General features: G+C 69.0%; 38 protein-coding genes and 2 pseudogenes (2 of these 40 running past the window's edge). 30 read left to right on the top strand and 10 right to left on the bottom strand.

What is annotated here, in order from left to right; translation table 11 throughout:
• Positions 1–360, top strand: the final stretch of a protein-coding gene (locus ACIGXP_RS29665) for a helix-turn-helix domain-containing protein (RefSeq protein WP_399773457.1). 384 nt of this gene lie to the left of the window's left edge; only the last 360 of its 744 coding nucleotides appear in the window; its start codon lies off the left edge, out of view; the stop codon is at positions 358–360.
• Here ACIGXP_RS29665 and ACIGXP_RS29660 read toward each other — a convergent pair.
• Positions 350–1,279, bottom strand: a complete 930-nt coding sequence (locus tag ACIGXP_RS29660; protein WP_399773454.1) for an NAD(P)H-binding protein — start codon at positions 1,277–1,279, stop codon at positions 350–352. The genes ACIGXP_RS29665 and ACIGXP_RS29660 overlap by 11 nt on opposite strands.
• 217 nt (positions 1,280–1,496) lie before the next feature.
• On the opposite strand from ACIGXP_RS29660, the gene ACIGXP_RS29655 reads away from it, so the two are divergent.
• The 11 genes and pseudogenes from ACIGXP_RS29655 to pglW all read left to right on the top strand — a co-directional run bounded on the left by ACIGXP_RS29655 (position 1,497) and on the right by pglW (position 19,672).
• Entirely contained in the window at positions 1,497–2,450 is a 954-nt protein-coding gene (locus ACIGXP_RS29655) for an alpha/beta hydrolase (RefSeq protein ID WP_399773451.1), read from the top strand.
• A 902-nt stretch (positions 2,451–3,352) separates the two neighbouring features.
• Positions 3,353–4,078: a hypothetical protein gene (locus ACIGXP_RS29650; RefSeq protein WP_399773449.1), complete on the top strand. Its 726-nt coding sequence runs from the start codon at positions 3,353–3,355 to the stop codon at positions 4,076–4,078.
• 1,476 nt (positions 4,079–5,554) lie between these two features.
• Positions 5,555–6,901: a replication initiator gene (locus ACIGXP_RS29645; RefSeq protein WP_399773446.1), complete on the top strand. Its 1,347-nt coding sequence runs from the start codon at positions 5,555–5,557 to the stop codon at positions 6,899–6,901.
• Positions 6,894–7,079: a helix-turn-helix domain-containing protein gene (locus tag ACIGXP_RS29640; RefSeq protein WP_399773443.1), complete on the top strand. Its 186-nt coding sequence runs from the start codon at positions 6,894–6,896 to the stop codon at positions 7,077–7,079. The genes ACIGXP_RS29645 and ACIGXP_RS29640 overlap by 8 nt, the downstream gene beginning before the upstream one ends.
• Positions 7,079–8,130: pseudogene (locus tag ACIGXP_RS29635) on the top strand (tyrosine-type recombinase/integrase). Before ACIGXP_RS29640 ends, ACIGXP_RS29635 begins: the two are co-directional and overlap by 1 nt.
• Before the next feature lie 815 nt (positions 8,131–8,945).
• Positions 8,946–10,997, top strand: coding sequence for a hypothetical protein (locus ACIGXP_RS29630; protein WP_399773441.1), 2,052 nt, complete (start codon positions 8,946–8,948; stop codon positions 10,995–10,997).
• A 294-nt stretch (positions 10,998–11,291) separates the two neighbouring features.
• Positions 11,292–11,726, top strand: coding sequence for a WhiB family transcriptional regulator (locus ACIGXP_RS29625; RefSeq protein WP_399773438.1), 435 nt, complete (start codon positions 11,292–11,294; stop codon positions 11,724–11,726).
• A complete protein-coding gene (locus ACIGXP_RS29620; protein WP_399773435.1) occupies positions 11,648–12,262 on the top strand; it encodes a 7-cyano-7-deazaguanine synthase in 615 nt (204 codons plus the stop codon). Before ACIGXP_RS29625 ends, ACIGXP_RS29620 begins: the two co-directional genes overlap by 79 nt.
• Before the next feature lie 151 nt (positions 12,263–12,413).
• Positions 12,414–12,827, top strand: a complete 414-nt coding sequence (locus ACIGXP_RS29615; protein ID WP_399773433.1) for a hypothetical protein — start codon at positions 12,414–12,416, stop codon at positions 12,825–12,827.
• Complete coding sequence (locus ACIGXP_RS29610) at positions 12,827–15,028, top strand: caspase family protein (protein ID WP_399773429.1); 2,202 nt, start codon at positions 12,827–12,829, stop codon at positions 15,026–15,028. The genes ACIGXP_RS29615 and ACIGXP_RS29610 overlap by 1 nt, the downstream gene beginning before the upstream one ends.
• A gap of 204 nt (positions 15,029–15,232) precedes the next feature.
• Positions 15,233–19,672 carry a BREX system serine/threonine kinase PglW gene (gene pglW, locus ACIGXP_RS29605; protein ID WP_399773426.1) on the top strand — a complete coding sequence of 1,480 codons (4,440 nt, stop codon included), beginning with the start codon at positions 15,233–15,235 and terminating at the stop codon, positions 19,670–19,672.
• A gap of 3 nt (positions 19,673–19,675) precedes the next feature.
• On the opposite strand, the gene ACIGXP_RS29600 is transcribed toward pglW, so the two are convergent.
• The 3 genes from ACIGXP_RS29600 to ACIGXP_RS29590 are packed head-to-tail and all read right to left on the bottom strand — an operon-like array spanning position 19,676 to position 23,030.
• A complete protein-coding gene (locus ACIGXP_RS29600; protein ID WP_399773423.1) occupies positions 19,676–21,121 on the bottom strand; it encodes a hypothetical protein in 1,446 nt (481 codons plus the stop codon).
• Positions 21,118–22,524 (bottom strand): KGGVGR-motif variant AAA ATPase, encoded by a 1,407-nt coding sequence (locus ACIGXP_RS29595; RefSeq protein WP_399773420.1) that lies wholly within the window; start codon positions 22,522–22,524, stop codon positions 21,118–21,120. Before ACIGXP_RS29595 ends, ACIGXP_RS29600 begins: the two co-directional genes overlap by 4 nt.
• A complete protein-coding gene (locus ACIGXP_RS29590; protein WP_399773417.1) occupies positions 22,521–23,030 on the bottom strand; it encodes a hypothetical protein in 510 nt (169 codons plus the stop codon). Before ACIGXP_RS29590 ends, ACIGXP_RS29595 begins: the two co-directional genes overlap by 4 nt.
• A gap of 163 nt (positions 23,031–23,193) precedes the next feature.
• Between ACIGXP_RS29590 and pglX the strand changes: the two genes are divergently transcribed.
• The 5 genes from pglX (at position 23,194) to ACIGXP_RS29565 (ending at position 37,650) form a co-directional block, all read left to right on the top strand.
• Complete coding sequence (gene pglX, locus ACIGXP_RS29585; protein ID WP_399773415.1) at positions 23,194–26,937, top strand: BREX-2 system adenine-specific DNA-methyltransferase PglX; 3,744 nt, start codon at positions 23,194–23,196, stop codon at positions 26,935–26,937.
• A gap of 438 nt (positions 26,938–27,375) precedes the next feature.
• Positions 27,376–31,368: a PglY protein gene (locus tag ACIGXP_RS29580; protein ID WP_399773412.1), complete on the top strand. Its 3,993-nt coding sequence runs from the start codon at positions 27,376–27,378 to the stop codon at positions 31,366–31,368.
• Positions 31,368–34,202, top strand: coding sequence for a BREX-2 system phosphatase PglZ (gene pglZ / locus ACIGXP_RS29575; protein ID WP_399773409.1), 2,835 nt, complete (start codon positions 31,368–31,370; stop codon positions 34,200–34,202). Before ACIGXP_RS29580 ends, pglZ begins: the two co-directional genes overlap by 1 nt.
• Positions 34,199–35,530: a BREX system ATP-binding protein BrxD gene (gene brxD / locus ACIGXP_RS29570; RefSeq protein ID WP_276096850.1), complete on the top strand. Its 1,332-nt coding sequence runs from the start codon at positions 34,199–34,201 to the stop codon at positions 35,528–35,530. The genes pglZ and brxD overlap by 4 nt, the downstream gene beginning before the upstream one ends.
• On the top strand, positions 35,527–37,650 hold the full coding sequence (locus ACIGXP_RS29565) for a DEAD/DEAH box helicase (RefSeq protein ID WP_399773404.1): 2,124 nt from the start codon (positions 35,527–35,529) through the stop codon (positions 37,648–37,650). The genes brxD and ACIGXP_RS29565 overlap by 4 nt, the downstream gene beginning before the upstream one ends.
• Before the next feature lie 47 nt (positions 37,651–37,697).
• Here the strand turns inward: ACIGXP_RS29565 and ACIGXP_RS29560 are convergent.
• The 5 genes and pseudogenes from ACIGXP_RS29560 to ACIGXP_RS29540 all read right to left on the bottom strand — a co-directional run.
• Positions 37,698–38,750: pseudogene (locus ACIGXP_RS29560) on the bottom strand (serine hydrolase domain-containing protein); the annotation flags it as partial.
• Between the two features lie 340 nt (positions 38,751–39,090).
• Entirely contained in the window at positions 39,091–39,819 is a 729-nt protein-coding gene (locus tag ACIGXP_RS29555; RefSeq protein ID WP_399773402.1) for a hypothetical protein, read from the bottom strand.
• Positions 39,820–40,013: 194 nt separating this feature from the next.
• Positions 40,014–42,125 carry a hypothetical protein gene (locus ACIGXP_RS29550; protein WP_399773399.1) on the bottom strand — a complete coding sequence of 704 codons (2,112 nt, stop codon included), beginning with the start codon at positions 42,123–42,125 and terminating at the stop codon, positions 40,014–40,016.
• 62 nt (positions 42,126–42,187) lie between these two features.
• Positions 42,188–42,679 (bottom strand): NUDIX domain-containing protein, encoded by a 492-nt coding sequence (locus ACIGXP_RS29545; protein ID WP_399773397.1) that lies wholly within the window; start codon positions 42,677–42,679, stop codon positions 42,188–42,190.
• Positions 42,680–42,689: 10 nt separating this feature from the next.
• Positions 42,690–43,919: a transcriptional regulator gene (locus tag ACIGXP_RS29540; protein WP_199832732.1), complete on the bottom strand. Its 1,230-nt coding sequence runs from the start codon at positions 43,917–43,919 to the stop codon at positions 42,690–42,692.
• 319 nt (positions 43,920–44,238) lie between these two features.
• Here ACIGXP_RS29540 and ACIGXP_RS29535 point away from each other — a divergent pair, with 319 nt between their 5' ends.
• The 13 genes from ACIGXP_RS29535 (at position 44,239) to ACIGXP_RS29475 (ending at position 57,406) form a co-directional block, all read left to right on the top strand.
• Positions 44,239–44,547 (top strand): hypothetical protein, encoded by a 309-nt coding sequence (locus ACIGXP_RS29535; RefSeq protein WP_399773395.1) that lies wholly within the window; start codon positions 44,239–44,241, stop codon positions 44,545–44,547.
• Entirely contained in the window at positions 44,544–45,164 is a 621-nt protein-coding gene (locus ACIGXP_RS29530; protein WP_399773393.1) for an HAD hydrolase-like protein, read from the top strand. Before ACIGXP_RS29535 ends, ACIGXP_RS29530 begins: the two co-directional genes overlap by 4 nt.
• The gene (locus ACIGXP_RS29525; RefSeq protein WP_399773391.1) at positions 45,149–46,006 is read left to right on the top strand and encodes a hypothetical protein; all 858 of its coding nucleotides are present in this window, start codon (positions 45,149–45,151) and stop codon (positions 46,004–46,006) included. Before ACIGXP_RS29530 ends, ACIGXP_RS29525 begins: the two co-directional genes overlap by 16 nt.
• Positions 46,003–48,045, top strand: a complete 2,043-nt coding sequence (locus ACIGXP_RS29520) for an aminotransferase class I/II-fold pyridoxal phosphate-dependent enzyme (RefSeq protein ID WP_399773388.1) — start codon at positions 46,003–46,005, stop codon at positions 48,043–48,045. Before ACIGXP_RS29525 ends, ACIGXP_RS29520 begins: the two co-directional genes overlap by 4 nt.
• On the top strand, positions 48,042–49,103 hold the full coding sequence (trpS, locus tag ACIGXP_RS29515; RefSeq protein WP_399773385.1) for a tryptophan--tRNA ligase: 1,062 nt from the start codon (positions 48,042–48,044) through the stop codon (positions 49,101–49,103). The genes ACIGXP_RS29520 and trpS overlap by 4 nt, the downstream gene beginning before the upstream one ends.
• A gap of 17 nt (positions 49,104–49,120) precedes the next feature.
• On the top strand, positions 49,121–50,209 hold the full coding sequence (locus ACIGXP_RS29510; RefSeq protein ID WP_399773383.1) for a phosphotransferase: 1,089 nt from the start codon (positions 49,121–49,123) through the stop codon (positions 50,207–50,209).
• Positions 50,206–51,174 (top strand): LLM class flavin-dependent oxidoreductase, encoded by a 969-nt coding sequence (locus ACIGXP_RS29505; RefSeq protein WP_399773380.1) that lies wholly within the window; start codon positions 50,206–50,208, stop codon positions 51,172–51,174. Before ACIGXP_RS29510 ends, ACIGXP_RS29505 begins: the two co-directional genes overlap by 4 nt.
• Entirely contained in the window at positions 51,171–51,920 is a 750-nt protein-coding gene (locus ACIGXP_RS29500) for a TylF/MycF/NovP-related O-methyltransferase (RefSeq protein WP_399773378.1), read from the top strand. Before ACIGXP_RS29505 ends, ACIGXP_RS29500 begins: the two co-directional genes overlap by 4 nt.
• A gap of 538 nt (positions 51,921–52,458) precedes the next feature.
• Positions 52,459–53,325, top strand: a complete 867-nt coding sequence (locus ACIGXP_RS29495) for a hypothetical protein (RefSeq protein WP_399773375.1) — start codon at positions 52,459–52,461, stop codon at positions 53,323–53,325.
• 44 nt (positions 53,326–53,369) lie between these two features.
• Complete coding sequence (locus tag ACIGXP_RS29490) at positions 53,370–54,896, top strand: amino acid permease (protein WP_399773372.1); 1,527 nt, start codon at positions 53,370–53,372, stop codon at positions 54,894–54,896.
• 321 nt (positions 54,897–55,217) lie between these two features.
• On the top strand, positions 55,218–55,913 hold the full coding sequence (locus tag ACIGXP_RS29485) for a restriction endonuclease (protein WP_399773369.1): 696 nt from the start codon (positions 55,218–55,220) through the stop codon (positions 55,911–55,913).
• Positions 55,914–56,128: 215 nt separating this feature from the next.
• Positions 56,129–56,344 (top strand): hypothetical protein, encoded by a 216-nt coding sequence (locus tag ACIGXP_RS29480; protein WP_399773366.1) that lies wholly within the window; start codon positions 56,129–56,131, stop codon positions 56,342–56,344.
• Positions 56,345–56,452: 108 nt separating this feature from the next.
• Positions 56,453–57,406, top strand: coding sequence for an FAD-dependent oxidoreductase (locus tag ACIGXP_RS29475; RefSeq protein WP_399773363.1), 954 nt, complete (start codon positions 56,453–56,455; stop codon positions 57,404–57,406).
• A 48-nt stretch (positions 57,407–57,454) separates the two neighbouring features.
• Here the strand turns inward: ACIGXP_RS29475 and ACIGXP_RS29470 are convergent, their stop codons facing one another.
• On the bottom strand, positions 57,455–57,671 hold the 3' portion of the coding sequence (locus tag ACIGXP_RS29470) for a nucleotidyltransferase domain-containing protein (RefSeq protein ID WP_399773361.1). Its footprint extends 488 nt past the window's final position; only the last 217 of its 705 coding nucleotides appear in the window; its start codon lies beyond the right edge, outside the window; the stop codon is at positions 57,455–57,457.

The raw sequence follows: 57,671 nt of genomic DNA, 5'->3' as shown, positions 1-57,671 counted from the left end.
AACGACTGGCTGGAGCGCGGCCTGAAAGGTCGCGACGAGAAGGGCACCCTCGGCAAGAACCGCTCGATTCCGCTGGAGCGCATCGCGCAGCTTGTCGGGCACACCAGTCAAGCGACGACGGAGGCCGTCTACCGGAAGCAGCTCCGGCCGGTCATCATCGAGGGCGCGGAGGCCATGGACGTGGGGTTGTGGCGGTTGCTGTACTTCGCTGCCGTACAGCAGATGTACGGACAGCGGAAGCGTGAAGCACGCGCTGCATGTGAAAAGGCTTCAAACTGGTGGGGAAGTGCCCCTAAGGTCTGTCTCTTCGGTCAGCGTCGGGTCTGGTTTCTCACGGCGGCTGTCGGCGTCAGCGAGTGAACAGCTCGGGGTTCTTGCGGACGAAGTCGGCTACTCCTTCGGCGGACCGCCCGGTGACCTCTGCCATGCCTTCTGCCTGGCGGTCATAGCGGCCGTCCAGGTGCAGGCGAGCCATGGTGGAGATGTGCTGACGTACATGGGCCGGCAGTTCCAGCGCCGCGAGATCGTTGTCCAGCCATTCCTGCAACGGGACGGCGGTGTAGCCGACCGTGCGGTGCAAAGCATCGGAAATCTCCGCGGCCAGAGCGGCGACGTCCTGTGATCGGGGGCCGGTCAGCTCATAGCTCCGGCCGATGTGCCCGGCCGGATCGGCCAAGATCTCCTCGACAACCGCGGCAACGTTATCGGCCGCGATCGGGGAGGTTCTCGCCTCGCCAAAGGGCCACCTGATCACGCCGTCCTTGGCGATCGAGGAAAACACGGTCTGGAAGAGCGGGTTCTCCATGAAGACGGTGGGCCTGACCTGAACCACGGGCAGGCCTGACCAGTCGAGAACCTGTTCGACCAGCCACTGCTGTCGATGCTGGTGCGACTCGGAGCCGCTGGTGGCGTCCATCTCGGAGACGGTCAGCTGCGACATGTTCACGAACGCCTCCAGCCTTCCGTAGGCGCGCGCGACCGCCGCCGTGGTCACGGCAGCCAGCAGATACTGTGCCGACACGGCCATGCCGAAATACATCCGACCGCAGCCGTCGAGGGCGTCGGCGACATCACGAGCACACGTCAGATCTCCGACCACGACCTCGGCGCCCGTCGCGCGCAGCGCCTGGGCACGGTCGTCATCCCGGCGCACCAGAGCACGGACCTGGAGACCCCGGCGCCGTAGACCCTGGACCACGGTCCTGCCGACAGCCCCGACGCTGCCCGCAGCACCGGTCACCAGAATGGGCCGCATGCCTGCTTCCGCGCTGTAGTCCATGTCGGCAGACTGCGGCCCGCATGGCCAGGACGCAATCGGGGGGCGTCCGGTCGACTCGCACTGGGGCCCAGCTTCGACGACCTAACGTGTTGTGGCCTTCACGCCCTGTTCCGCGGTTGCACCGGTGCGTTGCCGAGAGACGATGGGAAAAGGTGGGGCCGGCCGCACATACCGCTACGTCTGAGGCAGGAGGCGCGTTGTGCCCGATTCTCGATCTGTGACAACCCCCGTCCTGGAACCCTCTGCCCGAGAGCTGACGGAGGCCACATCACCGCATCCACGCATCTACGAAGTCCCGCCGGAGAACGGCCGCGAGATCCTCGACGGCCTCCAGGAGGGAACGGGGGTGGCCAAGCCCGCGGTCGATGAGGACTGGGTAACCATCGACGCCGGACAGTACGGCCACGTCCGCACACGCATTATCCGCCCCCAAGGATCGATGAAAACCCTCCCGGTGATCCTGTACATACACGGCGCCGGATGGGTGTTCGGCGATGAGAAGACGCACGACCGGCTGGTCCGCGAACTGGCGGTGGGAGTGGACGCCGCGGTGGTCTTCCCCGTCTACGACAGGGCCCCCGAGGCGAAGTACCCGACTCAGATCGAGCAGAACTACGCGGTCGGGAAGTGGATCCTTCAAAACGGCGGGGAACAGAACCTCGACGCCTCACGGATGGCGGTCTGCGGCGACTCGGTGGGCGGCAACATGTCGGCGGTCTTCGCACTGATGGCCAAGGAGCGCGGAGATGTCCAACTGGCTGCCCAGGTGCTGCTGTACCCCGTCACCGACGCCAACTTCGACACTCCGTCCTACCAGCAGTTCGCCGACGGCTACTACCTCACTCGCGACGGGATGAAGTGGTTCTGGGACGCCTACACCTCGGACCCTCAGCAGCGCACCGAGATCTATGCCTCGCCGCTGCGAGCCGACATCGAGCAGCTCCGTGGTCTTCCCACCACGTTGGTCATCACCGACGAGGCCGACGTGCTGCGCGACGAAGGCGAGGCCTACGCGGCCAAGCTCCGCGAAGCGGGAGTAGACGTCACCGCGGTCCGAGTGCTGGGAATGGTCCACGACTTCCTGATGCTCGACAGCCTCCGTGACTCCAAGGCCACAACGGTCGCCCGCACACTCGCCATCGAGGCACTGCAACAAGCACTGCGCCCCTGAAGCGTCCCAGGGCCTCCGATCGGCAATGTCGAGTTTGCTGAGGTGGCACGAGTGTTCCTGGATGAAGCTGCGGCCAACACCAAGACGGTCGTCTCAGCCAGTGCGAAGCGTGGCGTCCAGAGGTGGAGAAACCTGTAACCGCTCACCGGGATGAAACGTCGCCGCCGAGCTCAAGAAGTGAGCGCTGGTGATCACACTCGCTGGGATGTGGGAAGGGGTGGAAGCACGTCGGGCGATGGGTTCCGCTCGCCAGTAGGGCGCTGGCTGGAGACGAATTCCAAGATCGTCTCCAGGATTTCTCCAGAGAGCCCCGCAGAAGCAGGTCAGGCCCGGTGTTGCACTGTCGGGGTGGCGGGATTTGAACCCACGACCTCTTCGTCCCGAAGCAACTTGAATGGGGACTCCACCTTGGGCTGGCGTGCTTCTCACCTGCTCAGATGGTCCGCAGATGTCTGCGCCCGTCCGCCGCTGTTCGTCGGCGTTGTCACGCAGTTAGACACTCACCCCTGCTGCGCCTCTACGCGTGAATCGCCCAGTGCGGGGACGCTGAACGCTGTCCTGCGGTGGCAAATGGCGTCCGGGTGACATCCGTCAACGGGCCAACAACGAGGAGCCCTCAGGCGAGTAGGCGGTTGCCGGCCAGCGGGCCCCGGTCCGTCCGCCCGAACCTGACCTGCAAAGCCAATAAGTGCGCCATTTGCCTTGTCATGCTCTTGTCGGTCGATTCGGTGTGTAGACCTCACAAAGATCCCTATATGAAAAACCATCAAGTTTTGCGGACAAGTCTTGGAGGCTTCTCTCGAGCCAAACCGCCTGGGACACGAGACCCTGAAACAGGTCACATCTCGTGACGCCATCACTTCAGTGGGTCACCAGGCCACACCTCCCCGAACGGAGTCTCCATGGCTCGTACACATATCGAGCGCCGGCCGGCGCGCCACTTCTTGTACCTCTTCATGGCAGCCGCGCTGCTGGCGCTCGGGCTGACCGCTGTGCCAACAGCGTTCCCGGTCCGTGAGGGGGGCGGCACCGCACACGCTGCTCCTGCGGGCTCCACCATCCGTGACTTCCTCCTGGCCCACCGCAAGGAGATCAAAGCTGCCGTCGACACGGCCGGTGATGGTGCAGGGGGGACGGTCGTGGACCAATTCCTGGGAGCCTCCGGGTGGCATTGCCCGTCCCTCGGCAACCAGCTCCTTGACTTCATTCTCGGGATCACGCCTAGGATTGGCGACGTGGCCACGGCCTTGTGCTGGCAGGACACAGCAGCTGATCCCAGCTTCCATCAACGTCGGCTCGATACCGTGGACGCGAGCCGAGCGGTTACGGGCACAGTCAATTCGGGAGACCCGACAGTTCCGCTTAACGTGCGTACGACGCCCAGCACGAGCAAACCGGTCGTTCGCACCCTGTCTCCGGGCGCCCAAGTGACGATCTTTTGCCAGACGCGCGCTGAAACAGTGCTGTACGGACCTTGGGCGCCGACGAACGTGTGGGACTACATCGGTGACGATGCAACAGGTATGACCCAGTTCGTCACTGACGGTTCAATGGATACAGGATCAAATGATCTGGTTACGCCACAGTGCCCTGACGCCGTGGCCGGGTATGGCGCTGGCGTGAAGTAGACACACCCTGTCCCACGAGACCTGGTCGACCACGGGTAGTCGACGACTGGGTCTCTTTTTCTTGTGCCGGTGCATTTGTTCAAAACCCACATCCGCTGGCAGCAGGCTGATCACGTGCACCGGTGTGCGGCGGACCGAGGTCTGAACCCCGGCCGACGACAGTCAGCCACGATGGCGGGCGCGTCAACCGATCAGGCGCGCGTGTGCAGCGCTGGCCCCCACCGACCTCAGCCACGCTGCTTGATCGACGTCCGTCCCGTCTGCGCCCGCGGATCACGCGCCCGGTGTTCCCCATTGCTTACCGCTCCATCGGGCACGGCTGGGGCACGCCCACTGGGCCCCCGCGTCCGGCGCTTGTACCGTTCCGAAGTGGCCTGGATATCACTACTTGCAACACTTGTTGGTGGCGTGATTGCTCTGGGATCGGCGCTTCTCGTGGAGCACCGAAGGGCGCGGCGAGAGGCGGTGTCCGAGTGGCATAGGACACGGCGGGAGCTCTACTCACGGTTTCTCGCGGCTCATGCCCAAGCCGGCAGCGATCTGCGGAACATTGCTGCCACGCCCGGTCTTGATGCGGGCGAGCGGTACCGGCTGACACGGTCGGCCTACACCCTCTGCTACGCATCACGCCATGAGTTGGAGCTTGTCGCGCCGCCCTCCGTCGTTCGCCCGGCTGAGGAATGTAGTCGGGCGGTGCGAATGATGCGCGATGCCGTGAGCGCGGGGGTGGGTCTCGACAGCGATGAGCTCGAGGAACTGACACGCAGGTACCTGGAACTGCGTCTGGAGACAAGAGGTGCCATGCGCTCGGACATCTCGGCCGATACCCATTGACCTGCTTCGGGCTTTCGACTGCGCTGCGACGTTCGGCTCTGCCTGGGTCGGCGGCGGACGGGATGGGAGCTCTCCGCGCCCGCCCCTACGGATCCGCAGTCGGCGGCGGCGCCCCCTCCATTCCGGTGCCGGCCGATCCCCCGCCGGAGGCATTGCCTTGACCGCGGGCCGCACTATGCGGTGATCGACTCATGGCCACCGGCCCCATCCACCTGTGGGCGCGCGTCGGCGCAGCGCGGGCGGAGCGGGCCGGAGGCAGGAGCGGCGCCCGCAGCGGAGCCGGGGCTTGATGAGGTAGAGAAACCTGTAACGGGCTGCGGAGCTCAGCTACTCAGTCGGTATTCGAGGACGTAAGAGCCAGCATCCAAGAGCATCTGGTTGACCTCGACCGGTCGGTCCTCGGCCGTGTACGCGATGCGGCAGATCTCGACCACAGGCTTCATGCCTGGACCTGCTGGACCGTCCGACCAGGTGCCCCGGCTGCCGTGCTCACGCGCCCGGCTGGGTTCGCGTGTCGGTGGACGGACTGTGCGTGCTCACCCACGACGGTGACCGGATCTGCCCGGCTGACCCCTCCTTCGGCACGTCGGCGGTGAGGGTGCTCCCCGTTGCTTCGCCCGTGGCCACGGTGGAGGTGGCTGCGTGACGGTCTTTCCCGTCGCCCCTGAGGCCGTGGCTGGTGCTGCGGCCTCCCTGGGCACCGACCCGACCACGCTCGCCGACCTGTTCCGGGTGGCCAACAGCCCTGGTTTCGACCGCTGGCAGGAACAGATCCGCCGTACCGGCGGCTGCGCCCACCCGATCCGCCTCATGGGCCAGACCGTCACCCGCGACGCCAAGACCGGCGACATCCTGTACGCGTATTCGACCGAGCAGGAGCCGGGCGGCATGCTCCGGGTCGCCTGCGGCAACCGGCGGGCCTCCCGCTGCCCCGCTTGTGCCTGGACCTACGCCGGGGACACCTACCACCTGATCCGGGCCGGGATCACCGGCGACGAACAGAGGGACGTGCCCGCCACCGTCCGGGATCATCCGCGCGTCTTCGCAACCCTCACGGCTCCGTCCTTCGGCCCCGTGCACAACCGGCCCGACACCGGCCGCTGCCGCTGCGGCACCCGGCATGCCGACGGCGACCCGGCCTTGGGCACGGCGCTCGATCCGGAGCGCTACGACTACGCGGGCGCGGCGCTGTGGAACAACCATGCCGGGGACCTGTGGCGGCGCTTCACCATCTACCTGCGCCGGGAGCTCGCCGCCCGCGCGGGCCTGACGCAGACCGAACTGAAGGAGGTGTGCCGGGTCTCCTTCGGGAAGGTCGCTGAGTTCCAGAAGCGTGGGGCCGTCCACTTCCACGCCGTGATGCGTCTCGATGGTCCCGACGGCCCCGGTACCGCTCCGCCGGCATGGGCGACAGTCGCGCTCCTGGACGACGCCACCAAGGCAGCCGAAAGCACCGGAGCCATCGACACCCCGGTCTACTGCAAGGCGTGCCGGGGGACCGGCCATCACCTGCACTATCACCAGCCCTCTTCAGCGCTGAGCCGCTGCACCACCTGTCGCGGCACGCGCGTGCGCGAAGACTTTGCGCAGCTGGACATCCCGGAGCACACCCGTCGCCTCATGGCCGCGTGCGCCGAACTCCAACCCTTCTACCCCGACCGCCAGCTGACCCGCTGGGCCCACATGCTCGGCTTCCGCGGCCACTTCTCCACCAAGTCCCGCCGCTACTCCACCACCCTCGGCGCTCTCCGCCAGATCCGCGCCGACTACCGCGCCCACCAGGAACGCCGCGAACGCGGGCTCTCCGAAGACCTCGACGACACGGAGGGCTCCACGCTCGTGCTCGCCCACTGGACCTACGCCGGACAGGGCCACACCCCCGGTGAATCCTGGCTCGCTGCCTCGATCGCCCGAGACATCCGACTGAACCGAGAGACAGCACGTGATGCCCTGACGGACCTTCAAGACATGGGGGAGTGGGATGACTGACGAGCTCCTGACGGTCCGTGAGGTCACGGCCGCACTGAAGATCGGTCGAACCAAGGTCTATGACCTCATCCGGACCAAGGAACTGCCGTCGTTGACCATCGGTCGTAGCCGGCGGATTCCGGCTGAGGCGGTGCGTACATACCTCGCTTCGCGTATGGACCTGAGGGAGGCGGCCTGATGGCGAAGCGACGGAGCCGGGGCGACGGCGGTCTCCACTGGGATGAGAAGCGGCAGCGTTGGATCGCCACGGCGAGTCTCGGCTACGACGCCAGCGGCAAGCGGATCGTGAAGCGGGCCAGCGGCAAGACCAAGACGGAGGCCAAGACCAAGCTCAAGGAGGTGTTGCGCGACTACGAAGACGGCCTTGCCATCGCGCCGACCGGCTATACCGTCAAGGACGCGGTGTCGGACTGGCTGACGTACGGTCTGGCGGGCCTCGACTCCAGCACTGTCGAGACGGTGACCCTGCTGAGTCAGAAGCACGTCATCCCGTCCCTCGGCGCCCGCAAGCTTCGTGACCTGAGCGCGGAGGACGTAGACCGCTGGCTGTCCACCAAGGCAAAGACGCTCAGCACGCGCACGCTCCAGGGGATCCATTCGCTCAGGCTGAGGCAGTGCTGAAGGGGGCCGAGGGGACGTCGATGTACGCCTACATCGTCGTCGCGCTGCTGGCCGGGGCCCGGACCGAGGAACTGCGGGCGCTCACCTGGGACCACGTCTTCCTGAAGGGTCGGCCGGACCTCGATCCGCCACAGCCCCCACACATCGCTGTCTGGCGCTCGGTCCGGCAAAGCGGGGACACGAAGACCCGGAAGTCCCGGCGCACGCTCGCTCTGCCGGCGCGCTGCGTCGAAGCCCTCTGGCAGCAGTTCGAAGATCAGGGCTGGGATCGGCTCGCCGCCGAGGACAAGTGGGAGGAGCATGGGCTCGTCTTCTCCTCGGCCGTGGGAAAGCCGCTCGACGCTGCAAACGTCCGGCGTGCCTTCCGTCAGGCGCTCAAGGGCATCGATGGGATCAACGCCGACGAGTGGACACCCAGGGAGCTGCGGCACAGCTTCGTGTCCCTGTTGTCCGACCGGGGCGTCCCGCTGGAAGAGATCTCCCGGCTTGTCGGGCACTCCGGGACGGCCGTGACCGAGGAGGTGTACCGGAAGCAGATCCGGCCTGTGATCCAGACCGGCGCGGTGGTCATGGACGGGATCTTCGGAGCGCAGGAGCGGCGCCCGTAGACACGCGAAAAGCGGTAGTCACGCAGTTAGACACGCAGAGAAAACAGGTGAGGCACCTACTAGTCGCTAGTAGGTGCCTCACCTGCTGTTTCGGCTGTCGGGGTGGCGGGATTTGAACCCACGACCTCTTCGTCCCGAATGAGGTTCGGGTGGGATCGGCACCAGTCGGTTTGCTGTTCTGCCTGGTCAGGGCGTTGGGGTGCGGTGGTCTCGGGTGGTCTGGAAGGGGCTTGGGGAGTGGGTTGGCTCCCCGATGGCTCCCAGCGGGACATCAGCCAAGGGCGAGTCCATCTGTTCCGCCGCATCGGCGCACACGGAATCCTTGGCGGCGCGGCGCTTGACCAGCGAGCTCAGATCACCGTTGAGGGCGCGTGCCGCCCTGACCGGCTCACGTAGCTGTCTGGGTCGCTTGGCCGCGCCAATCGGCCACAGTGCATCCGGGCGGACGAGGCCCCACACTACTCGGCTGGACGCCACCGTCGGCATGAGCCGCGGCAAGAAAGCCTGTTCTAAGGGGCGCCTCCTAGCATAATTACGCGGCCAACAGGTGTGGAAACGGCAGATACTGAGCATGTGTCACCCCTGCTGCTAGCGTTTTTCGGGCAGTCACATCAGCGAACTCGAGCTCCTCACCTTCGCCATTGGGCGGTGGGCGGCAACGCCGGCAGTCGAAGCCGGTACGTCTCGGAAGTGCGGTCGAGCGTGCTGATGCCGTCTTGGACACATCGGGTCTTGCCCGGGCGAGCCGAGGGGGAGAACGGGAAACAGCGTGACCGATCTCCTTGGACGACCACGGCGTCCAGGTGCGTGCCTGGATGGACACCGGGACGAAGATCGGAGAACACCTGATGGAGCCGTCATCCGGCGCGGGCGAGACCGTGCTGCCCCGCCCCGTCGAAGCGCTGCCCCTGCCTGCATTGGCGGCCGCAACACGGAAGCTCGCCGACAAACTCATCGAACACTTCACCATGGGCGAGCCCGCCGCATTGGCCCTCGCGCAGGCTGTCGTCGACCCATCTGCCGCCCGCCGGGCGGTAGAGTCCCCGGAGCGGCTGCGGGTGCCCGGCGGCGTGATCCTGGCCATCCGGGCTGACGTATGGGCGCGCTATATCATCCCGGACCCGCGAAACCCGCGGATCGGTCCGTCGCGCCGACACCCGGCCTCGAACCTGATCGGCACTGGCGAGAGCACGCGCTTCCGTCCGTTGGCCGAGCCGATCGCGGCGTCAGGGAGTCGCCCGGAACTCGTGCAGAGGCTCGCGAACCAGGAACACCTCGCGTGGGCGGCGCAACTGTCCAAGGAGTACGTGCTCGACCACAACGACTGGCGCGAGTCCCTCCGCCACCAGGGAGTGATGACAGAGGTGTGGCTGGCCGCGACGGCCTTCCAGCACGAGGACAGCACACCCGGGGTAACGGTTCCGGTCACCGTCGAGGGGTCGAGCCGCGTGACGTGCGCCCACGACCTGCTCACCCTCAGGTCTGCCGACGTTCCCTACATCCGGGACACAGCGAAGCTGCGGTCCCACATTCGCAAGCTCAATGAGGCGATCACGACCGCGGGCGACCCGGCGCAGGTCGACCCCGAAGTGGCGGTCACCGTGCGCTGCGAACGGCTTCCGGCGCTGCTGCTCGTCGGTTTCGAGCCGCACGACGGCACCACCGCTGACTTCGGCGTCGCCGTGAAGTCGTTGGTTGCGCTCCGGCACGTCGATTCCCCCAAGCCGTGGGGTGAAGCCGCGGAGAACGAGGCCCTCGCCGACGCCGTGGTGGACGAGATCGAGCGGCGGACACTGATCACTCCCACTAAGGCTGACTGGCTGCGTGGTGCCCTCACTCCCGATCAGGCAAAGGCCGCCGGCTTCAACGACGACCCGTCCGTCCGGGCGGCTGCGATCGTCCGGCTCTTCACCGAACGCGATCAGTCGATCCACGCCGCTGTGCGGGTCGCCATCACCGGACAGAGCACCCGCAAGAACATCACTACCAAGCTGCTGCTCGACGTAGCTTCCTCTCTGGTCATGCGTTCGGTTTCGGAAGAGGACTCCCGCAGGCGCGAGCGGATGCGGAAGTACCTGAAGTCGGCATTCCCGGGCGAACTGGCCAAGGACTGGGAGGCCACGTTCCGCGGAACGGAGGAGCTTGCCCAAGCCGCACTTGCGGAGGTGACAAAGGGGGAGCCAGGCGTGGCGACCCGGGAACTTGCGGCCCGCAGCGCCTATCCCCTGGTGATCAACGGCCAGCTCACGGGTGACCGTGGCACGAAAAACAACGATCAACCCGACCGCCGGCACCCAGGCGAGGTAATCGACCGCATGCGCAGTACCCCGCACGGCGTGCACCAGCTGAAGCAGACACTCCTCGACTCTGCGGCGGGCCGCAGGACCCGCAAGGTTGACGAGACGGGCCAGGTCACTCAGAACGAAGACGGCCGCGACATTCTCGTCACCGACGCAGACCTCCGTCGCACCTTCCCACCCGCTGGCGAAGGCCCATCACCGACACCGGCTCCCCGAAACGCGGCTGAGATTCTCGGGAACGCCCTGCACGACTTGGCCACTTCGATCCAGGCGGTCGAGGGGGCGGTCAAGGTCGTGGAGGCGGTCAGGGCCGACGACGGGACCCGTGCTATCGATTCGCTGGGCGCCGACCGAGCCGACTGCGAGGCGTGGCGGAACATCCTGCAGGACGTGCTTTTCAAATTGCCCGTCTGGCAACAGCGGAGCGTCCAGCGACACGGGATCATCGCCGAGGACCCGGACGACCTCGACGCGGACCGTGACGATGAGGAAGGCGAGGAACCGGACGACGAGTTCGACGATCAGCCGACTGACGAAGACACCCCACCTCAGGACGAGGTCGCCTGAATCGCTCGTGCCGCCCGGGTTCTCCGGACAGGCATAACAACCCGGCCGCGGGCCGGGAACGCGACGCGGATAAACGGTGAGGCCCACCCACCCGACCAGGGCGAGGGCGGCAACGTCGGCCTTCCGGGCTTGAGCCCGGGAAGCCGGTACACCTCGGGGCCGAACCGCGATCTGCTGCCGCTTGCCGTCACACCGGGCGTGACCCGGAAGACATCAAGTGGGTGCGCCGGGCAGTTCCCAGCTCACCCTGGCTATTCACTGTGGACCGGACATGGCCACGAGCTGGAGTACTCGATGGACAGCCTGCGCTTTCTCGTTGGCCGCGAACAGGAGCTTCGCGATCTGATCCAATCGCCTCAGCGCTGGGACTCAGTCCGTGCGGCATGCAGGGGCATGGACGTGAGTCTCTACCATCCGGAGGATGGGGAGCGGCCCGCCGAGGGTTCCTTGGCCGTATGCGTTGGCTGCAGGGGCCGCTTGGAGTGCCTAGCCCTGGCGTTACGGGCGGAGGACCCGGAAGCCCGTCACGGTTGGTACGGCGGCCTCGGCCCGGTAGACCGCGACCGTATCGCAGCAATGTTTCGGCTTGCCAAGGGGACAACGCCCCTGCCGGACCGGGCTCTCACGGCCATCCGTCTGGGCCGAGACGGATGGCGGGTCAACGACATCGCGCAAGTGCTTGGTTGCTCCAGACGGACCGTGCAGCGCTACCTCGGTGCCGTGCGCTGACACAAAGCCGTATGTGCATGAGGTGGTCACCGCGCTGCCGAGACCGACTCGCAGAAGACACAGCGGGTGACACGGAGAGCACGGTGCAGGTGGTTAACCCCTTGGCAGGACTGACGAAAGGCGAGGTATGCAAGGTCGGGCGTGATGCGGGCCTCACTATGTCCGACCTGGAGTCCACCTTGAGTTGCGGCAAGCCGCTAACCCGCCGAAGTGGCGGCCCTCCAACCGCCAACTGCGGCGTCTGCTTCCCGTGCCTCGTGCGCCGCTCCGGGCTGCTCCACGCTAACAGCGCCGACCACACCCGGCACGAGGCATTGCCATGGGCGGATGACCTACCTCTTCACCGTGGTGCCGACTGGCGCGCACTGCAGATGTGGCTGCTTGGTCGGTACGCCCTCACGGACGTCCTCACCGATACCCCGTGGCCGCCGGACATGGATCCGGTGGTTGCCTTCGACTCGATCAGGCGCGGGCGGGAGGAGCTGGAGCGCCTGCTTCCGATCGCGGCTGTCGCTGAGGCCGCTGACGTAGCGTAGTCGGCAGCGTGAGGTGCGCATCAACGGCGCCCGCGTGAGGACCAGTTGGGACGTATTCTTCTCTCTGGGCTGAGAGTTGCGGCAGGAGTGACAGCTCCGTATCCATTCTTGCCGTGAGCGCCGGGCAGCAGAGGCAGCAGGGGGAGACGTCGTGGAGATTCAGATCACGGTCGATGCGCAGGGCGACGACGCGGCGACACATGATCTGTACTACTGGCTGCGGCAGGATCGCGAACTCCGGCGTCACATGGAGTTCGAACTGGCACCGGCCTCCGAAACCTCTGACCGCATGAGCGCTGGCGAGATCATCAACATGTTCGTCAGCAATGGAATTGCCGCGGCAAGCTTGCTGGTGAACGTCGTGGTCGCCTGGCGATCAGCTCGCCCTTCGCAGCGCGGGGCCGTGACCTTCGAACGCGGCGGTATGACAGTGACCGTGCACGATACGTCGGGCGACACGTTGCGCCGTGTCGCAGAGCTGTTGGCTTCCGAACCTCACGGCGGAGACCCGGAGACCACTGGTGCGGGGCAGCAGTCGGCTCCGTCGGGCTCCGGGAATCGGTAATGGGGCTGCCCGATCCCGACAGAACCCGTGTGGTGCTGATCGGCGCGGACGAGTACCAGAACTTCCCGGGCCTGCCGGCAGTGCGCAACAACCTCGTCAAGCTGGCAGAGCTGTTCACGTCTCCGCAGGCCGGGGGACTGCCTAGTGGTCATTGCGTGACGGTGCGGAACCCCGCTGACCGTAAGGACGTGCTCGATGCCGTCTACCAGGCGGCGAGCGAGGCGACAGACACGCTGGTGGTGTACTTCGCCGGTCACGGTATGCCATCACCCGATGGCTCTCTCTACCTTGCACTGGGACATTGCGAGCAAGGGCGGAAGTTGTACGAGTCAGTGGCGTACAGAGACCTCCGCGCTGAAGTGCTGGAAAGCGCGGCGCCCAGAAAGGTCGTGATCCTCGACTGTTGCTACAGCGGTGCCGCGCTGGAGGGACACATGGGTGGCTCGGATGAGTTCGCGGACCAGACTGCCATCGAGGGCACCTGCGTCATGACCGCCACAGCCGCGACGCAGGCGGCCATGGCTCCCGTGGGTGCGCCCTTCACCGCGTTCACCGGTGAACTTGTGCGAGCCGTTTCCGAGGGCATTCCAGAGGTGTCGGACCCACTCGACATGGACTCTCTCTACCGGCACGTCCGCCATCAACTGGCCGCAAAAGGCATGCCGGAACCTCGGCAACGGGCCGGTGACCAGGGGCACGCCATCGCGCTGTTCCGGAACAAGTGGAAGCGGCCTCGGGAGAAGCCCACGCTCGCGGCTCTGCGAGAGGAATGGTTCCGCGCCATCCAAGAAGGGCTGCTCTGGCATGTGCGGGATGTTCCGGCACTTGGCAAGGGGCGACTGCGCACCGACTTCGGTGATGAGGGGCTCATCGGCTCCCTGCTGATCGCGCGGATCGCCGTCCGGCTCGCCCGGGGTGAGTGCAGGGCGAGGATCCGTGACTGGCTCGCCGCCAGTCCGTTCTTCACAGCACCCGGCCCTGATGGCAATGAGCTCAACGATCTCATCGCCAAGGTCCAGTTCGGGTTCGAGCACGACGGACTGGCCACCACCGTTGTGGTTCTCGACGGCCTGGGATTGCTCCCTTGGAGCCCGGAGAGCACGGACATGCTCCTCATCGAGTACTGGGCTGCCCAACGAGGTCGTGTGGTGCCTCGTACGCGTGTGGAACGCGAACTCAGGGAGTTGTGGGACAGCACGGACTCTCGCGTCCACGCGGCCCTCTCGGCGCTGCCGTCCTCTCCACTGGAGGCATACCCCGACGTGTGGGAGAGACTGAAGGGCGAGCCGGACTTCCGTGTCGGCAACGCCGGAGCCATGGCGCTCGGACGGCTTGGCGGCGACCGTGCCTGGGAGCGATGGACGTCCACCCGCCCCTGGAGCATCCTCAAGGCTCGCCACCTGGTGAGCCTCGGCGGAGATCTCGCCCGCTGCCACGCTGCGCAGCGTGCTCTGGGTCGTATCCTCGATCAGGCCCCTCCCAGCGACGAGTTCCGCGGTGTACTTGAGCGTGCTGCAGAGATCATCCAAGAGCAGTTGGAGCAGATCGCCCTGGCTGTAGATGGCATGAGCGCTGTTGAATACGAGTTGCTACGCGAGCGCAGCCGGGACGAACATTTCCAGGACAGTTGCCTCGTCACCTTCCAGCAGTATCTGCTGGAGCGGCGGTACCAGTCATTCACCCCTTTCCCTGAGCACGCGGCGACCCACGGCACCTGGGGCCCGCTTCCATGGTGGTCGATCGCCCTTCACGACGAACGCGAACAACGGGGAGCGCAGGAACTTCTCGCCCGCGGCGGTATGCAGCTGGGCGTCACAGCCAAGAGCCGAGACGCCGACGAGCTCGTCATCACCTGCCAGGAGCCCGGGCCCTCGCGCATCACAGCCCGCCTCCGCTTTGATCTCCACGACGCAGTACACGCCTGCGAGCTGCTTCTTCTCGCCCGTCGGCAGTCGGTGGCGGTGGACTTCCTCACGGACCACATCGATGAGTGGGACGATCGCGAGGTCAACCTCATCGGCACGTTGCCCATCGACCTGGGCGGCGATCTTGGAGCCACTCTTGCCGACATCGCGACCCATGCGCTGCGCCGACTTATGCCGGGCGCATCGGGAGCAGCCTTTCACGATGAAGGGGTTGCGTCGCTCGACAGGCTCCTGAAGTCATCACGGCTCCCGCAGATGTGCCGTCATCCGAGGTAGGGGCTGTTGCACGCGTCGTGGCCGGCTGCGGGTGCCGCGCCGGGTGTGAGACGTCGCCGGTGCGCGGCGAAGACGGCAGGCACCCGAGCCGGACGGCCGCTCGGTCCCCGTCTACAAACCGGTTTCGGCCGCTCCCTATCGCGATAGGCTCGACCAGGCACTTTTGCATTGTGGTCCGTGAGGCAAGCCTGGGGAGGGCGGACGGTGACAGCTCAGTCAGGCGCGTCGGCACCGAGGTCCGGCGTACCCAAGCCGGGCCCGCCGCGCCCCGCCCGGCAGTGGTTCCAGGAGCGTCCCTCGCCGTACCCGTGGGAGCAGGACGCGCTGGACCATGTGCGGGGGCTCATGCCGCAGGCCGAGCCGTTCCGCGCCTGGGCCACGTTCTCCTTCACCGCGATGTCCGGCCGCGTCAACGAGTGCGATCTGCTGGTCGCCGTTCCCGCCGGCATTTTCCTGATCGAGATCAAGGGGCATCCGGGGCAGCTCCGCAACACCGGGTCGACCTGGAACTTCCAGGGACCCGACCGCATGCGGACCATCAACAACCCGCTGCACCTGACCGACCTGAAGTCCAAGGAGCTGAAGAGCCAGCTCCAGTGGGCGGCCCGCAAGCTGGGCCTGTCCGAGCGGGTGGTCCCGCGCGTCGAGCCCGCTGTGTTCCTGTCGTCGCCCGACCTGGAAAGCCATCTGGACGAGGTCCAGCAGATCAAGGTCTACGGCCGTGACGACGGCGGCAGCGGCCTGAAGCGGATCTGGCAGGACTTCCTCGGCCTGCCCCCGGACCGTCCCGACCGGCGCATCACGCCGGAGTTCTCCCGGCACACCCTGCCGCAGCTGCTCAAGGCGATCGGGATCCGCCAGTCCACGGCCCACCTCCGCTTCGGCGACGCCTGGAAGATGGAGCCGCACCCGCTGGACGCCGGGCCGTCCTGGGAGGATCGCCTGGCCACCCGGGACGACGGCCTTGTCCACGAGGAGGGCCGGGTCCGCATCTATCTGGTAAGCCAGATGGCGACGGAGGCGGCCCGCAGGGCCACCGAGCGCGCCGCGCGCCGCGAGTACCAGGTGCTGCAGGGCATCACCCACCGTGGGATCGTCGACGCGCTCGACTTCCGCGAGCACCAGGGCGGACCGGCGATCCTCTTCCGCCACCGGCACGGCGATCTGCGCCTCGACCAGTACCTGGACACCTACGGCGGCAGGCTCACGCCCGAGATCCGCCTGGACCTGGTCCGGCAGCTCGCCGAGGCGGTCCGCTACGCGCACAACCGCTCCCTCTACCACCGGGCGCTAGCGGCCCGCTCCGTCTATGTGTCGTTCCGCGCCGACGGTACGGCTCCCGAGCTGCGGATCACCGACTGGCAGACCGCGGCGCGGGACTTCGACAGCAACGCCACGTTCTTCCGCTCCATCGGCGGCTCCGCCCTCGACGTCGCCCTGATCGAGGACGCGGCCCGCGTCTACCTCGCCCCCGAGTCGGACCAGCCGTACGCCGACCCCGCCGACCTGGACATCTTCGGGCTCGGCGCGCTCGCCTACCTGATCCTCACCGGCCGCCCGCCGGCCACCCAGCGCAGCGACCTCGCCGAACGGCTCCGCAGCGACGGGGGCCTGCGCCTGTTCGCGGTGGCCGACGGTCTGCCCGACGCCCTCGACGACCTGGTCTTCCGGGCGACCCGTGCCGACGTCGACGAGCGCCTGGGCTCGGCCGAGGCGTTCCTGGATCTGCTGGACGAAGCCGAACGCGCCAGTGTCCTGCCCGACTCACCGGCGGCGGCTTGCGTCGACCCGCTCGAAGCGGTGCCGGGGCAGGCGCTGGACGCCGAGTGGACGGTACGCCGGGTCCTCGGCACCGGCGCCACCGCCCGCGCCCTGCTCGTGGAGCGGGCCACCGAGGACGAGGACGGCCGCACCCAGATCGACGAGCACGTCTTCAAGGTCGCCCTCGACGAGGAGAAGGCGGGACGGCTGCGCGCCGAGGAACGGGCGCTGCGCAAGGTCGGCGGCGGCTCCGTCGTCCAGCTGCGCGGCGAGGGGCTGCGGGAGCTCGGTGGGCGGACCGTCCTGGAGCTGGAGTACGCCGGTGAGCAGTCGCTCGGCGAGCGGCTGCGCGGCAAGGGGAAGCTCAGCTACCATGACCTGGAGCGCTTCGCGGACGACCTGTTCCGCGCCCTGGACCAGCTCGCCGCGCAGGGCGTGCGCCACCGTGACATCAAGCCGGACAACTTCGGCATCCAGCGCCGCAAGGACCGCACCCGGCAGCTCAAGCTGTTCGACTTCTCCCTGACGGACGCCTCCGACCGGGACGTGAAGGCCGGCACGCGCGGCTACCTCGACCCGTTCCTCGGCTCGATGCGCCGCGCTCACTACGACGACCACGCCGAACGGTACGCGGCCGCCGTCACCCTCCACGAGATGGCGAGCGGGGAGCGCCCGCTGTGGGGTGAGGGGCAGCTCGACCCGCTGACCAACGAGTCCGCCGAACTCCGCGTCGCCACCGAGCTGTTCGAGCCCGCGCTGCGCGAGGGACTTACTGCCTTCTTCCAGCGTGCGCTGCACCGGGACACCGAGCAGCGTTTCGACACGCTGCGGCAGATGTGGGACGCCTGGCGGGAGGTGTTCCGCGCGGCCGACGCGACCGTCCCCGCCACGACCCCGTCCACCGTGGGCACCTCGTCCGACGATCCGGAGAAGGCCCGCGACCGCGCCGCCGCGGCGGCCGACCTGACGACGCCGCTGGACGCCGCCGGCCTCTCCCCGCGTGCCGTGTCGGTGGCCGGCCAACTGGGCGCGACGACGGTCGGCCAGCTGCTGGACATCCAGCCGTACACCATCTCCAAGGCGCGCGGCTCGGGAAACCTCGTCCGCAAGGAGCTCAACCGGCGCCGCAGGCAGTGGGCCACCGCGCTGCGCCCGGCGGCGCCGTACGCACCCCGCAGGCAGGCGCCGGACGCCGCCCCGAAGCAGTCCGCCGTCGGCGACGGCGAGGCCCGCATCCTGTCGATAGACGACATGGCGGCGCTCCTCGCCCCCGAGCCGGGCCGCAAAGGCTCCCACCGCGCCGACGTCGTACGCCTCACCCTGGGCCTGCCCCCGGACGACGGCGGACTCTCCCCGCTCGGCGCCTGGCCCGTGCAGGCCCGGATCGCCGACCACCTGGGCATCAAGCAGACCTCCGTGTCCCGGCACCACCGCAACGAGATCAGGAGGTGGGCGGAGGCGGACTGGCTGGAGCCGGTCCGCGCCGAGCTGACCGAGATCATCCAGTCCGTCGGTCGGGTGATGACCGCCACCGAGGCCGCGGCCGAACTCCGCGCCCGCCACGGCGCGGGGTCGGACACGCCCGAGCGGACGCTCGCCAGGGCCCTGGCCGTCGTACGGGCCGCCGCCGACGCGGAGACCGCCGAACGCCCCGACGAGGATCTCGCCGGGCAGCACGAGCCCCGCTTCCTCGTACACCGGCGCGGCGAGACGGTCCTGCTCGCCGCCGACTCCGTGCCGGGCGCGGACGACCCCAGCCCGCGGGAGCTGGCGGACTACGCGGCGCTCCTCGGCCAGGCCGCCGAACGGCTGGCACGGCAGGACCCGCTGCCCGGCCGCGGCGAGGTCCTGCGCGTCCTGCGCGCCGTGCCCGCGCCCGACGGGCTGGCCCCGCTCGCCGACACCCGCCTGGTGTCCCTGGCCGCCGCGACCGCCCCCGGCGTGGCGGCCACACCCCGGCTGGAGCTGTACCCGCGCGACCTGAGCCTGGAGCGGGCGCTGCGCATCTCCCAGGCGGGCGCGGGCGTCCGCCGCGACCGGGGGATCACCGTCGCCGAGCTGGTGGCACGACTGCGCGCCCGCTTCCCGGGCCTGGACCTGGTGTCGGGCTCCCGGGAACCCACTCATGTGGAACTGCTGGACGCCCTGGAAGGGGCGCGCTTCGACCTCGTGTACGACGACGAGGCGGAGAAGTTCCTCCCCCGGGCACCGGAGTCGAGGGGCCCGTGGAGCTCCACCGGCGCCGTCACCAGCTACCAGCCGCCCACCCCCGTCACCCGCGCCGACCGCGAGGACCCGCACGGCCCGACACGGGAGCGGCTCACCGCGGTGGCGGAGCGGGGCGGCTTCCTCGCCCTCACGGTGAAGCCGACCGCGCTCGCGGGAGCGGCCGAGACCGTGGCGGCCGCCTTCCCGGTCGAGGCCGTCGACCTGTCGGACGTGTTCCTCACCGCCTTCCGCGCCCTGGCCGCTGAGAAGGGCCAGGACTGGCAGAAGGTCCTGCGCGCCGACAGCCTCTCCACGCCCGGCAGCATCAAGCCCGGACTGGCGTCCTTCGTCCGGGTCGTCTGGCAGCGCGCGGAGGAGGCGGTGCTCGCCCGCGCCGACGCACCGCGCACCGTGCTGTTCCTCCACGACGCCAGCCTGGTCGCACGCTACTGGGACGAGGGCGGCCACGCCTTCCTGGTCCGGCTCCAGAACGCGGCCCGCCGCCCCGCCGACACCCCGCACGGCCTGTGGCTGCTGTGCACGGTCGAGACACGCGCGCAACAGGAGCCGAAGCTTGACGGCCGGACGGTGGAGGTGATCGGCGGGGACGGCGAACGGGCGCACCTGGACCGGGAGTTCCTGGACTCCTTGCGGGTGCTGGCCAGCGCCGGCTGAGGCTCAGGACTTGCGTGGCACCCCGCCCTTGCGGCCGATGTTGAACGCCAGCCGGTAGACGTCGGGGAGGTCGAGGGCGCCGTTGGTGCGTTTGGTCAGGACGCCGAGGGCGACCAGTTCCTCTATCCATGCGAAGGGGTCGCGGGCATCTTGAGGGCCGCTGGTCGCGTCGTCGTCTTCCCGCATGCGGCGCAGGATCTCCTCAAGGCCGCCCTGCACCCAGTACTGGCGGACGACGGACGGCTCCATGGGTACCTGTCCGCCCTCTAGCTGCTCTATGGCGGTGGCGGCCCAGCCGATGTCCTCCTTCAGCTCGTCCACCCGGACCCGCGACGCCTCGTGCAGGCTCTCCCGGAGCGCCTCATAGTGCAGCGGGTACGGCTGTGTGGCGTATCGCTCCGCCGTCAGGTCCGCGGCCGTACGCAGGGCGAGCAGCCAGGTCCTCGGGCTCACACGTCCGTTGCCGTCCTGGAGGTGGTTCGGCACCCAGGTGAAGGTGTGGCCCTTGCGCCGGTCGGTTCCCATGTAGGGGCCGGCCAACGTGACGAAAGCCTGCTCCTGACACTTCTCGTCGGCGATCAGGTCGACCGGCGCGATGAACCGTTCCTCACCTTGTTCGTCCCACTTGCCGTACTGCGCCCGGAACTTCTTCGCCTCGGCACTTGGATGGTTGCCCAGCCGGTGGAAGAGCAGCCCGTAGAGGTTCTCCCGGCTCCACGTCAGGTCGGCCGCGTTCGCGCCCAGTTTCGAGGCGTCCGGGAACGTCTTGGGCGCGCTGTCGTACATGTCCGGCCGTACGAAGATCTTGGCGCGCAGGGCGCCCGTGGTCAGCCGCAGTTCCAGCGCCACCTGGAACAGCGCCGACACCAGCCGGTCGGCGGTCCTGCGGTCGGCGTGGAGATGGTCCAGGGCGTCGAAGAGCAGGACGCGCGTCTCGCCGCTGTCCCGGGCCTCCCGGTCGGCCTTGCGCAGCGCGTCCTCGTACGCGTCCTCGTGCTCCTCGGCCCACCGGAGGCGGTCGGCCCAGTCGGGGATGCTCGCGATCTCCGGCACGCCGAGCGCCATCATCACGACGGCGCACCAGAAGACCTCGGGATCGGCGCCCTCCCGCAGCAGCCGGGCGATCCTGCGCTTGCCGGGGTATGGCGTGTCGGCGCCGCCCCCCGTGGTGAACCCGGTGGTGACGCGGACCCGCCGCAGCCGCGGCATCATGTACGACCGTGCGGCCACCTCCCGCAGCCCGGGGTCGGTCAGCGCCTTCGCCCAGTACGTCTTGCCGGTGCCGCGCGCGCCCCGGACCACGGTCACATCCGGGTCGAGCGCGAGGCGGTGACTGGACGGCGTGAACAACCGCCGCAGGTCGGGGCCGTCCGTGTCCGCGTCGAGCGCGACACCGAGGGCCCTGGTGATCAGGGTGCGGTACTCGTCGGTGGTCGGTGCGGCGGTCATGAGGGCTCCGGGGCGGGGTGCGGTGGCGGCAGCAGACGCTCCACCGTAGTCGTGAAGGTCCGGTACGCGGCCTCGACGAACGGCAGCTCGGGCCAGTCCCGGCTGCGCAGGGGGTCCAATCCCACCAGGTCGTTGCCGAAGAGGATGGGGATGGGGGCGTGCGGCGCGTCGTCGTCTTCCAGAGGAGGGTGGTACAGCTCGTCGCCCTCGTCGTCCGCGCCGTCCTCGTCCGGGTCGAGCCGGTCGTAGAGCGTGTCGGCGAACAGCTCCTGGGCCCGGTCGCGCAGGGCGGGCAGTCGCTTGGCGTCCCCGGCGGAGTGGAACATGGCCGCCACGATCCGCAGCCGCTCCCGCAGCTCCCGGGCCAGGGCGGGACGCTGCTGCCACTGCATGAACAGCATCTTGTAGCCCTCCCAGGTGGAGGGGTTGTCCACGGCGAACAGCAGCGCCAGCCCGCTGAGATGCGTCAGGGTGACCGCCGCGATGTCGTGCATGCCGGCCCTGCTGTCCAGCAGGACGACGTCCGGTGGCCGCGACAGCTCGGTCACCTGGTCCTCGCAGGCGGCGATCGCCTCTTCCAGCCGCGCGGCGAACGGCCGGTCCCGGTCACCGGGGTTGAGCCCTGCGAGGTCGCTGTAGATGCGGTTCAGCTTGGCGAGGTAGTCGTACGGCTCACCGTTCCGCTCCAGCGGGCGGCCGCCCGCCGGCGCCAGCCACACCTCCCCGTTGCCCTTGACGGGCAGCGCGGTGCTGCGCGCCACCAGCTCCAGCCCGTCGGCGTTGCCGACACCGCCCTCGATCAGGTGGTCCACGATGCCGTGGCGGGGGATGCCGGCGGGGTCCTCCAGCAGGTTTGAGACGCCCGGGGACTCCAGGTCGAGGTCCACCACGAGCACGCAGCGGCCCCTTCCGGCCAGGTGCCGGGCGAGGACGGCGGTGGCGGTGGTGCGGCCCACCCCGCCCTTGAAGCCGTACAGCGCCACCCGCCGGTCGCGGCGCCCGGCCGTCCCGTCGGAGGGGGTGGGGACACTACGGGCCCAGTCGGTGCCGATGACGGTCCGCTCCAGGGCGTGCACGCTGCCCGTGCCGGAGCCCTGCCGGGGGCTGACCTGTACGCGGTCGTCGGCGTCGAAGTACAGCTCGGGCGCGAAGAGTTTGTCGCCGAAGAGGAGGGGTTCGAGCCCGGTGAAGGGATGGGTGGCGGCCGTGAACGCGTCACGCAGGGCCACGACGTCCGCGTCGTCGTGGGCGAGGGCGCGCCCCCGGTCGTCGATGAGCAGACAGGCCCGGCCCAGGACGTCCCGGGTGACGACGACGTCCATGCCGAACCGCGCCGCCGCCTGCCGGGCGTGGTCGAGGGCGGCCTGCCAGGCGGTGTCGAAACGCGTGCGGGAACGGCTCATGTGCGGGTCCTCGTGCCCAGGATGCCGGCCTGTTCATGGGCGGCGATGAGGGCGTAGGCGGCCTTCAGGTGCTGGTCGATGTCCGCCTCGGTGATCGCGGTGCCGTCGCAGTAGCGGCCCGCGACGTCCCAGCCGTCGAACGGGTTCTTCCAGATGAGCTGCGTGAACAGCGCGCCCGATCCGCCTCCCCGGCGGCGGTGGGCGACGGCGGTGAGGTGTTCCCACAGCTCGGGGAGGTGCCCGTGCTTGTTCGTCCACTGCGGCTTCTTGCGGGAGCGGTCCAGGTACTTCACCTCCGGGTGCTCCGGCATGTTCCGCCCGTCCAGCCGCGAGCCGAGGAAGTCGATCAGGATGGCCTTCACCGCGCACTCCGCCGCCAGCCCGGCCAGATGGTCGGCGGATATCCGCAAGTCCTTCTCGGCGGCGAGCGTGGCCGCGCGATAGTGGTTCCTGCTCGCCGTCGCGAACGCCGGCGGTTGTGTCGCGGAGTAGGTCGAGGCCGTCACGACGATCACTTTAACGAGCCGATCAGTACGACTGCGGGGGCTTTTCCCAGATCGCGACCACCCTGGGCCGCCGTACGAGGGCACGGGTGCGGCAGGATGGGAGGTCCGGTCCGCGGCTGACGCGGTGGGGCGCTGACGCGGTGCAGGGAGAAGGAAGCGAAGAGTGACGGTGACGACTACGGGCACGGACAGGGCGGCCCTGCTCAAGGACCTGAAGAAGCTGGTCGTCGACCTGGAGGACGACCTGCGGGACCGCAGCGAGTCCGAGGAGGAGTTCCGCACCCGCCTGGACCGCGAGTGGCGCGAGGCCAAGGAGGCCCGGCGCACCGCCCTGTCCTACCCGGCCTGGCGCGACGAGCGCGTCACGCAGGCCGCCGTGGCGTGGGTGCTGGGCTGCGTCTTCGTCCGCTTCTGCGAGGACAACGGCCTGATCGACGAGCCGTACCTCGCCGGCCCCGGTGAACGCCTCGCCGAGGCGGAGGCCCGCCACGAGGCGCACTTCCGCACCTACCCGCAGCACAACAACCGCGACTGGCTCATCGAGGCGTTCCGCCACCTGGCGAGCACCAACGAGACCGCCGCCGGCCTCTTCGACGAGCGGCACAACCCGCTGTGGGGTCTGACCCCCGGCTACGAGACGGCGACGGAACTGCTGATGTTCTGGCGCCGCTGGGGCGCGGACGGTGAGATCCGCTACGACTTCACCGACCCCGAGTGGGACACCCGCTTCCTCGGCGACCTCTACCAGGACCTCAGCGAGCACGCCCGCAAGACGTACGCGCTGCTGCAAACCCCGGAGTTCGTCGAGGAGTTCATCCTCGACCTGACCCTGGAACCGGCAGTCGCGGACGACGGCCAGGGCTTCGGCCTCAACCCGGTCTGGACCGGCCCCGACGGCCGCGAACGCCGCGGCCTGCGCACCATCGACCCGGCGTGCGGCTCCGGCCACTTCCTGCTCGGCATCTTCCACCGCCTGCTGGACAAGTGGCGCCAGGCGGAACCGGGCACGGACGACTGGACGCTGGTCCGCCGCGTGCTGGAGTCCGTCCACGGATGCGACAAGAACCCCTTCGCCGCGAGCATTGCCCGCTTCCGCCTCCTGGTCGCCGCGATGCGGGCTGCGGGCACGCGGCGGTTGGCGGAAGCGCCGCCGTTCCCCATCAACGTGGCCGTGGGCGACTCCCTGCTGCACGGCCGGGACGCGGCGGGCATCCAGACCGACCTGGACACGCTGTTCGCGGAGGCGGCCGTGGGGCGCGAGGAAGGAGAGACGTACGCGTACGCCACGGAGGACGTGTGGGAGTACGCGAAGCGGGTGGACCTTCTGGGGCGCGGGTCGTATCACGTGGTGGTGGGGAACCCGCCGTACATCACGGTGAAGGACAAGCAGGAGAAGGAGAACTATAAGAAGGTCTACGACGCCTGTGTGGGCCTCTTCGCCTTGTCGGTGCCGTTCGCGCAGCGCATGTTCGAGCTTGCGGTGAAGGGGCCGGGCGGGCGGGACGGAGGCGGTGGATTCGTCGGTCAGATCACTGCCAACTCGTTCATGAAGCGGGAGTTCGGACGCAACCTGATCGAGGAGGTCTTCCGGAACGAGATCGAGCTGTCGCACGTCATCGACACCTCGGGTGCCTATATCCCCGGGCACGGAACTCCCACGGTCATTTTGGTGGGGCGCAACCGTGTGCCCAGCGGCAGCCGGACCATCCGGGCGGTGCTGGGCGTACGGGGTGAGCCGGAGCAGCCGGAGAACGCTGCCCAAGGGCAGGTCTGGCAAGAAATCGTCAGGTACGTCGACCGGCCGGGCAGCGAGACGGACTGGGTCTCGGTGGCGGACTTCGACCGCACCCACTTCGCTGAGGCACCCTGGTCGCTGAGCGGCGGCGGCGCCTCTGCCGTGTTCGGTCAGCTCACGGCTGCGGGAGCGGAACTGCTGGGCTCGCGGGTGAAGCTGATCGGGCGCACCACGCACACGGGCGCGGACGAGGCATACTTCGCTCCACCCGGCACCTGGACCAGGCATGGAGTGGCAGCGAGCCGGGTGGTGCCGTTGGTGGAGGGCACCGTCATCCGGGACTGGGACCTCGAACCCGAGACCGAGGCGCTGTTCCCGTACGGTCGCGACCTCTCCGCCAGCCTTTCCGACCCGGCCTCCGAGCGGCTGCTGTGGCCACAGCGCAGCATGCTCAGGCTGCGCCGCGAGCCCGGCGGCACGCACGAGGAGATCGGGCTGACCTGGTACGAGTGGAGCCGCTGGCATCCGGAACGCTACTCGGTGCCTTTGGGCATCGCGTTCGCGTTCGTGGCGACGCACAACCACTTCGTGCTGGACCGGGGCGGGAAGGTGTTCAAGCAGTCCGCACCCGTGATCAAGCTGCCCGAGGGGGCCGGGGAGGACGAGCACCTGGAGCTGTTGGGGGTGCTCAATTCTTCGGCGGCTTGCTTCTGGCTGAAGCAGGTTAGTCAGGGCAAGGGCGGCAGCGGCCTTGGCCGGGGGCTTCAGGACGAGGAGTGGGAGGAGCGCTACGAGTTCACCGGCACCAAGTTGCAAGAGTTCCCCCTCCCGGCCAAGCTCCCGCTCCACCTCGGTCGCGTCCTCGACGCCCAGGCGCAGAAGCTCGCCAAGCTGGAGCCGTCGGCGGTGTGCGCCAAGGGCGTGCCGCAACGGCAGGCGCTCGATGACGCGAAAGCCGAACATGCCAAGGCCCGCCGCCGCATGATCGCCCTTCAAGAGGACCTGGACTGGCAGGTCTACGGTCTCTACGGGCTGCTCAGCGACCGCGAGGTCGCCCGGACCGTGACCCCGTCGCCCGACCCCGAGACCATCCCCGAGGTCAAACTCGGCGAGCGCGCCTTCGAGATCCTCCTCGCGAGGAAGGTCGAGGCCGGGGAAGCGGAGACCGCCTGGTTCACGCGCCACGGCTCGACCCCCGTCACCGAGATCCCCGCCCACTGGCCGGACTGGTACCGCGAGATCGTCCAGGCCCGTATCGACCTCATCACCAGCCGCAAGGACATCGCCCTCATCGAGCGCCCGGAGTGCAAGCGCCGCTGGGCGACCGACCCGTGGGAGAAGAAGGAACGCGCCGCGCTGCGGAACTGGCTGCTGGACCGCTGTGAGGACGAGGCGTTGTGGTTCGAGGTAAGTGATGGGCTGCGCCGCCCCCGGACGCTGACCGTCAACAACCTTGCTGACCAGCTCGGTTCGGACGCCGACTTCACGTCCGTCGCCGCGCTCTTCGCCGCCGACCACCTGAAGAAGCCGGATCTCCCCCTCCCGCAGGTCCTCACCGAGATCATCGCCGACGAGCATGTGCCGTACCTCGCCGCGATGCGCTACAAGGACTCCGGCCTGCGCACGCGCCGCGAGTGGGAGAAGGTCTGGGAGAAGCAGCGCGAGGAGGACCGTGCGGGCATGCGGCTCGACATCGACCCGCCGACCCGGTACAAGTCCTCCGACTTCGTCAAGCAGTCTTACTGGACCCACCGGGGCAAGCTCGATGTCCCCAAGGAACGGTTCATCTCCTACCCGGAGGCGGGCCCCGACAGCGACTCCACGCTGATGCTCGGCTGGGCTGGCTGGGACCACAAGGACCAGGCGCTGGCCCTCACGCAGCTCATCGACACACGGGTGAAGAGCGACGCATGGGGCGCCGAGCGGCTCGTACCACTACTCGCCGGACTACATGAGGTCATGCCGTGGGTACGCCAGTGGTGCAGCGCCTACGACGACGAGTGGGAGGGCTCGCCGGCCGAGGACCTGGAGGCGGAGTTCCAGCGCTACCTGCGCATGCACGGCGTGAGCGAGGCGCAGATGAAGGAATGGCGTCCGGTACGGAAGATGCGGGGGCGGAAGGCCGTACAGCGTCGGGAGACGACCGAACAGCCGGAGTTGGGCGACGCGTAGAGCGGGGCGAGGGGGAGAGCCGCCCTGCTCTCCTCCCTGGTCCACCGGCCCGCCGCCGCGCTCGTACGCGTCGAGGTGTCCGACATGCATCCCGCCCTGCCCGTGTGCCTGACCCCGGCGGCCACCGACGCCGACGGGGGCCGGGGCCTGTTACTGGTCGAGGCGCTGGCCTCCCGTTGGGGAGTGAGCGAGTGCACCGGGCCGGGCAAGACGGTGTGGGCGGAGGGGGACCTCGGTGGAGGGGCCCGCGGCGGACACCCCGCTGAGCGCCCCGGCGGTCCACCTCCAGGCGGTCACTCACCGTGACACCGCCTTCCGGAGGCGTCACGATCTCTCTCCCCGGCTGTCCTACCCACCTGGCAAGATGGACGTCGCGCCAACGCCAGAGGGGGGCGCTGTCCGGGCCGGCCGCCAGCACAGTGAGGGAATGATCGCCTGATGTCGACCACAGAGCTGTTCCTCCGCGATGTCATCGACATCAAGGAGGACGTCCACGCGGGCGATTTCAAGGTCGACCTCTCCCAGGGCTTCCACGAGGCCGACGAGCGGGTGGCGGAGTACGTCGTCACCGAGCAGCTGCAGCGAGCCTTCCGCACGTCGCTCGGTATCGTCGCGAAGGCCGTCCGCACGGGCGACTCGCACGCCGCGTACCTGCACGGCTCGTTCGGTGCCGGTAAGAGCCACTTCCTGACCGTGCTGCACGCCGTGCTGAACGGCCACGAGGGTGCCCTGAACAAGCCGGGACTGAAGGAGGTCGTCGCCGACCACCGGGACTGGCTGGGCGGCAGCCGGTTCCTGATGATCCCGTACCACCTGGTCGGATCAACCGACCTCGACTCGGCGCTGCTCGGCGGGTACGTCCACACCGTGCGGGAGCTGCACCCGCAGGCGCCGACCCCGGCCGTCTACCGGTCGGACGCGCTGCTCGCCGACGCGCGCAGGCAGCGGGAGTTCCTGGGCGACGACGACAAGTTCCGGCAGTGGCTCGGCGCCGGGGTGGCGGCCACCGCTCCCGGCGCGGGCGGGGCGTCCGGCGCGGACGACGAGGACGACCTGCCGGGCATCGACGGCGGAGCCGGCCTGTCCGGCGCGGGCGGCTGGAGCGGTGCCGAGCTGGACCGGGCCTTCGCCGCGCCGCCCGGCAGCGAGGAGCGGGAGCGGCTGGTGTCGGCACTGCTGACCGGGCCGATGGGGGCGTACGCGCAGGCCGCGCGCGGCGACGCGCAGTCCTTCATCCCGCTGGAGAATGGTCTGAAGGTCGTCTCCCGCCACGCGAAGTCGCTGGGCTACGACGGTGTCGTCCTCTTCCTCGACGAGCTGATCCTGTGGCTCCAGGCGCACATGGGCGACCAGGACTTCGTCCGCGACCAGGTGCAGCGGCTGGTCAAGCTGATCGAGTCCGCCGACAGTGGCCGGCCCGTGCCGATCGTGTCCTTCATCTCCCGCCAGCGCGACCTGTCCCAGCTGATCGGCTCCGACGTGGCCGGCGCCGACGTGCAGAACCTGGAACAGCAGGTCGACTACCTCGCCGGCCGGATCGACGTCGTGGAGCTGGAGGACAGCAACCTCGTCGAGATCATCAAGCACCGCGTGCTCGCCCCCCGTCCCGGCATGGAGCAAGCGCGCGACGACGCGTTCAAGCTCGTGGAGTCGTCGCGAGACGAGGTGCGGCAGGTGCTGCTCGACGCGCAGGGGCGCACGGAGGCGAGCTGGGACGACTTCCGTACCCTGTACCCGCTGTCCCCGGCGCTGCTGAACGTGCTGGTGGACCTCTCCGGCGCGCTCCAGCGCGAGCGAACCGGTCTGAAGCTGGTGCAGGAGCTGCTGCGGCGGCACCGCGACGACCTGCGGCTCGGCCAGCTCATCCCGATAGGCGACCTGTGGGACGTGATCGCCGCGCGGACCGGTGAGGCGTTCACCGCGAAGCTCCGCAAGGAGTCGGAGATCGCCCACCGCTTCCACGCCCGCGTCCGTGAGCACCTGCTGAACAAGTACGGCTCCGAGGACGACAAGCGGTTCCGGACCGACGACCGGCTCGTCAAGACGCTGCTGCTGGCCTCCCTCGCCCCCAACGTTCCCGCCCTGACCCGGCTCACCGGCGGCCGGCTCGCCGCGCTGAACCACGGCACGATCAGGACCCGGGTGGGTGACGCGGGTGCCGTCGCCGTCCAGCGTCTCCAGGCGCTCCAGGCCGAGGGGTTCGACGGCGAGCTGCGCAGCGAGGGCGACCCCGCCGACCCCGTCTTCCACCTGCACCTGTCCGACCTGGACGTGGAGCCGCTGCTGGAGGAGGTGCAGGGCGTCGCCGACCAGGACGGCTACCGCCGCCAGTGGATCAAGGACCAGCTGTGGGCCGCGCTGGGCATCCCCGACACGCAGTCGTTCGTGTGCGAGCGGACCGTCGTCTGGCGCGGCACCAAGCGCACCGTCGAGTTCGTGTTCGGTAACGTCCGCGACCCCCATCTGCCCGACGCCGAGTTCGAGCCGCAGACCGAGGGCAACATCCGCTTCGTCTTCGACTACCCCTTCGACAGCCACGACCACTCGCCGATGGACGATGCGCAGCGGGTGGAGCGGCTGAAGCGCGCCGGGAAGACGGCGCCGACGATCGTCTGGCTGCCGCACTTCCTGTCCGAGCAGAAGGCCCGCAACCTCGGCCGCCTGCTGAAGATCAACTATCTGCTGGAGCGCGACCGGCTCGACGACCACACGGCGACCCGCCCCGCCGAGGAGCGCGTCCAGATCCGAAACCAGCTCAAGGCGTCCCGCGACAGCCTGACCACCCAGCTCACCGACGCGCTGCTGCAGCTGTACGGCATCAATAAGGCCGACCCGGGCACCGCGGGCGCCGAGGTCCGCGACGGCGAACACCTGATCTCGCTCCAGCCGGGCTTCACCCGCACCCGGCCCGAACCGGCGGTCGGCTTCGAGGAGAACCTCTTCCTGCTCGCCGACGGGCTCCTGAGTGCCCGCCACCCCAAGCACCCCGACTTCGACCCGCGCCTCACCCGCAAGGCCGTCACCACCCGCGAGCTGAAGACCGCCCTCGAATGGATCACGAGGGCGATGGAGGACGGCTCCCGGCGCGTCGTGGTCGACAGCCAGCACCTCCCCGTCGTCCGCCGGATCGTGCACGCCCTCCAGCTCGGCGAGGTCCACGACGGGCCGCTGAACGTCACGACCGACTGGCGCCTGCGCATCAACAAGAAGGCAGCCGAGACCCCCGACGCCGGCCCGGACCTGTCCGTGGAGGAAATCCGCGACTGGATCGAGGAGCTCGGCTACACCGGCCTCGACCGCCACGTCAGCAACCTGATCATCGCCACGTACGCCCTGCTGGACGACCGCACCTGGGTCTACCAGACCTCGCCGCTGCCCAAGGCACCGGAGCTGGAGCGGATCGGCCCCGGATACGGGCTGATGGCCGTGGAACTGCCCACCGAGGACGAGTTCCACACCGCGCTCGGCCGCGCCGGGACGATCTTCGGCAGGACCGTCTCCCGGGTCCTGTTCGCCCGCAACGTCGCCCGGCTCGCCGAAGGCGTGCGCGCGGTCGCGGAGGAGCACCGCGTGGCCCTCGGCGAGGTGCGCACCCTGCTCACGGAGCACGCCCACCACCTCGGGCTGACCGGCGCCGACGCGCCCCGCCTGAAGTCCACCAAGGCCGCCGCCGACCTCGTCGCCCGCCTGCTGCGCACCACCGAACCGGCCGCCTGCGTGCGGGAGTTGGCCGCCGCCGCGTACGACGTGACCGACGAGGAGATCGCGGGCGCCCTGCGGCACGCCCCCGAGGTCGCCGCCGCGCTGCGTGGCACCCAGTGGTCCCTGCTGGAGGACGTGCGCCGCACCCTCGCCGTACGCCAGGATGGCCTCGGCGGGCGGGCGAGCCGGTTCCTGGACGAGGTGCGGCGCACCGCCCGCGAGCACGAGCAGACCGTCTCGCTGGTGCCCGTCCTTGACCGGCTCCCGGACACCGTCATGGCCCTGATGCGCGAGGCCACCCGCCTCGCGCAGCCCGCCCAGCCGGTCACTCCGCCCGCAGCCCCGGTCACGCCCGTCGCGCCGGGGCCGACCATCGAGGACGTTAGCCTCACCGACCACGGCACGCCTCCCGTCCCCTCGACGCCCGCACCGGGCCGGCCCTCCACGCCGGACGACGCCTCCCGCGGCGGGGGCGGTGCCGAGGCTGCCGTCCCGACGCAGTCCGGTCGCCGGCGCGCCGTCCACCTCATCGAACCCACCCGGCTGGAGGTGTCGCTGGCCACCACGGTCGCCGAGATCGACGCCGAGATCCGCGCCTACCTCGCCGACCACCCCGGCACCCGCATCCAGCTCTCCTGGCAGCCGGTCACCGACACCGACACCGGGTCCGGGTCCGACGGTTCCGCCGGGACCGCGGCGGAACCGGGCGGCGAAGGGACCGCCGGCTGATGGCCCCGGCCCTGCCCCGGGTGGGCCGCCGTACCGTCGAGGCCCTGCTCGCCGCGAACGCCGAGGACCTGCGCGAGCGCAGCCTCGTGCTCGTTCACGGCCGGTACGCGCCCGGCGCCCCGCCCCGGTTCACCGTCACCCTGGACGGCGAGGCGCGGCGCGTCCACGTGCGGGACGAAGCCTCCGTCCTCGGTGTCGTCGCCGCCCTGCACGAGCACAGGAGCGCGGCCGCTCCCTCCGACGTGCTTGTGGTGACCACAGGGGTCGACGACGAGCAGCTCGGCTGGGACGTGCGCGGCAGGGCCGTACGGCGCAAGACCCTCACCGTCGAGAACGCCGAGGTCGTCCTCCAGCGCTTCGGCGCCACCGCCCTGGACCCGCGCATGTACCGCGAACGGTGGCTGCTGGAAGCCCTGGTGGAGGCGGAGCCCGCCGAAGGCGGCTGGCCGCGCATCGGCGGAGTGCTGACCCGGGACGCGGCCCTGGGCGCCCTGACCGCCGAACGGCTCGGCCTACGCGCGGTTCACGGCTCCTCGGGCCAGGACGGGCAGGTCACCCTCGACGCCGACACGCTGCTCGCCTGGTCGCGCACGCCCGTCGGACCCAGGCGGTTCGCCGAACTGGGCGCCACCGAGCGCGCGGAACTGAAGAAGTGGCTCGCGGAGGTCGCCGGACCGGCCGTCCCCGTCCTGCTGTCCCTCGCCGAGGCCGGACTCGGCCACGACGCCCTGCCGCTCGGACTGCTCGGCGCCGCACTGCGGGACCCCGCCGCCCAGCCCGACACCGTGCTCGCACTCGGCGGACTGTTCGGGCAGGTCATGCCCCGGCGGTCGGAACTCGCCGTGTTCACCGACGCCGTGGAGGGAACCCTCACCCGCTGGATCGCCGACGCCCGCACCAGCCAGGACGCCCGCCTGCGCGTCGACGCCGTACTGGAGAGGGCCGACGGACTGGCCGACAAGGCGGGCCTGACCCCCGGACTCACCGCCAGCCGCTTCCTTCCCTCCAGCTTCACCGCGCAACTGCGCCGCACCGTCGCGGAGGCACGCCGTTCCCCGGCCGCCGGGGAGGCCGCGCTGGCCGACCTGCTCGGTCACGCCCTGGCCGGCCTCCGCGCCGACCAGGTCCAGGCCGCCGAGACGGCCGTACGGGTGTCGCGCTGGCTCAGCGGCTCCGAGCCCGCCGTCACCAGCGTGGCTGCGGCCGTACGGGCGCACGTCTCCGACTGGGGCTGGGTGGACCGGGCGCTCACCGTCCTGTGGGCGGGCGACCCCGGCGGCGATCTGGAGACCGGCCGGGACCTGCGCGCCCTCTACGAGCAGGCACGTGAGCGCAGGCAGCGCCTCGACCAGGAGTTCGCCCGGCGGCTCGCCGTCTGGGCCGCGTACGCCACCGCCCAGCACCCCGACGGCTGCCTCGTCGTCGAGAACGTGCTGGACACCGTCGTACGCCCGCTGACCGGTCAGGCCGCCCCGCTCGTCCTCGTCCTCGACGGCATGAGCAGCGCGGTCGCCGCCCAGCTCGGCGAGGAGGCCGAACGCGACGGCTGGCGCGAGATCGTGCCTCGCCCGGAGCCCGGACAGGTCCCGGCGCGGCTCGCCGCCGTCTCCATGCTGCCCTCCGTCACCCGCGTCAGCCGTGCCTCCCTGCTGGCGGGCGAGGCGGCCGACGGCGGCCAGTCGACCGAGACGAGCGGCTTCACCGCCTTCTGGAAACGGCGGCGCAGGACCGCGGTCCTCTTCCACAAGGCCGCCATCGGCGGCGAGGCGGGCCACGCGCTCTCCCACGACCTCATGACCGCTCTCGCCTCCGACGCTGTGGTCGGCGTGGTCCTCAACACCATCGACGAGGCACTGGACAACGGTCGGCAGGGCCGCGGCACCACCTGGTCCCTCGCCGACGTCACACACCTGCGCGAACTTCTCGCCGCCGCCCGCAGCTACGGCCGCCCAGTCGTCCTGGTCTCCGACCACGGCCACGTCCTGGAGCGCCGCAGCCGCGCCGACGCCCCGACGGCAGCGGCCGACGGAGCGGAGTCCGCCCGCTGGCGCACTGGTGACGCGGCGGGGGAGAGTGAGATCGCCGTCGACGGCCCGAGAGTGAGAGAGGGCGGGGGCGCAGTGATCCTGCCGTGGCGCGAGGACATCCGCTATACCGGGCGGCGGGCCGGATACCACGGCGGAGCCTCCCTGGCCGAAGTCACCGTCCCGGTGCTCGTCCTGCTGCCCCCCGGGGAGGAGGCCCCGAAGGACTGGGTGCCGCTGCCGCGCGAGCTGTCCACGCCGGGCTGGTGGCGGACGCACGTCACCCGGGAGGTCCCGCAGCCCGCCGCCGTGCCCGCCGGTCATCCGGTGACGCCCTCCCCCGCACGACCTGCCGAACCCGCCGAACCCGCCGGAAGCGCCGGAAGCGCGCCGACCGTCGACGCGCGACCGTCCGCCCGGGCGGAGGCCGCACCGCCGGTGACGGAGTCGCTCGGCTCCACGGTGGTGAGCAGCGAGGTATACGCGGCCCAGAAGGAGTACGTCCGCAAGGCGCCCGAGGCGAAGGTGGTGGCCGCAGTCGTCGACGCGCTCGTCTCGGCGGGTGGGACGATGTCCCCGGCCGCTCTCGCCGCGGCGATCTCCGCGACCGGGCGGGTCCGCCGCAACATCGAGGGCTTCGTCGCCACGGTGCAGCGGCTGCTGAACGTCGAGGGGTACCCCGTCCTCGGGTTCATCGACGGCGGGCACGCGGTCAAGCTCGACGTGCCGCTCCTGCGCGAGCAGTTTCTGCCGAAGCAGAACGCCCTGGAGACGGAGGAAGAAGGACAGCCGGGGGAGGAGAAGGCATGACCGACCTCGCCTCCGTGAGCGCGGTCCGGCGCCGCGAGGTCATCGACGCCCTGCGGCGCGGCACCGTCCCGCAGTCCGGGCTCGACCTGTTCGCGGTTGGACTGGACCGGTTCGAAGCCGCTCTGGACGACGACCTGGCCACCGTCACCCGCGGCGGTGCTTCCTTCCACGCCGTCCGCGGCGACTACGGCTCCGGCAAGACCTTCTTCGCCCGCTGGCTGGCCGAGCGGGCCAAACGCGCCGGACTCGCCACGGCAGAGGTGCAGATCTCCGAGACCGAGACACCGCTGCACCGACTGGAGACCGTCTACCGCCGGCTCACTGAACGCCTGGCCACCGCCACCCACCAGCCCAGCGCACTGAGGGCCGTCGTCGACTCGTGGTTCTACACCCTGGAGGAGGAGGTCCTCGACGGCTCGGAGATCGACGAGGACGACGACGTGGCCCTCGCAGCGGCCGTGGACACGCTGATGGAACGCCGGCTCGCCGACGTCGCCCGCACCACCCCCGCGTTCGCCGCCGCCCTGCGCGGCTACCGCAGTGCCGTCACCGACGGGGACGGCGCCACCGCGGAAGCCCTGATCGCCTGGCTCGGCGGCCAGAAGTCCGTGGCGGCCTCCGCCCGCCGGGCCGCCGGAGTACGCGGAGACCTGGATCACTTCGCCGCGCTCGGCTTCCTCCAAGGTCTGCTGACTGTGTTGCGCGACTGCGGCCACCCGGGGCTGCTCCTCGTCCTCGACGAGACGGAGACCCTGCAACGCGTCCGCGGCGACGTCCGGGAGAAGGGCCTCAACGCACTGCGCCAGCTCCTCGACGAGATCGACGCCGGACGCTTCCCCGGCCTCTTCCTCGTCATTACCGGGACCCCGGCGTTCTACGACGGCCAGCAGGGCGTCCAGCGGCTCCCGCCCCTGGCCCAGCGGCTCGCCACCGACTTCACCACAGACGCCCGCTTCGACTCGCCCCGCGCCGTCCAGCTCCGGCTGCCCGGCTTCGATCTGCCGCGCCTGGGGGAACTCGGCCGGAGGGTGCGGGATCTCTACCGGGGTGCGGCCCGCCACCCCGAGCGGGTCACCGCCCGGGTCGACGACGCCTACGTCGGCGAACTCGCCACCGCCGTCACAGGAGGTCTGGGCGGCAACGTCGGCATCGCCCCCCGCGTCTTCCTCCGCAAGCTCGTCGCCGACGTCCTCGACCGCGTCGACGATTTCGAGGACTTCGACCCGCGCAAGCACTACCAGCTCACCGTTTCGGCGGGCGAGTTGACGGACACCGAACGCAACGCAGCCGCCGACCGGGCGGATGACGTCGAGCTGGACCTGCCGTGACCACCCCCGACGGCCTGGAACCGGCGCTGATCCACCACATCGTCAACACCCTGGGCTGGAAGGACCTGCGTCCGCTCCAGAAGGCCGCCGTCGCCCCGCTCACGGGGGGAGACGACGCGCTGCTGCTGGCCCCGACGGCCGGCGGCAAGACCGAAGCCGCCTGCTTCCCGCTGCTGTCCCGGATGCACGCTCAGGGCTGGTCCGGCACATCGGTGCTGTACGTGTGTCCGCTCAAGGCGCTGCTGAACAACCTGCTGCCGCGCGTGGAGACCTACACCGCCTGGCTCGGCCGGACCGCGGCCCTGTGGCACGGCGACACACCGGCCGGCGCTCGGCGGCGCATCCTCGCGTCCCGGCCCGACGTGCTCCTCACCACTCCAGAATCGCTGGAAGCCATGCTGGTCAGCGTCAACGTCGACCACGCGTCCTTCTTCTCCGGCCTGCGGGCCGTGGTCGTCGACGAGGTCCACGCCTTCGCCGGAGACGACCGCGGCTGGCACCTGCTCGCCGTACTGGAGCGCCTGCAACGCGTCGTGGGCCGCTCCCTGCAGCGCGTCGGCCTCTCCGCGACCGTCGGCAACCCCGAAGCCCTGCTCACCTGGCTCCAGGGATCCGGGGCAGGTCGGCGCCCCGGACGCGTGGTCGCGCCCCACCTGGCCGGGGCACAGCCGACACCGGCTTCCGTACCACCCGGTGACATCCAGCTCGACTACGTCGGTTCGCTCGACAATGCGGCCACCGTCATCAGCGCCCTCCACCGGGGCGAGAAGCGGCTCGTCTTCTGCGAATCGCGGCGCTTGGTCGAGGAGTTGGGCGCTAAGCTGCGGGCCAAGGGCGTGACCGCGTTCCTCTCGCACGCCTCCCTCTCCCTCGACGAACGCAGGCGCGCGGAGACCGCGTTCGCCGAGGCCCGCGACTGCGTAATCATCGCCACCAGCACGCTCGAACTGGGCATCGATGTGGGCGACCTGGACCGGGTCATCCAGATCGACGCGCCCATCTCGGTTGCCTCCTTCCTGCAGCGCCTAGGCCGCACCGGACGCCGCCCCGGCACGACCCGCAACTGCCTCTTCCTCACCCTCGACCAGGGCGGACTCCTTGCCGCCGCAGGACTGTTGCTCCAGTGGTCACGAGGCTGGGTCGAACCGGTCACCGCGCCGCCCGAACCCCGGCACATCGTCGCCCAGCAACTGCTCGCCCTCTGCCTCCAGGAACACCGCGTCGGAGACCGGCTCTGGCAAGAGTGGTGGAACGGCTTCGGACCGTTCGGAGGACCGGCCGAGCCGATCGTCCGCCACCTGGTCGAGGAGGGATACCTCGATCAGGACGGCGGCATGCTGTTCATCGGGCCCGAAGCCGAACGGCGCTTCGGCCACCGCCACTTCATGAACCTCACCGCCGTCTTCACCGCACCCCCGCAGTTCACCGTCCTCCACGGCCGCACCGAGATCGGCCGCACCGACCCCGCCCTGCTCACCGAGAAAGTCGCCGGCGCCCGCAGACTCCTCCTCGCCGGCCGCAGCTGGCAGGTCACCTACATCGACTGGCGCCGTAAACGCTGCTTCGTCGAGCCGGCCGACGGCGGAGGAAAGGCCAAGTGGAGCGGCACGGGCTTCGGGCAGGGCACCTCCTTCGAGGTCACCCGCGCCGTGCGCGAGGTGCTGCTCGGCACGGATCCGCCCGTCGCCCTGACCCAACGTGCCACCACGGCGCTCAAGGAGGCGCGTGAGGTCTTCCTGGAGAAGGTCCACCCGGGCGGTACGTTGATCGTGCGCGACGAATCGGGACAACTCCGCTGGTGGACCTGGGCAGGCCACCGGGCGAACGCGACGCTGGCCGCCACGCTGGAGGGGATCGCCGTACCGGCTCAGCGCACCAACGACCATTGGATCCGCCTGCGCGAAGACCTTACGCCGCCGACCTGGAAGAACGCCCTGAGCGAGGCTCCGGACCGGCTCTGCCTTCCCGCTGTTGACGAACGGGCGGTGCGAGGGCTGAAGTTCGGGGATGCGCTGCCGCCACGCCTGGCGGAGGCGACGCTGTCAGCCCGACTGGCGGACCTGACAGCCGCAACAGCAGTGCTAGCCGAACCCGCACGTTTTGTCGCCGCCTACAAGTGAAGCGGTACATGGCTTGCCGGTGATCAAAACGCGCGACCACCAGGTCATTACGCCAGAGATCGGCGCACTGCCTTGGCCAGCGAGGCCGCTCGCACATCGTCGCCGCCTCCAATGACACGGTTCATCGCGTAGGCGAATGCAACCCCGTGCTCCGGGTCGGCGAAAGCGAGCGACCCGCCTCGGCCGGTGTGGCCGAAAGAGCTCGGCCCGATCATCGGATTGCTTTCGGTAGGCAGCATGTACCCGGCGCTGAAGCGGCTAGGGATCAGCATGACCTGGTCCTTCCCGCTGGCCTGCTCCTCGGTCGCCGACGCCTGGGCGCCCGGGGAGAGCAGACGGACTCCGTCCACCTCGCCGATCACCGCGGCGTACATGCGGGCAAGAGCGCGTGCGGTGCCGATGCCGTTGGAGGCCGGGAGCTCCGCGGCCTGCACCTCCGGTGAGTCGAAGTCGATCTCAGGCGGGTCGGTGACGGCGTACGCCCTGTTGCTGAGTGAGTTCGGGTCCCGCCAAGCGGCGACCTGCTCGTGGAGTTCCTCGGGGACCGACTCGGTGGGCAGGGTGGTGAGGTCGACGTCCGGCCGTTGGTACACCATGCTGACTCGGTCGCGTTCGCTGCCGGGCAGGCCGATGAGGAAGTCCAATCCCAGTGGGGCCGCGATCTCGTCGGCGAAGAAGCGGCCCGGTGAGCGGCCGGACACCCGTCGGATCACCTCGCCGACCAGTCAGCCCCAGGTCCGGCCGTGGTATCCGTCCGCTGTGCCCGGAATCCAGAGGGGGCGTGGAGCGGCCAGTGCCGTCGCCATCGGGTGCCAGGCCAGCGCCTCCTTCAACGGCACCGGCTGATCCAGCGCGACCAAGCCGGCCTGGTGGGCCAGGAGCCAGCGCACAGGGATGTCCGCCGTGCCGTTCGCGGCGAACTCCGGCCAGTACTTCGAGACAGGCGCGTCCAGGTCGAGCTCTCCGCGCTCGACCAGCATGTGCGCCATGGCCGCGGTCGCGCCTTTGGTCGCCGAGTAGACCAGTTGCAGTGTGTCCCGCGTCCAGGGACGCCCGGTTTCGGCGTCGGCCACGCCACCCCACAGGTCCACCACCGGTCGATTCGAACTCGTAAGGGGTTGCTCCCAACACGCTTTCCAAATGTTCGTCTGGGGGTCCGGGGCGGGACGGGGGCGTTCTGACCTGCGGTGGAGCCGGTGATTGTGGGGGGTACGGACGGTGCCGGACGGGGGTGAATGAGACCAAAACTGAGACCGGATATCCGCCCGTCCTTTGTTGGCTAGAGGCGTCGTGCAGCCTGGCTCGGGGCCCCCGCCCTTGCTACTCCGTCGCCCAGATGAATGTCGATGCCGCATCGTTCCGGTAGAGCAGGACGTCGCGGAGAACCTGGTGTTGCTGGGACTCGGGAATCTACTCGTCCCCTTCGGGCCACCGCCGGATCTACCCTTGAGTGCCTCCGAGCTCCTTGGCGATGTCGGCGATCCGCTGCTCCGTCTTGATCGCGGCCTTGCGCTGACGCTCCAGTTTCGCCTTAGCTGCCCGAAGCTCGGTAGCCAAGCGCTCCTGCTGGACCTTGCCGTCGGAGTCCTCCGTGGGGCCGACGAGCGCGGCCTCGATCACGCCTCGCCGCTCCCCGCAGGTCGGGCATTGCACAACGGATGTCGAGTAGTGCTGGTGGTCGCGGTGTTGGGTGCGGCGAACGGTGTGGTCACAAGTGAGTGTGAGGTGCCAGTCGTTCAAATCCCGCTTGTCGGTCTTATGGCCGAAAAGGATCTTTGCGATGGCCCTCGCCTGTTCCTCACCCATGGGAGGAGGTGGGCAGCAGTGGCCACAATGCTGGGTGCGGGACCCACTCACCGTCCAGCGATGGGCTCGACACTCGCCATGCCGCTCCTTGTATCGGGCCTCCTCCGCGTCGTACTCGGCCCGTTCTTCAGACGTCATCCGCAACAGCGGTGGCCGGTCGCCGAGGCCGTCGAGAATCGGCTCGCCGCAGCCACGGCAGGGATGCCCCGCTATCAGCTCCTCACGGCTCAGGTACATGCCTTCCCGTTGCCACTGCTCGCGCTTTTCCTCCTGGCGCCGGTCGTCCTCCTCAGCCTGCAGTGCTTTTCTGCGGGCTCCCGCTCGGGCCCGCTGCTGCCGCTGCTCCTCCGTCAGTTTGCCCACGGTGGCCTCCGGTCTATTGCTCGCGGGCCCAGTGTGAGACAGAAGGTCCGCAGTCCCGTTGCTTTGACCGTCCTGCGCTTCCGTATGTCTTGAGATAACTGATCAAGAAAGACAACTGACCGGAATTGATCTCAGACGGCATGCCGATCCGATCCTGAGCACGTCGAAGGAAGTGCGCCCGGGTCGAGCCGGCGTCAGGAACGCCGGAGCTCGCTCTTGTCGAGGACGAGGAGCTCCAGCCCGGCGTCGGAGCAGAGCTCGGCGGCCTGCTCGCGGGTGGCCCGGAGGACGGTGTCGACGGCGGCGAGGAGGTGGATATCGACACCGAGGCGGGCGCTTAGGGCGATGTCGTGGGTGAGCTGTTCGGTCGTGAACTGGGACGCGGACGTCTTGACCTCGCCGGACAGCACGCGCCCGCCGTAGAGGCCGAAGACATCGGCCTCGCCGCGTGTCTGGTCGGCGAACCACAGGTTGACGCCGGGCAGGAAGTACGAGTTCGGCTCCCTCTCTGTCAGCGCGGCGATGACGAGCAGGTGGGGGAGGAGGCCCTGGTCGCTGGCGCGGTCCACGAAGCTGTCCAGCCGGTAGAAGACGGATAGCCCGTCCGCAGTGGTTTCGTAGCGGGAAGGGGCGGAGCAGCCTGGGCACACCGGTCGGCGTTGGGTCTGCTCGAAGGGGTGGAAGGTGCGGACGCCGCACTGGACACAGTTTGTTTCCACCCCGCGTTCGGCCCAGCCGAGCGCGCACAGGCGCTCAGCCGCCTCGGAGGCTCGCTTCGGCGGCAGCTCCAACTTCGTGGTGGGGCGGTAGCGACGCTCGGCACGGCCACCCCACATTGATGCCAGCTCGACCAACTGTGCGAAGTCGTCCGATCCTTCCGCTTTGATCTTCCGCAGCTCCTTGAGGAGTTCCTTGGACCGGGGAGTCGTGAGGGCGATCACCGCTTCGTACACCCCTGGTTCGAGCAGAGCGGCGATCTCGGCCTGTGCTTGCAACGCGACCCCGAGCTTGCCCTTGTCAGACAGGGTGTGGCGGGTGCTCGCCTCCGCCAACACTGCTTCGGCGGCCTGCGCGAGCGTGGGCACGGTGATCGAAAAGATGTACTCGTTCTGTGCGTGAGAGCGCAGCTGAATGCTGTCGCCGCGCCACTCCGCGGCCTTCTCGACCAGCGTCGCGACGCAGTTGCGCCGTGGGAGGCCGTCGAACGGGCTACCCCATGCCCGGATCAGCGCCCAGCTGCCTTGGGTGTGGAAGTGCACGGGCGAGGTGAACCGAAGTGTGCTCGCATCTCCGGCGAACACGTGTGCGTCGAACGAGGTCGACAATCCGTACTCGCGCTCCCGCAGCAGCCACTGGCGTGGATCTAGGTCGGTCCGGTAGGTGAAGGGAGCCTGCCGAAGCGCGGGAGTGGGGAACTCTGTGCCGGCCCTGACCTCTTCCTCCGTGTGCTGCAGCTCCAGGACCTTGGCGATCTCGTGCAATTGCTCTTGGGGGACGTTTCTGCTGAGCAGCATCACATCGGGGGCGAATTCCGCAGGTCGGCTGAGCATACCGGTCAGCTGCTGGGCGAGGCCCAGCCAGTGCTGGACCTGTCCGGTAGGTAGCAGCAGCATAGGCATCCCGGCGCGGCTGGCCGGCCGGAGCGCGCGGGCGTTCCAGAACGCTAGGCAGTCCTCGACGTCGTCGGGCGCGGTGACCCACACGGCTGCGGGCAGCGATCCGAAGGCGTTGCTGCGGTGCTCGCCGAACTGCGCGATCGTGCTCTGCAGATGGGTGGCTCCGTACAGCTGCGTCCGGCCGTACTCGTCGGGCAGGCCCGAGCGCACGGCGAGAGCGGTGTGTCGCAGCTCATCCGCCTGGTCCTCGCTGAGGAGGCCAGCAGCAGCCACTTGCCACAGCGGCGCTCCCTCCACAGCGACGACCGGCAGGGTGGATGGCTGCACAGGGGGGTTGACGTGCAGCGGATGGCAGGTGAACATCGCGGCGCCAGCATGGTCGATCTGGGCGATCGGGATGCAGGTCAGGCTCAGGGCGGCAGCCGCGCGCTGGGCGAGCGCGTCGTCGACGTCCACGTTGACGACAGCTTCGACCTTCGCGGTGGCTACCGTCTGCCGCAGCTCGTCGGGGATCTCGCCGTTCTCCGGAATGGCAAGGATGGGTTCGGTCATCCCGCCCCACCGAGTGCTCGCTTCCTGCACTGCGCGACGGAAACCGGTGTCGCTTCCCACGCGGATGAGATAGGCGGCGCGCGCCGGCAGCACAGCGGCCTGCATCATTGACTGGCCGAGATAGTCCCTTCGATCCATGCAGACGATCCTGGCAGCACCGGGAAGGCGCTAACCCTGTTTCGCCCTCTTGAACTCCATGTTCAGCGGCGTTCCGCCCCTGCTCCTGGCGACATCCCGTGTTCCAAGTAGGCGGTCAAGCCGCTCGCGCGGGCCTGGATGCCGGCAGTGATTCGGCGTACGAGGCGGGGGATGGTGATCTCGGGCAGCTCTTCGGCGTGGTGAAAGCCGAAGCCGCGGAGCTCGTCGGCTTGCAGCGCGATCTGCTGGCGTTGGCCTGCACTGAGGCGGCCCCCGTCGAAGAGATAGAGGACCTTGTCGCCCTCTCCCGTGTTCGGTGCCCAGTCCACGACGAGCAGGCGACCGATGGGGGGCTTGATGCCCAGCTCCTCGTGGACTTCGCGCACGCAGGCTTGCAGGGGCGACTCCCCGTGCTCGACGTATCCGCCGGGGATATCGCGATAGTCCTTGTACGAGGGTTCGATGAGCAGGATTCGGTCGGCGTCGTCGAAGAAGAGTGCGCCTGCTGCCATGCGCGGGTGGGCCATCTTCGCTTCGTGCTCGTTTTCGCTCACGGGATGGACTCTAGCCACCCACGACGCCGAGTCTGCGTGCCAGGTCCGCCACGGGTTGGGACGGGCGGCCACGGGTGCCGCGGATCCAGCCGATGACCAGTTCCCGACTCAGGTAGTGGTGGCGTACCTGTTCGGGAGCGGCTCGTTCGGCGTCCAGCAACCTGGCCAGGGCTTCGTCGGTCCGGTTCCAGGCGCTGAGTGCGCGGGCGACTTCCAGGCTGTGCCTCACACGCCGTTCGACAGGCAAGCCACTGGTGTCGATGCGTTGTCCGAGGTCCACGGCTATCTGGATGTCACCGAGCTCTCTGGCGGTGGCGACGCAGTGGATGGCCACATTGGTCGGTCCGAAGGCCGTCCATAGGTGGTTGGCGTCGGTGCCCAGCCGCTGCGCGGCTTCGTCGGCCTCCCGAAGGAAGGTCTGTGTGGTTGCCCGGTCCTCCGCTCGGGCGGCCGCCATAGCGCCGGCGAGGAAGAGCGTGCCGTAGACGGAAAGGTACTCGTCGTTTGCGGTGCCCAGATCCGGCTGCATGACGGCTGCCGCATCGTTCACCATCTGGATCGCCGCGGTGAAGCGGCCGGTAGCCATCAGACAGTGCGTGACCGCCCGGAAGAGCGAGCCCGTCACCGAGTTCTGGCCGCTCTGTTGCGCGGCTGCCAATCCACGGTCGGCGGCGATCCACGCCAGTTCCGACTCGCCGACCTTACCCAGCACCATTGCCGCACCGTGGTAGGCCAGGGCGAGCTCGGCATGAGCCTCCTCCCGTTCGCGCCCTGAGTACGCGCGGGAGGCGGCAAGGGCATCGGCCAGGACAAATGGAAGCCGTCGAGTGGCGAAGCCGTACCGGGAGACTTGGTAGGCATCGAGGACTTCCTTCACGTCGGCCCGCAAGCGCTCCAGAGCAGGTGGTTCCTCGTCGGGTGAGGTTCCCAACAAAGGCGTGAGCTGCCTGTAGTCCATGAGGGCGTTTCGCAAGGCCGGGACTGTATGCCGGCCGCTGTCGTTGGACCACTCCATGAGGGTCGGTTCGGCGAGCAGGTCTCCGAGGGACACGTCGAGGGCTTCGGCAAGTGAAGTGATCACCGAGAGGCGGTCGAGCTCGATCCGGTTGTTCTCCGCTTTGCTCAGCCAGTCCGTGGTGCGTCCGACAAGGCCGGCCAGGACCTCTTGAGAAAGGCCGCGTCGGCGCCGGTACCAGGCGACGCGCTCCCCGGTGGTCAGATGCTCTGTGATTCCTCGCATGTCCTGAGCATCACCTCGTGGCCGAAAGGGGCCCCGGAAGGATTTTCCGGGGTGCCGCGGGACTCCCCGCCTACTGTCGCAGGAGACCGAGAAGGCCGCAGGGCAACGTCATCAACTCCCTTGTTTCGGCTCGCTTTGACCTTCGGCTCTGCTTCTCAAACCGGAGGAGGGCGCGGCCCGCGGAACGGAGGTGTAGAGGGTGCGCCGCAGTTCCAGTCTGTCATCGAACCCGCAGAGAACGACCGTAGCGCCAGCACGGTCACTTCAGCCGGAGAGTCCGGTTACGCACGGATCACCGATCTACTGATGGAGCCTCATCATGCGCTATCCGCCGACGTGCACCCCCTTGATGATGGGGCCGTCCGCGATCGCTACCCACCCAACGGGTGACGTATTGGTTGCAGTCATGCCGGCCGTTCTCGGCTATCAGTCTCCAGACATCGCCGAAGCATCGGGCCGCAGCGACCGCGCGCCCCATTTCGGCGCCGTCGTGTTCAGCTGCCGGGCAGTGGTGAAGCGCGACCGCAGGCTCTTCCAGACGGTCCTTCGAGAAGTCGGTGTCGCCCCGCGGCAGACCCTCTACTGCGGCGATGACAGCGGTGGTGAGTTGGCCGGGAGGACGCTGTGAGGAGCCAACCGCGGCTGCACCGCGAATCCCTCGACCGGACACTGCTGCTTGATGCCTGCGGAGTCGTGCTGGGTGAACCCATGGAGCCGTTGTTCCGAGCCGTCGCTTCTTCCAGCGGTCTGCGCCCCACTGTGGTCGCCCAGCTCTTTAGGCAGCGGTTCCGCGATGATCTGTGGGCCGGTCGCATGGATGAGACGTCTTTCTGGACCTCCCTGGCCGCGACCTGCGGGCTGGAGCGCGCTCCGGCAGAGTGGCGTACGGTCCTCGACCAGTCCATGCGGGCCATGCCTGCGGTCAGCCAGCTCCCGTCCTGGGGTCGGCACGCTCGTCTGGTCCTGATCTCGAATCATCGGCACGAGTGGCTCATACCTCGGCTGGAGGCTCTCGCCCTGACGGGCCATTTCTCGGAACTGTCGATCTCTAGCCTCACGGGAGCGGTCAAGCCGGACCAGGCAGCGTACGACCGGCTGCTCGGCGGCACTGACCTGGCCCAAACCCTCTACGTGGACGACAAGCCGGCGAACGTCGCTGCCGCCAGGTCGCTTGGTGTCAGGAGCCTGCTGGCCGACGCCGACGGCCGGTGGTCGAAGGAGGTGGACGCGTGGCTGGGATGCTGACCGGTCCGGTGGAAGAGGTGATCAACCAGGACTTCGTCGACCGGATCCCGGATCTCATCGCCCTGCTGGAACCTGCGGTGGCCGACATCCCCCACGAGGGCCGGCAGTGGGTCTTCTACGGCAGCCTGCCGCTCGGCCAGGGGCGCGAGGGCAGCGACCTCGATGCGTTTCTCCTCCATGACGGCAGCCTCAGCAGTGCTCCGCACAGGCGAAGTGCCTCGTGGGGTGCGACGCCCGTGACGATCTACGTGCTGTCGCACGGAGATCTGGCAGACGACGGACTGAGGCGCCAGTTCGGCGGATACTTCACGCTGAAGCTCTTTGGCCCCTTCGTGACCGACCGGCCCGAGCGTGAGCTGCTGCTTTCGCAGCACACCGCCCGGTTCCTGGCACCCCTTGCTGAATTGCTCGCCCTGGGACAGCCGGACACGGCCTGGAACGCTGACCAACTGCTCGCCCACGCTCATCTGGCGTTCCTCGACCTCTACCCGGACGCTGCGGGCTACCTGGCCAGGCTCCTGCGAAACCCCCCGCTGATGACCCGCGTATGGGGGCACCAGCGCCACACGTACCTCGAAGCACTCCGGGCTGATGGGTACATCGCGCCTGCGGGCACCCACGGCGGCTGGGTGTACACCGGGCTGACACCGGTCGATGACGCCGACCGGGAACGTGCCCGCTGCACGGCCCGGTTCTGGGCCTTCGGAGCCGTGTGCCATGAGGCGGACCCCGGCTTCCCGGATGTGTACTTCGGCAAAACGGACGCTCATGCAACGCCACACGAACAACACTCGGCCTTGGAGTTCCTCCATGGCATCGCCGAGGGAGGAGGCGCACCGTGACCACGACCCTGGCGACGTGGCACGCGGCATGCAACCGGCGGACCGCCGCGCGCGAAGAGCACCGCTCACGGCAGTTCGGCCTGCGCCCGGTCGTCTGTTCCGATGACCGGGCGCAGGAGACGGAAAGGCCGATGCTCCCCGGCGAAGTCTGGGCGACCCAGACGCTCGGTGCCTCGCAACCGTCCCCCCGCTCGGCCGCCTCTCCGATCCGCGTAGGGTTCGCCGGTCGGCGCCTGCACCTGGGCCACCTCGGACTGGCACGTACAGCAGCTCAGATGGCCGACAGCGGTGCGCACCTTCTGCTGTTCGACGCCTCGGACGATTCCACCTCCATCGTCGATGGCTTCCGCACCGCGGTCTGCCACTACGCAGGAGCCTCGGTGCCCGACCAGCTCATCGAGTACGGCCCCGATCTACGACGGTGGCAGCACCAGGCGCTGTCCGGGCTGAGGCTGGACAGGATGCGCCGCCTCTACGGCTGGGACAGCAGTACACCTGCGAGCGCACTGACCGACCTGGAAGCCATGATCAGCTTCTTCCTCTACACCCCGGCAGGCATGGAGGAGGGAGGTGTCGCCCTGGTCGACGCCATGCAAGCACCGCACTCGGCCCTGCTTCCCCAAGCCGCACGGGCTGTCGACGCCAAGATTCCGGAGCTGCTCTACCGCCGGCTCTTCCCCAGTCTGCGGCGGGAAGGCGAGCGGGGCAGTGTCCGCGAGCCGTCCTCCGTGGTCTTCGCGGACGACGACGAGGCGACGGTCCAGCGTAAGTTCCTGCGCTCACGGACGGGTGGTCGGGCGAGCGTCGAAGAGCAGCGTTCCCTGGGTGGGGATGCGACGCGATGCTCGGCGTTCGCCATGATCGAACTGCTGTGCCCGCCGGAGACCGCCCAGCGGGCGCTGGAAGGCTGCCTGTCAGGTCGGAACTGCGGGGACTGCAAGGCCGAGCACCTGACCGGGGTCGTCGCCGGGCTCCGCGCTGCCACCACGACGCCCATGCGCGCAGGCACCTCCTCGCAGGTGGGACCCGCCGTCAGGCAGGCCGCAGGCGCACTGCACCGCCCGCCACCCCGTGACGCCACCGACCTGGAGGCTGCCATCGCGGAACGCTCCGGAGTACAGCCCGACCAGGTTGTGGTGGGCCACGGCTCCACGGAGGTCATGGACTGGCTTTTCCGCATCCAAGCCCGCCCCGGTGGAAAGGTGGTCGCAACAGAGCCGACGTTCGAGCTGTACCAAGAGCTCGCCGAGCGCCACCGCCTGCGGTACGCGGCTGCCGCGTGGGATCCGAGCACCTTCACCCACGACACCTCGGCCTTGGCCCGTCTGGCTGATCAGGACACGGCACTCTGCGTCATCGACGTGCCGCACTCAGTCTCCGGAGCCGTCGGCCAAGTCACCGAGCTGCTCGACCGCCTCTTCGAGGCCCTGCCTGATGACGCCGTCGTACTGCTCGACCTCGTCTACGCCGACTTCATACGTACGCCCATCGAGCCAGCCTCGCTGCTGCTCAGCCGGTATCCGCGCGCTGTGCTGTTCGGGTCGATGTCCAAGGCTCACTGCCTGCTCGGCGCCCGAGTCGGCTACGCGCTCGCAGTCACCCCCTTGGCCGATCGGCTGCGCGCCCAGCGGCTCCCCTACACGATGGACTCGCTGGCGATCGCCGCGGCACACAGCGCGCTGAGGGACGACCAGTCCCGTCAGCGGACGGTACAGGCCAGCCACGAAGCCCGGGCACGGCTCACGGCAACCCTCCAGAACCTCGGCATCGCCTACGTGCACACCGAGGGGAACTTCCTCCTGATGGATCTCGGCACCCGCCACGCATCGGTCACCAGGCGCCTGCAATCCAATGGGACGCCGTTCCGAGACGGCCGGCGGTGGTCGATGCCCGGCTGGATACAGCTCCATCTGATCGACGTGCCCTTCGTCGAACCACTTATCGAGGCGCTTCAGCGGGACACGACCGGCGAGAATGGGACCTCATCTCACCGACCGTCGTTGCACGACAAGACCTTTGAGGGGCCATCAGTTCCATGACAGACCAGCGCATGCTCACTGGAGACCGACCCACCGGAAAGCTGCACCTCGGCCACTACGTGGGCAGCATCGCCAACCGGGTGCAGCTCCAGCACAAGTACGAGACCTTCCTGATCATCGCCGACCTGCACATGCTCACCACCAAGAACACCCGGGAGGACATCGCCAAGGTCTCCACCAACGCCCGGGACATGGTCTTGGACTCCCTCGCGGCCGGCATCGACCCGACCCGGGCGACCTTCTACCTGCAATCGGCCATCCCCGAGGTCACCGAGCTCAACGCCCTCTTCCAGAACCTGGTGACCGTGCCGCGTCTGGAGCGCGTGCCCAGCCTGAAGGACATGGCTCGGGACGCGGGCAAGGAAGAGATGCCGTACGGCCTGCTCGGCTACCCGGTGCTCCAGGCGGCCGACATCCTCTGCGTGAAGGCGCATGTCGTTCCCGTTGGTAAGGACAACCACGCCCATGTGGAGGTCACCCGGGAGATCGCCCGTCGGTTCAACTACCTCTATGGGGAGACCTTCCCCGTCCCGGAACTCGTCGAGAGCGAGGTGCCCACCCTGGTGGGTACCGACGGGCAGGGCAAGATGAGCAAGTCCATCGGCAACGTCATCTACCTCTCCGACAGCGCCGAGGAGGTCCGCAAGCGGGTCGCCGGCATGTACACCGACCCCAAGCGGATCCGCGCCGACATTCCTGGCACGGTCGAAGGCAACCCCGTCTTCATCTACCACGACGTCTTCAACGACAACGCCGCGGAGGTCGCCGACCTCAAGGAACGCTACCGAGCGGGCAAGGTCGGCGACGTCGAGGTCAAGGACAAGCTGGCTGCCGCCATCAACCGGTTCCTCGACCCGATGCGGGAGCGCCGCGCACACTACGAGGAGCAGAGCGGCCTCGTCGACGAGATCATCGTCGAAGGCACCGAACGCACCCGCCGCGAAGTGCAGCAGGTGGTCTTTGAAGCCCGCAAGGCGATGGGCCTGACCGCCGCCTACAACCAGCTGCGCCGCAAGGCCGAGCGAGCCCGCAAGAGCAGGGAAGACACAGCACCCTGAAGGACACCGGGAGACCCATGCCTTCTGGCACGTCGGTGCGGGAGCGGTCCTTAAGCTCCCGCACCGCCCACACCGTCCGTATCGTCCGCACCGGCTCCTCGGGAGCCCTCGTCCGCATCGTCCAACGCCCCGACGGCACGCTCGTGGCCGTCAAGACCGCCCGCAACCCGCGAGTGCCCGCCATCCAGCAGGCCCGCGCCCGGGACACCATCGCCCCCTACTTCGGCGCCAGACTTCCCGAGGTCCTCTTCGCCGGCCACCACCACGGCAGCGACACGCTGATCACTCGCTGTCCCTCGGTAACCACCCTGGCAGATGCCGCCCTCCGTCCCGGGCCCACCACCCGGGCAGCCGCGGTATGGACCGAGGTGACCGAGGCACTCTGCCAGGTATGGCTCCAGTCCGCACGGCCCGGCTTCGAGCCTGCGCTGGCCACCAGAAAGCACACCCTCCGACTGGAACGTGGCCGCCACGGCTTACACCACGCCGCGCACCAGCTGCGGCTAGCGATCGATGGCAAGCACCACATCATCGTCAACGGCACGGACCACGGATCCCTGGACCGGATGCTGCATCGGCTGGCAGCCCTGCGACCACCCACTATTCGCGTCGCCTGCCACGGAGACCCACAACCCCGCAACATCCTGCTCGACCATGCGGAGCAGTGGCACCTGGTGGACTGGGAGTGGTCCGGCCACCATCAGGACTGGCGCATGATGATGAGCCACCTCGTCGGCTGGTGGTACGTCGAGAGCCTCCTGGCCGGCACGCACGGCAGGATCACGCCTGCACGGTCCGCACTCGTGCTCAGTTACGGCAGCACACCCCCGGCCGTTCTCTCCAGGTGGACCGCCCCGGCGGTGCGCGCCTTTCGGCGGATGAGTCGGCCCGCCGAACTCGAAGGGGACTTCGGTGCGCTCGCTGTTCACACCGGGATGCTCCTGCTCCGGGAAATACCCAAGGTCATCGTGGAGGGAAGGCACCACCTGTTCGCTCCGCTCCTGGGCGAGGCGGCCCGGATTCTCGACTCCGCGTACTCCGGCCGTCCGCACCCGCTGCTGGAAGCCTTCACCCACCCGCAGCAGATCGAGGGGAGCCTGGGGTGATCACGATCGGCCTGGCACTGCCCCATTACGACGGGTTCTTCCCTAACCCAGGGGTCACCGGATCACACCGGACGCGCAGGGCACTCTCCTACGCCCAAAGAGCGGAGCAGGCCGGACTGCACCAGCTCTGGGTGTCCGACCATCTCTGGCTGGACGTTGCCCCCCAGGACCGTCGCCGCTCCCCGGACTGCTGGACTCTCCTGGCCGCGATCGCCGCGACCACCCGTCGCATCCGGCTCGGGTCTCTAGTTACCCCCGCATCGCTGCGGGAACCCGCACTCCTCGTCCACCAGATCGCAACGGTTGCCGATTTCGCCGGGGAACGCCTCGACATCGGCCTCGGCGCCGGCTGGAACGCCGTGGAATTCGCAGCGGCAGGCCGCCGGTTCTCCGCAGCCGCCGACCGGCTCGCCGACGTGGAACGGACTGCTGCGCTGATCCGCACCGAGCTGGGTCCTACGGCACCGCCGGTTTGGGTCGGGGGCAAACGCAGCGGCATTCTGAGCGTCGCCGCACGCATCGCCGATGGTTGGAACCTGGCCTGGGACCCCACCCCTGCCGGCTACTGGCAGCGTCTGGCACGGCTGAATGCGGCGCAGCCGTCGGCAAGGGAAGCCGCCCCGATCCTGCGCTCCGTCGGGCTCACCACCGTCATCGGAACGGACGAAGACGATCTCCACCAGCGGTGGACCAGGCTGCGCCGTTGGGTACCTGGCGGTCACCTCGACGGGCTCAGCTTCGAAGCGTGGCGCAAACGGGGGCTGATCGGCACTCCTGACGAGGTGCACAGCCGGCTCACCGCATGGGAAAGCCTCGGGGTCGACCACGTCGTGTGCGCCCTCGGCATGCCCTTCGGTCTGTTCGACGACGAGCAGATCGACTTGCTCGCGGCCGCAGCGCGCCGGGCCGGAGCCACTACCACCGCTAAGCCACTCACCCAGGAAGAAAGGTATGGAACAGCATGATCGACCTTCCCGATCCGGCCACAGCATTCCAGCACGAAGAGGACTTCCTCCTGACCTGTGGCCCCAGCCGTATCGGCAAGATACTCGCGCTCTATGACCTCTACCAGCGGATCCGCACGGTCCCTGGTGCGATCGTCGAGTGCGGTGTCTTCCGCGGGGGATCCTTCACCATGTGGGCGATGCTGCGGCACCTGCTGGAGTCCGAGCACACCCGACCCCTCATTGGTTTCGACACGTTCGGGGAATTCCCCCACACCAGCGCCGAATCCGACCAGCGCATCGTCGACCACATCCAGCAGGTCGCCGGCCTCAACTGCATCGGAGCAGACCAGCTGCTTGAGACCCTGGGGCAACGGGGGCGCGGGCTCGAAGCGAACACGGTCCTGGTCCCTGGCGACGTGTGCGAGACGGTTCCGCAGTACGTCGCCAACCACCCCGAACTCGCCATCTCACTGCTCGTGATCGACACCGACCTCTACGAGCCAGCCGTCACCTGCCTCACCGAACTCGTTCCCCTCGTGTCCCCGGGCGGCGTCGTGATCGTGGACAACTACGGGGTCTTCCCCGGCGAGACCCAGGCGTTCCGTGAGTACCTGGCTTCCCACCCGGGCACACGGTTGGAGCAGCCCGCTCACACCGGGCATCTCATGCACTTCTCCCCGTCCGCAGCAGTCGCGCCGAACCAGCCGCTCCCCGAGAGGCCAGCTGCCACGGAAGCTATGGGGCCCGTCCGAGTAGGTCGATAACCCCGAGAACTCACGCGTTGTACCCGCAAACCGACCAGCTCGTTGACGCGTCCGCCCGATCAAGCGCGATGACGACCGTCGAACAGCTTCGGTCACCCCGTGGCCCCGGCCATCCACCTCGCCGTGCGGCTCTCCCGCGCCTCCCCACACCGTCGGGCGCTTCGGTGCCGTGCTGCACCACGGCTTCGACGAGCTCGCCGCTCTCTGCGCTGCCAGCGAGGTGAAGTACCGCGTCGGCAGATGACCGCTCTGGTGTCGGGCGCTTGTACCACCCTCGGGGCGAGCTGCTGCGTGACGGTGACCAAACCGGGTTCCAGGGAAAGCCCCCCGCGTCATCACAGGAGGTCCACAGTCCCATGATCAGCGCCCCGTCACTCGCTCTCGGCATCGATAGCTCTGGACCAATCGCCTCCAAGCGTACGGTCCGCCGGTACGACCGCTACGGCCAGCGGAGGATGGGCGGGCACAAGAAAGGATGAGAACCAGAGAGCCCCTCGACACACACCCGGCACGGGGTGACGAAACACTGCGGCGGGCCTTGGAAGACGCCTCCATGGGCCGCTGGGAGGGCCCGCAGCAGATGCTGGCCTCGACCGGCGCGGACTGGGACCGGCGGATCTTCCGCCTCCAGGTTCTCGCCGAGGCGGGTGCGCGGCTGCGGTTCGCCGACACCTGGGCGAAGGCGGAACCGCGCTCGCCGCACGCACTGGCCCTCCTCGCGAACGTACAAGCCCTTCGCGCGATGATCGCCGGACGGAACGGCGGCCAGTCACTGATGCACGAAGCGTGGGCCACCTGCCGCACCGCGCTGGAGGTGTGGCCGCACGACGTCGCGCCCCTGGTGGTGATGCTCGCGTTGCTGCGGACGCACGCACCGGACCGGGCGACGCTGCGGCATGTCTGGGCGGAGATCAAGCAGCGTGACCCGTGGAATCGCGAAGCCCACCACGAAGTCGTCACCTATCTGTTCCAGCGGCACCACGGTCGGCCGGGGGAGGCGATGTGGTGGGCCGAGGAGCAGGCGTCCATCGCCCCGCAGGGGCTGCCGATCGCGGTCCTGCCCCTGGTCGTGATCGCCGAGGCTCACCGATCCCGTCAGGAGCGTGACCGGACGGCGTACGGGTTGACCATCCACCCCTGGATCGACTGCCCGCAGACCGACCCCGTGCTGGAACGCTGGTGGCGCTACCGCGCCCCTCGTCCGCACGCCTGCTTCGCCGACGACGCCAACTACCTCGCGCACGCCCTGTCGTTCGCCAACCGTCACAGCGAGGCCGCGGAGGTCTTCGACTCCATCGGCCCGTACGCCACGCGCGTCCCGTGGTCCTACTGCGGCCGGGCCGAAGACCTGTTCCTGCGGCACCGAGCCTGGGCCTACAGCCCGCCGCGACGCCGGCACCCCTGACCACCCTGACACCACTCCTCCGATGTACGAAGGACGGCACCCCCATGCCTCTTGACGTCTCCCGTGTCTCCGACGAGGAACGCCTGAAGGAGCTCGGCTACCAGCAGACGCTCGCCCGCTCGATGTCCGGTCGGGCCAACTTCGGCGTCAGCTTCACGATCATCTCGATCCTGTCCGGCTGCATGACCCTGTACGGCTACGGCATGAACACCGGCGGCCCGGCCGTGATCATGTGGGGCTGGCTGTTCGTCGGCCTGATGACCTTGTTCGTCGGCCTGTCGATGGCCGAGATCTGCTCCTCCTACCCGACCAGCGCCGGCCTGTACTTCTGGGCACACCGCATGGCCCCCGCGAGAACGGCCGCAGCCTGGGCATGGTTCACCGGCTGGTTCAACGCCCTGGGCCAGATCGCGGTGACCGCGGGCGTCGACTTCGGCGCCGCCAGCTTCCTCAACGCCCTGCTCGACCTTCAGTTCGACTTCGCGGCCACGCCCGGTCACACCATCGCGCTGTTCGGGATCATCCTCGTCCTGCACGGCGTGCTGAACACCTTCGGGGTCCGCATCGTCGCCTTCCTCAACGAGGTGTCCATCTGGTGGCACATCCTGGGCGTCGTCGTAATCTGCGGCGCCCTGGTGCTCGTGCCCGACCACCACCGGTCGACCGGCTTCGTCTTCGGTGAGTTCGTCAACAACACTGGCTTCTCCTCCAGCACCTACGTGGTGCTGATCGGACTGCTGATGGCGCAGTACACCTTCACCGGCTACGACGCCTCCGCCCACATGACCGAGGAGACCATCGACGCCTCCACCGCCGGCCCCAAGGGCATCGTCCGCTCGATCCTCGTCTCCCTCGCCGCCGGCTTCATCCTGCTGTTCGGCTTCACCTACGCCATGCAGTCCTACGCCGGCGCACTCGCCTCCGGGACCGGGGTGCCCCCGGCGCAGATCCTCATGGACGCCCTCGGCACTGCGGCAGGCAAGTGGCTGCTGCTGGTCGTCATCGTCGCCCAGCTCTTCTGCGGCATGGCGTCCGTCACCGCCAACTCCCGCATGATCTACGCCTTCTCCCGCGACGGCGCCCTGCCCTTCTCCAAGGTGTGGCACCAGCTGAACCCCGCCACCCGCACGCCCACCAACGCGGTATGGCTCGCTACCGGCGGCGCCTTCGCCCTTGGCCTGCCCTACCTGTGGAACACCACCGCTTACGCGGCGGTCACGTCGATCGCGACCATCGGCCTGTACATCGCCTACGTCATCCCCACGTACCTCCGGCTCCGCCAGGGGAGCCGCTTCGAGCGTGGCCCCTGGCACCTCGGCTCCTGGTCCCCCCTCGTCGGCACGATCGCCATCGCCTGGGTCCTGGTGATCACCGTGCTGTTCATGCTGCCGCAGACCTCGCCCGTCACCGCGCACACCTTCAACTACGCGCCTGTCGCGGTCGGCGTCGTCATCGCCTTCTGCGGCATCTGGTGGCTGGCCTCGGCCCGCAAGTGGTTCCTCAACCCTGCGCACCCGCGCAACTCCACGCCGGGTCGGACGGATGCCGGCGGGAGGGCCGGCGTCCGCTGAGAGGAGCGGCGGATTCGGCACTTGCCCCGAATCGGCCGAAGCGTGTCGGCCGGGCGCCGAAACCCGCTGGTCGTCGGTGCTCAGCCGCAGCGGGCAGCAGCCCATGCTGACTGAAAGTCCCTCACTCCAGGTGATCGTATCTCGACCCGCTGTCAGTGGTGCGTGCTCTCATAACCTGCGCGGGATCGTCAACAGCCTGTGTATAGGGAGGAGTTACTTCATGGCGGTACGGATGGAGGCGTGCGAGCGGGCCGCTGTCCCGATAAGGGCCGCCGCCCGGCTTGCAGAACACAGCCTGCTGGTTGCGCCGGGGTCGGCCCGATGAGCGGCCGGCGCCCGGCGCGACGTTCTGCGCGGCGCCGACCGGCCCGCCGTTCCAAGAAGCAGGACGACCAGCTGGCCCTGCTGGGAGCTGGGGTTCTGGCACTCGGGCTGGTGATCACCGTTGTGCACTGGCTGCTGGTGCACTGGTGGATCATTCTCATCGCTGCCGTGGTCGCCGCAGTGGCTGGTGGCCTCTGGCTGCAGCAGGCACGGCAGCGGGCCGAGTGGGAGCGTGTGCGTGCTCGCGCACTGCGGATGCGGATCGCGGAGCTGGACGCCATGGACCACCGCGCGTTCGAGGTCGCGATACGGGACCTGATGCGACGGGACGGCTGCCAGGCGGAGCAGCTCGGGGGTGCCGGCGACAACGCCTGCGACGTACGCGCCGTCGATCCCATGGGGCGCGTCTGGGCCATCCAGTGCAAGCACCGCCGGGACGGAGACCGCGGCTCCGCCGTCGGCGTCGGTGTCCTGCAGCAGGTCAACGGCACCGCACGGCAGATCCACGGAGCGGACGTCGCGGTCGTGCTCACCAACGGCCGCTTCTCCTCCAAGGCCATCCCCTGGGGCGCGGAACACCGGATACACCTCGTCGACCGCCGTCTGCTGGGCGAATGGGCGGCCGGCTCCCGACCACTGTGGGACCTGCTGGACCGCATCCCCCCGCCTCGCCGCCCCACCGCCCTGTCTTGACGCGCAGGGCAGGGCGGCATGCGACGGAGCCGAGGGCCGGGGCTCCTCCGCCCCGGGCTGCGAATGGGGCAGGTGACGCTGCGTTCGCTGCCCCGATCCAGCCATTGACCAGGCACTCCGTCGCCAATCACCGGTGATCGAAACGTGGTGCTGTCGAGTTCCGGCCACGCAGGAAGGCGGGACGTCAGAGTGTTGTGCGCGGGAGGGCCGGCCAGGTGGTTCTGAGCATCAACGTGGCGGTTCTACTGGCTGTCGTCATCATTGTGCGGCTGCGCCGACGCACGCATGCCCGAAGCCGGTTCGATGAGAAGCTGACCGTGGTCATCGTGCTGGTGTTCGGCGTACTGATCGCACCCACCAGCTTCGGGCAAGGCATCCTCAACGCCGTGGGCCAGTTCGCCCGCAGCCTGTCGCAGACCGGTAGCCCCTGATCCCTCAGCGGTTCAGCGACACAGATGAGGCCAGCCTGACGTAGGCAGCCTCTTGCTGGCCCCACAGGCGTCCCTCATCGATGTGACCCGGCCGTTAAGGTCGTGTTCATGACCGCAGGGGAGCGCGTTGTCGTTGTCGGGGCTGGGGTGGCTGGACTCACCACGGCTGTCGTTCTCGCCGAGGCCGGGGCTTCGGTGCACTTGATCGCCGACCAGGTGCCGGGGGGCACGTCGCTGGCGGCCGGGGCGATGTGGGGGCCTTACCTGGTCGAGCCGAAGGACAAGGTTGACCAGTGGGGACAACGGTCCCTGGAGATCTTCCGGGAGCTGGCCCAGGAGCCGGCGACGGGCGTCCGGCTCACCAGTGGCATCGAGGCATCCCGCACCGCCGAAGCCGCGCCAGACTGGGCCACCACTTTGCCTGGCTTCCGACCGTGCGAGCGAGCCGAACTACCGGCCGGGTTCACGGCGGGCTACCGGGTCACCGTGCCACTGATCGACATGCCCACCTACCTCGACTACCTCCTGCGCCGGCTCCGCGATGCTGGCGGTGTGGTCGAGCAGCGACGGCTGACCTCGCTATCGGACGCCGGTCCGGCTTCGTCGATCGTCAATTGCGCGGGCCTCGGGGCACGCCACCTGGTTCCGGACCCTGACCTCCGGCCCATCCGCGGCCAGCACGTCGTCGTCACCAACCCCGGGCTGACCGAGTTCTTCTCCGAGGACACCGGCCTCTCCCCGGACCTCCTGTGCTTTTACCCCCACGGCGACACCGTCGTCCTGGGCGGCACAGCGATCGACGGCGAAGGCGATCCGGCCCCCGACGACAAGGCGGCGGCCGGCATCCTCGCCCGCTGCGCCGAGATCGAGCCCCGACTCGCCCAAGCCCGCGTCCTGGAACACCGGGTCGGCGCTCGACCAACCCGCGCCACAGTCCGTGTGGAGGAAGAGATGGGGGAGGACGGCACCGTGGTCGTGCACAACTACGGGCACGGAGGTGCTGGCGTCACGCTGTCGTGGGGGTGCGCCGAGGAGGCTCGGGCGTTGCTCTCCGTCAAGTGATCTGCACGTGGAAGAACGGAGGTTGCGACGTCCGCAGCGCGTGATCGCTCACGGCGCCCCGACACGCTTGTAGCCAGCCCACAACCGGCCACCGGCCTGCCCGAGCACCTCGTCCACGACGGCCACGAGGGTCTCTACTGTCCCGTCCAGGACCTCCTGTAGGCCGTGGTGGAGGCGTGCGCTGAGCCCTGGCGCGGTCGTCTCCAGACGGCGTGCCAGCCACTTCCCACCGCCACCCCACGAACCGCCAACGGCCAGTGCCAGC

The sequence above is a fragment of the Streptomyces sp. NPDC053069 genome, from assembly GCF_044546895.1.
Taxonomy (GTDB): domain Bacteria; phylum Actinomycetota; class Actinomycetes; order Streptomycetales; family Streptomycetaceae; genus Streptomyces.
Note: the sequence above shows the minus strand (reverse complement) of the source record. Positions and strands in the feature narration are given on the sequence as shown.

Coding starts and splice junctions, on each gene's coding strand:
- ACIGXP_RS29595 (WP_399773420.1), bottom strand. CDS start 22,524: ATGAGCCGTTCCCGCACGCGTTTCGACACCGCCTGGCAGGCCGCCCTC.
- ACIGXP_RS29485 (WP_399773369.1), top strand. CDS start 55,218: ATGAGCGGCCGGCGCCCGGCGCGACGTTCTGCGCGGCGCCGACCGGCC.
- ACIGXP_RS29650 (WP_399773449.1), top strand. CDS start 3,353: ATGGCTCGTACACATATCGAGCGCCGGCCGGCGCGCCACTTCTTGTAC.
- ACIGXP_RS29610 (WP_399773429.1), top strand. CDS start 12,827: ATGGGGCTGCCCGATCCCGACAGAACCCGTGTGGTGCTGATCGGCGCG.
- ACIGXP_RS29535 (WP_399773395.1), top strand. CDS start 44,239: ATGCGCTATCCGCCGACGTGCACCCCCTTGATGATGGGGCCGTCCGCG.
- ACIGXP_RS29510 (WP_399773383.1), top strand. CDS start 49,121: ATGCCTTCTGGCACGTCGGTGCGGGAGCGGTCCTTAAGCTCCCGCACC.
- ACIGXP_RS29625 (WP_399773438.1), top strand. CDS start 11,292: ATGGACAGCCTGCGCTTTCTCGTTGGCCGCGAACAGGAGCTTCGCGAT.
- ACIGXP_RS29640 (WP_399773443.1), top strand. CDS start 6,894: ATGACTGACGAGCTCCTGACGGTCCGTGAGGTCACGGCCGCACTGAAG.
- ACIGXP_RS29660 (WP_399773454.1), bottom strand. CDS start 1,279: ATGGACTACAGCGCGGAAGCAGGCATGCGGCCCATTCTGGTGACCGGT.
- ACIGXP_RS29630 (WP_399773441.1), top strand. CDS start 8,946: ATGGACACCGGGACGAAGATCGGAGAACACCTGATGGAGCCGTCATCC.
- brxD (WP_276096850.1), top strand. CDS start 34,199: ATGACCGACCTCGCCTCCGTGAGCGCGGTCCGGCGCCGCGAGGTCATC.
- ACIGXP_RS29500 (WP_399773378.1), top strand. CDS start 51,171: ATGATCGACCTTCCCGATCCGGCCACAGCATTCCAGCACGAAGAGGAC.
- pglZ (WP_399773409.1), top strand. CDS start 31,368: ATGGCCCCGGCCCTGCCCCGGGTGGGCCGCCGTACCGTCGAGGCCCTG.
- ACIGXP_RS29580 (WP_399773412.1), top strand. CDS start 27,376: ATGTCGACCACAGAGCTGTTCCTCCGCGATGTCATCGACATCAAGGAG.
- ACIGXP_RS29475 (WP_399773363.1), top strand. CDS start 56,453: ATGACCGCAGGGGAGCGCGTTGTCGTTGTCGGGGCTGGGGTGGCTGGA.
- ACIGXP_RS29490 (WP_399773372.1), top strand. CDS start 53,370: ATGCCTCTTGACGTCTCCCGTGTCTCCGACGAGGAACGCCTGAAGGAG.
- trpS (WP_399773385.1), top strand. CDS start 48,042: ATGACAGACCAGCGCATGCTCACTGGAGACCGACCCACCGGAAAGCTG.
- ACIGXP_RS29600 (WP_399773423.1), bottom strand. CDS start 21,121: ATGACCGCCGCACCGACCACCGACGAGTACCGCACCCTGATCACCAGG.
- ACIGXP_RS29540 (WP_199832732.1), bottom strand. CDS start 43,919: ATGCGAGGAATCACAGAGCATCTGACCACCGGGGAGCGCGTCGCCTGG.
- ACIGXP_RS29620 (WP_399773435.1), top strand. CDS start 11,648: ATGGCGGGTCAACGACATCGCGCAAGTGCTTGGTTGCTCCAGACGGAC.
- ACIGXP_RS29550 (WP_399773399.1), bottom strand. CDS start 42,125: ATGGATCGAAGGGACTATCTCGGCCAGTCAATGATGCAGGCCGCTGTG.